The following is a 47774-nucleotide window of genomic DNA, read 5'->3' as shown; positions in this document are numbered from 1 at the left end:
ACGTTTTTAGCCAAGTCGATGGATAATGTGCTAACTTGATTCATGATGGATGCTCCTGTTAACTGTAAATATCACTCTCAGTTTGGCGCATTGACGCCGATTTAGGAGCGTCCATCTCAATCACCCAGCGTTACCAAAATACGAAGGGATTACTGTAGCACCCATATATTTCTCTTGGAAACTGTGGTGTTTTTATTCGGTTGGTTTTTTGACGAAGTAAATGGGGTCAAACAGATTAAGTAGTTCCTTGTGTGGTCATCATATTAAATTGAATTATAAATATCTGGGGGTTACTCAGATTACAGTTTTATAAGTGAGTAATAATGGAAATAATGCTCGTCGCTTCACTACTTCTGACATACAAAGTAACGGAAGTAGTATGTGTGCTAAAAAAGTTCACATCTCAGAAATCGTTTTTTGTTGGCAGTGCGCCACCTTTTTAGTGTTCAACTTAGTAAGCTATTTAGTGATTAGCAATCGAGAGTATGACGAACCTTACTTCGAAGTCAGTGTGTTTTTGATTTCTATTGCAAGCGCGGTCATGGTTGGCATCAAGTGTTATGTGGCTGCAAGTGAAAATGACGATTAAGGCCATAGTATTGAATTTTGGGAGGCACCCAGCATTATCCATCCTTTTATGGGTCCTTAGTGAATACGAGTGTTAAGTCGAACAAAGAAGTGAAAGGTTACAAGCAACTGACTTCACGTGTGAGGAATTTCTGCTCAAGCAGCAGCCTCTTGATATTTTGTGGTACTGTTAAACGCTGCCAGAGTGAGGCAGTCATCATTTGTACTTCAGATAATGGCTATGCTGTCCCAGCAAGCGCTCACAATTGGTTAGGTCGGGGCGCCGCTCTCTTTGCAGATGTGCACAGTATTGAGTCACAGCATGGTGGCTGCCGACAGCACCTTGGTAATAGATGCTTTGCCTAGATTGCAGCACCTTGCCAGATGGGAAAAATGGGTCTAATGATATGCATGAATAATGTTGTCCAGGCAGGGGGGAGTCACGCTGTAACGGTTTAGGCTACAAGCGGGTCAAAACAAAAGTTGCTCATTAAAAGCAAATCCCTAAAGCATAAACCAAACCATCCCTGCGGGTACGGTGTGCAGGTAGCAGCACAGTTCAACAAGCGATTATGCGTATTGCGAACTAAACACTTTAAGCCAAAATGAGCTTTTTGTGCGTATGGCTATCCCTGAGGGTGATTATGAACCACAGTGCCATTACAAAAAACACGGGGCTGAATCTGGTCAAGTCTTCGATACAGTGAGAAAATTTTAAAAATTAAAGTAAAGAACCGGTTTAGTAGCTTACACCTAAAAAAGTGTATCACAATGGACGCCTCACGCTTGACTGGCGCTCATTCTTCGCTAATTATAGCCAAGCTAATTATTTGTTTACTCAAAGATAAAATCTTCGATTGAGCAAATGTACATTGGCGGTGGTTACGACGCAGACAGCAAGCCTGACTTTCAAAACCAGCTCAAATACATAATCACTTATTGTAGAAATATTAAAACGTGGCTACATCCGTGGCCTACAACGCACCCAACAAGAATACCCGGTGAAGCTTCCGGCTGTCGGTTTTGGTGGTTAGTTCGCCAATCTGGCATCGTAATATATTGAAATTTTAGGAACCCGCAAATGAAGTACCTAGCTGTCCCCTTACTGCTAATAAGTCTAGGGGCACAGTCCCAAGAGAACGAAGCTGAAGTCTTAGATAAGTATGTCGAAGTACAACAGCATAGCTTCCTGGCTGCACATCTCGATGATAAGTGTAAGTTCTTAAGCTCCTCGGATCGTCTGCTGCTAGATCAGGCCATTAAAGCTTTGGGGGATGAGATTACGCTTCATCCACTTAATCAGGTTAAGTCGCTGGGCAACCCGTTTCTCTCTGCGACGATGAAAGATCGTGCCGAGTTATATAATTGCGACGAAGATGTCGAGAAATACGTTCAAAGTAAAATTGATGTCGCAAAAATCATTTTAAAACACTATCAATAACTGCAAGGAAAAAAGGTCCTTAATGAAAAAGTTACTATTGGCAGCTGCTGCCTTAACATCTGCTGCAAGTTTTGCAGGCTCTGCAGATATGGAGCAGGCTTTTTTTGATAAAATTGTGGAAATGCAACAACATAACCGTCTTAGTATCCATCTGGATGAAAAGTGTAAGTACTTAAAGCCAAATGTACGCAATGAACTAGAAGCGGCGTCTAAGAAAGTTGGACAACTCATCCTTGTACACCCAATGAACAATATGGGGAGTGGGGCCAACACATTTGTCGATGTTAAAATGCATGAGCGTTCTCAAGAAATACCGTGTAATAACAAAGCTAAAGCTCAGGTCGAAGATACTCTCAGGGTTGCACGACAGTTTATGGTCATTATGAATCAGTCTTAACTTGATACTGTCAGATCTGATTTTTAGGGTTGAATCTAATCTGACCGTGAGTAGGTACTTTGTGCCAGAAGCGGACCTAAAGGCGCAACTCGTTTCTGCCCCAAAACGTGTTTAGTCGAGCGTCGCAAATAAGCAAATAGAAGATCTTTGGTCTTTACATTGAGAAGTACTGCAATTGAACATTTACCATGATTCCATTGCTCAGCTTTTTGTAGTGTTGGCGACGGCAACCAAAGAGGGACTGTCGCTTGCCCCTCTTTGGACTATCCCAATGCCCTTAAAGTCATGCTTAATTTTCAAATAATCAATTGATGTGAACATAAACGGCGGGTTAGGCCATGCATGGATTAACCCGCCTTTCATTTCATCCATTGCTTATTTTCAGGCGTGATAAAAGGGGAAAAGGGTGTCGCCGTTAGTTTTTTTAATGCTACAAGTTGCAAGAGGCGACCCACTTTTCACTTTCAAGTAAACTATTCGTCGCAAACTTTAAGCGCTTGCTGATAAAGGACCCACTGCTGTTCAATGATTTCACGGAAGGCTTTGTCTTGTTCTATAGGATGGATATCGAAATCCTTAAGCGTGCCTTGGTACAATGTTTCACCTCCATTCACTTCTGCGCGTAAAGCCGTCGCAAACATCTGCTCGGCTCCTTCAAGTTGACCTAATAACGCTAAGGCGTATGCCTTGTTGCCAATACAGATACCAGAGGCGCGCTCGCGAGTCGCCAATTCAAATTTTTCTAAAGCTTGATTGAGGAGTATGTTGGCACCGTCAAACTCACTTTTCTGAATCAGTGGCTTACTCTGGCATAGCAAGGTAAACCCAGCTTGATTAAGAGCCATCGCAACCTGCTCTCGCAAAGCCGGCGTTTGGTCGTCACCAACGTAAGCGATTAAGTCATTGTAGGTTTGGATGGCTTGCTCAGACTGATTGAGCTGGCCTTGGGCTAGGCCTTTGTAGAGCATGGCCTTAACAACCGGCTCTTGCAAAGCCGGCGTTTGGTCGTCACCAACGTAAGCGATTAAGTCATTGTAGGTTTGGATGGCTTGCTCAGACTGACTGAGCTGGTCTTGCGTAACACCTTTGTTGAGTATGGCCACCGCAACCTGCTCTCGCAAAGCCGGCGTGTGGTCGTCACCAACGTAAGCGATTAAGTCATTGTAGGTTTGGGTGGCTTGATCGGACTGATTGAGCTGGCTTTGGGCTAGGCCTTTGTTGACCATAGCCATCGCAACCAGCTCTCGCAAAGCCGGCGTGTGGTCGTCACCAACGTAAGCGATTAAGTCATTGTAGGTTTGGATGGCTTGCTCGGACTGATTGAGCTGGCCTTGGGCTAGGCCTTTGTTGACCATAGCCATCGCAACCTGCTCTCGCAAAGCCCGCGTTTGGTCGTCACCAACGTAAGCGATTAAGTCATTGTAGGTTTGGATGGCTTGCTCAGACTGATTGAGCTGGCCTTGCGTAACACCTTTGTTGAGCATAGCCATCGCAACCTGCTCTCGCAAAGCCGGCGTGTGGTCGTCACCAACGTAAGCGATTAAGTCATTGTAGGTTTGGATGGCTTGCTCAGACTGATTGAGCTGGTTTCGCCTAACGCCTTTGTTGAGCATAGCCATCGCAACCTGCTCTCGCAAAGCCGGCGTGTGGTCGTCACCAACGTAAGCGATCAAGTCATTGTAGGTTTGGATGGCTTGCTCGGACTGATTGAGCTGTTCTTGCGCAACACCTTTGTTGCGTATGGCCTTCACAACCTGCTCTTGCAAAGCCGGCGTTTGGTCATCACCAACGTAAGCGATTAAGTCATTGTTGGTTTGGATGGCTTGCTCAGTCTGATTTAGTCGGCTTTGCGTAACACCTTTGTTGAGTATGGCCTTCACAACCTGCTCTTGCAAAGCCAGCGTTTGGTCGTCACCAACGTAAGCGATCAAGTCATTGTAGGTTTGGATTTCTTGCTCAGACTGATTAAGCTGGCCTTGCGTAACACCTTTGTTGAGTATGGCCACCGCAACCTGCTCTCGCAAAGCCGGCGTGTGGTCGTCACCAACGTAAGCGATCAAGTCATTGTAGGTTTGGATGGCTTGCTCGGACTGATTGAGCTGGCCTTGCCTAACGCCTTTGTAGAGCATGGCCTTCACAACCGGCTCTTGCAAAGCCGGCGTTTGGTCGTCACCAACGTAAGCGATTAAGTCATTGTAGGTTTGGATGGCTTGCTCAGACTGATTGAGCTGGCCTTGGGCTAGGCCTTTGTTGAGCATGGCCTTCACAACCTGCTCTTGCAAAGCCGGCGTGTGGTCGTCACCAACGTAAGCGATTAAGTCATTGTAGGTTTGAATGGCTTGCTCAGACTGATTGAGCAGGCCTTGCGTAACACCTTTGTTGAGCATAGCATCCACAACCTGCTCTTGCAAAGCCGGCGTTTGGTCGTCTCCAACGTAAGCGATCAAGTCATTGTAGGTTTGGATTTCTTGCTCAGACTGATTGAGCTGGCTTTGGGCTAGGCCTTTGTTGAGCATGGCCTTCACAACCGGCTCTTGCAATGCCGGCGTTTGGTCGCCACCAACGTAAGCGATTAAGTCATTGTTGGTTTGGATAGCTTGCTCAGACTGATTGAGCTGGTCTTGCCTAACGCCTTTGTTGACCATAGCCATCGCAACCAGCTCTCGCAAAGCCGGCGTTTGGTCGTCACCAACGTAAGCGATTAAGTCATTGTAGGTTTGGATGGCTTGCTCGGACTGATTGAGCTGGCCTTGCGTAACACCTTTGTTGAGCATGGCCTTCACAACCTGCTCTTGCAAAGCCGGCGTTTGGTCGTCACCAACGTAAGTGATCAAGTCATTGTAGGTTTGGATTTCTTGCTCAGACTGATTTAGCTGGCCTTGGGCTAGTCCTTTAGCAAATAACGCTCTGCAGGCGAAATCTTTCAAGCTTGGATCAGTATTAGATCCGATATAACCCAATACCTTTTCAAAAGCTAAAAGTGCAGATCCGTAGTTTTTGTCATTAAAGTCTTCTCGTGCTTTATCAAAAATAGTTTGCACATGAATAAGCTTTCCTTGGATTTCTTGTTGCCCGTGGAGCTCGTCAAACTTAGTCGAATGCTTTTTTAGCTCGTCTTTGAAATTTTGTTCTTGTGCTTCAAGAAGACTCCGACTTTCTGTTTTGATGTAGTTCTGCGCTTCTTTTTGTGCTTCTGCAACCGCACGATTTTTAGCCGTAAAACCTAAAAAGATAGCAGCAACTGTAATGATAGCGCCAAAAACAGTCAGGATGAGACCCCATATATTGGTATTCCAACTAACGTCGCCAATCCTACGGTCATAAGATGCCAGTTCTTTAGCTTGGCTTTCAGTCTGTGCGGTTAGCTTTTCTTTTACTTCAACAAGCTGAACTTGCAGCCTATTTAGCTCTGCCTCGACACTTTTTAAATCGCTCCTGCTTACATTCTGTAACTGTAATGTCGCTTCAAGTTCTGCGCTCTTCGCTTGCAGCTCGATAAGCTGACCAATCAGCCAAGTTTGATCTACTACTGTTTGAGATTTTACAGCGGCTTGATTAGCTGCATCAGAAGCAAAACATGTTGAGGGGCTGAGCAATCCGATAGAGAACGTCAAAAATAAAATTAGATAGCGCAAAACGAGCATCCTTGTCCGACTATTGATACATTGAAAAAGCGTTAAACGCGCAAAATACGCTGACCCAGTATGTAGTAGTTAAGTTTCTTTAAGTCATTGAATTGTATAATTGATGTATTCACTAAAACAAGCAGTTTTTAGTCTCTAAAAAACCAATAGGTAATCATGGGGTCACACATTAACGCGGTAAGTTGGGCTTTCTTATCATTATTGTCGGGAGGTGTGTTTTCGCTACTTCCCCGACCAACGTAGTTTAAGAAAATAGCATTAAAGATCCGCTTCTGGCACTGAGCCGTCCTTTCGACTCTAGCTCATTTCTGTCCAGAAATGAGCCGAACGATCATCCGACTTTCGCTCGGAGCGGTTTGTCAGATGAAATCCAACTCTATTCATCGAAACTGTAAGCTCAGATTTGAGTTAGTACATATTACAAACTTTCCCACTCCCAGTATTCTACTGTGCATGTGCCACACTCTTAGCCCCAATGCTTCGCTTTACCGGGCTAAACAAAAAGAGCGCTCGTTGAGCGCTCTTTTTTATAACTAACAATAGCCTAGGCTATTTTCTATTTCATATTAGCAATGTCGTCTTTGGTTGCATTCACTGTTTTCCAGGCGTATGACTCGCCTTCAACACCGAAAGGATAGCCGTTTGCTGTCCAGTTTGGGTTTGAGAAGTAGTCATATTGTGTTGCGCTACCAAAGACATGCGGATAGGCCATGATACTGGTAAATACATTATAGACACCATGTCCCATACCATCTGTGTATACGCCGCCAGAGGTGTCTCCTTGTCTGCGCGCGTGTGTCAAGCCCTGGTTGTGGCCTAGCTCATGTACAAAGGTGGTTGCGCCGCAATCTACCGCGGTAATAGAGTACATTTTGTCGACCTGAGACGGATACAGATTACCGTTGCTGCCCTGGCCAACCCAGGCAATACCACAGCTGATCAGGTTACTGCCCGTTGCTGAGCCAACACCCAGTAATGCCACCATGTCGGCACTATTTGCATCACGATATTGCGCGATGGATGTGCTGTTTGTCAGCGCGTTTAACCAGTCTTCATCAGCGGTTACCTGTGCACTACCAATAGAATCTGAAGCGACCAGGTTAAGCTTCAAATTTATGTTATTGTTGCTATAAACCTGATTAGAAAACGAGATCAGCTGATTGATCTTTGTCTGGATATTGGATGTTTTAGCTGCTGCTTCATCACTGTACAAAATGGCAATATCGATGGTGTTTGCCTGAGCTAATCCAGAGGCTAAGGTGAGCGCCGTCGCTAAAATTGCTTTTTTCATATTGATTTTCCTTACTTCTTACTTGTTGTTTGAGTGTTTATGGGCGGGGAAAAGAGATCTTTTGCCCCTTCTGCAGGTGCACGCGCCTGAGGCGTGTGTTCTACATGATTCTTATAAAGGTCGCGTTTGGCGGCAATCCAGCCATGCTTGCCATGGGATTCAAATACGTAATTGCCGGAAGGGACTGTGAATTGCCCGTAAATAGCATCACTGCCCACTGTCATCACTGAATTATGAAAGCGGTTATTTGAGCCGGTGACCGTTGCAAAAACGCTTTTGTCGCCATTTGGAAAGACATCCACCTGAGTCACTTCTGCGCGGTGCATTTCGGTGGTCTGAGGGATAGTCAGGTCAAAGGTATCGCCCACTTCCAGTTGCTGCATGGCTGCAAGGTTAAACTCTACATAGGCCTCTTCACTAATATCTTTTGCCAGTACACCGGCGTTAATCAGCACGTCTTTGGCGTCATCAGAAAGAGATGCAATTTCCCCAATATCGAGTGGGAAGCGCTCAATGTCACGCGCGACGTCTTTTGTTGTGACTGGTGCAACTTCAATTTTTTGCTTGGACGAACTTTGTTCAATTAAGATTTCTACATTATTAACGTGCTTATTAACGTTTGGTGTGCTTTTTAGTACAGGCTCAGCGGGTGAAATTTCCGTGTTTGGTTTATTAAAAAACCAATAAGATATCAATATGCCTAGTAAAATCAGTGAAAATGTCAGTTTCTTCATTTTTTATTTTTCTATGAAACAAGGGAGGGTGAATATAATTAAAGTTAACAAATGTGTCAATTAGGTTGCAAAGTCATTTTTGGTTGTGGTTTTGTTACATTATAACCAATGGTGGTTGCTAATAATGAATAAGTATTAGTCATAAAGTCTGTATGAAAAGTGGGGGTTTTAGCACAGAGGCTGGCAATAAAAACGCTTTGATGACATTAAGAAAAAAATTCGTATCTTTATGTTTTTATTGCTTTTTATTTTCTTTGGGTACAGCTGTAAGGCGCAACAGGTATAATCTGCACTGAGTTTTTTATCTGTTTTTAACGATCTGCGGTTAAGCGTTGTTGATAGGGGAAAAGAAATTTACTCTCTTGTGAGATATTAATGAGGCTATATAAATAAACTCACAGGAATATATTATTCATTTTTATTATATCGATATACACTGAATGATGGCAAGCAGGTTAAGTTTGTCGCTTTTTATAATGTTGAGGCAGACAGAGAAAGTGTGGACCAGGCATTGTAAACTATACGCGGACCTTAATTTACAAGCGTTGAGATAGGAGTGAGTTTGCTGGTGATACGTGATTAAGCCGAACAGTCTGCCCCAACACTGATAGATGATATTTTCATCTGAGTGGCTGTAAATCGGACGGATAGAACGTTATTTGCTCAGTTAGCTTGAGCTATCTCCCGACAGAGGCGACTGGTGTATCAGCACTTAAAATACAGGGGGTGATTCACATCACCCCCTGTAATGGTTAAAAGCTAAAGCTCACTTTTGCGTAATACGTCATACCATCAAAGCCATAAGGCAACGCGCGTAATGGGTAGCGCATGGCACCATTGGTAATGAAATTCAGTACCTCATCATCGCCCAGTTCATCCGGCGTTTCATCGAACAGGTTATCAATACCGGCAGACAGGTTAATGTTGTCGGTCAGCTGATAACCCATGTTGACGTCAACCAGGACTGCAGACTCCACCACACTGGTTTGTTGCCAGCTGTTGGTGGGAGACAGGAAGTCCGGCAGTTCTATGTGCCCACCGGCAAAGTAGCTGACCTCAGTTTTACCGAAGTAGTTAAAGCGTAACAGGGCGTTCCAGTCGTCTTGCTGATAATCGAAGGTCAGTGTTGCCCGCTCCCTTGGTTGACCATGGGTCAGGAATGAACGTCTTTGCTGATCCAAAACGATGTTTTCAGGGATCCCATCGGGCGCGTTAACTTCATCGATTTCTGTTTTATTCTTATTGGCGGCAAAAGTAATGTCCAGCTCACCACTGGCAACGGCCGTGGAGTAAGAAGCGATAAAATCAACCCCTCGGGTCGTTGAGTCCAGCGAGTTAGAGAAGAAGTTACCCTGCACTGCGCCTGTGGTTGTTAAAGCGGTGTTGGCGGCCGGAAAAGCGTCCAGTTCATCACTGTTGACTGCAATAAAGCTGCCCAGGTTGATCCGGTCGTAAATCTTGATCTGATAGAAATCTAATGTGACAGAGAGATCACTGCTGACATCCCAGGCCAGGCCCAGGTTGTAGTTATCAGAGGACTCCAGCTTCAGGCCATCTACACCCAGTGCTGCGGGAAATGGTGAGCCGGCGGTTGCGGTATAGGAGGTAGCCAGCGAGCCATCTCCACCCAGTGTCGTAGTAAAGGCAGTGTAACCGGATTGCTGTAATGACGGTGCTCTGAAGCCGGTTGAAGCAGCAGCACGTAGCGCAAGATCTTCAGTCAGTTCATAGCGGGTTGCCAGTTTCCAGATAGTGTCATCGTTTGAATCCGACACATCTTCATAGCGCAGCGCAGCACTTATCAACCAGTCTTCATTGAGCAGGGTTTCTGCTTCAATGTAAACGGCATGACTGGAGCGCTCGGCTTTATTGGCTGCATCTGGTCTGAGTCCCTGGTACGCCTGAAAACCGCAATCGGCAAACACTTCGGCATCAATCACAGACGGGAAAGAACTATCAGAGTTAGATAAACCACATGCATAAGACGCCACTTCCCCCGGGACTATCTGATAATTTTCCTTGCGGTATTCTGCTCCCACAGACAGATAAACTGGCTCGCCACCGTCTATGTCAATAATACCGCTGATATCCAGGTTGGTCGTCCACTGATCGAACCTGAACCCCCCTGAGTAGCCACCCCTGGGTCCGGCATTGCTGGCAATGTCCTGGGCCGATGCGTTGGGGTTATTCGCCAGGTATTCAGCGGCATAAGAGGCATTAATGGTATTGGATGACGAATAGTCGTACTGGTTTTCGCCGTACACACTGGATACATCGAACGCCCAGTCGGGGTTGATATCGCCTTTGAGGCCGATTGCAAACGACACATCTTCCGCTTCGTTATCTATTCTGGGCAGGAAACCATCCGGGTAAATCTGGGGGATGTTTCGCTCCGCACGGTTAAAGTCGCGATAAAAGCCATTTCCCAGGGCTGTCCGATTTGAGAAACCTGCGAAGGAATAGAGCTCTTTATCACCGACCGGAAGCGCGGCGTTATAAAACACCGACATAAATTCGCTCTCTGAATTACCCTGACGCCAGCGCACCTCATCAGACAAGCTACCCGGGGCTATAGTAGAGGAGCCACCGGTATCTCGTTCGGCCCGGTTAGTGCCATCTGCATCGCGATATTCCACAGAGACATTAATAAAGCCGCCCTGGCTACCCAGCTCAAAACCACGGTTCAGGCCCAGAGAATACGTATCCCCATCGCCTTCACCGGTTGAACCGGCCTGAACAAAGCCGGTAGTGACTCCGGTGCTGTCGTTCAGGGAGAGGTTGATCACCCCGGCAATCGCATCAGAGCCATACCGCGCTGCAGCACCGTCTCTGAGGATCTCGACATTTTTTAAGGCCATCATAGGAATGGAGTTCATATCTGTGCCGGCAGAGCCTGCACCCACCGTGCCTGACAGGCCAAAAATGGCCTGAGTATGGCGCCGTTTACCGTTGATCAGCACCAGTGTTTGATCCGGTTGCAGCCCCCGCAATGTTGCCGGGCGGAACAGATCCGAGCCATCCGAAACTTGAGTTCGGCTGAAGTTAAACGAGGGAGCGATGGATTGCAGACTCTGACCTAATTCGGTAAAGCCGCCTTTGTTGAGCTGATTGGTATCCAGGATATCTATCGGAGAGGTGGATTCGGTGGCTGTCCGGTTGGATACCTTGGACCCCAGTACCGAAATAGTCTCAATGTTTTGTTCACTGGATTGTTCGGCCATCGCGGCGGAGCACGCAAAGAGTGCCAGTGCAACTGGCGAAAGTTTAATAGTCGTTGTCATCACTTCTACTACTCTGTTGATGTTATGTAATTATTCTGTGTTTATTGAGCAGACGTTGACATAAATCAATTTTGAGTGCAATCGGATTGGACCAAAGTAGAATATGAATTTTATTCAATTGAGGGTGGAAAACTCACCGAAATGGCTTGAAAAATCCAACCATTTCAGTGAGGAAAATACATGCTTGTTCAGGGCCCACACTGACTTAACCAGGGGGACGCCAGACAGGTTTGGCGTAGCACTTCGGCATCGCTGAGGGCTATCAGGGCCGCTTCATATTGGGCTTCCAGTGACGGTTTCTCCGCTTCACTGGCAACGGCCAGAAATGCCTTGGTACGCTCTAAGTGTCTGACTGCTTCACCATACTGATGCTCAGCCCAGCGCCAGGTTGGTTCATACAAGGGGTTGCTCATGACTGACTGCCAGTCGGCTGCACCATAGTGGCCGGAGTCCTGGTAGCTTTTCACTACAAAACTACGGGGGACTTTGTCTAAGTCCGCCAAATCCAGCATCAGGCCATCCGGGTCAAAGCTGTAAGCCACCAGATTTTCCAGGGTCTGCAGGCAGGGGGTAATGTTGCCACCCCGGCAATAGGTAGGCTGCTCGTTCAGTTGCTGTTGTAGCTTTGCTGGCAAAGGCCCGTTGGAATTGACATCGACGCTGAATACTGCGTTTTCGGCATACTTTTCGATTTCTTTGACTTTGGTGATGGTCTTTTTGAAAAACAACAAACGTATTTTAATTTTAATCACAAACCGTTTGTAATCTTCCTCGGTTTTAAAGTGCAGCCGGGTGTTAACGAACAGATCGCGCCCGTAGTTGACCTGATAGACAAAGTGGCTGCCACAGTCTTTAAGATCCACGCCTGGTTTTAGCTGGCGATCTTCCAGCGTGCTATGGCCTTCTTCAAACTTGAGGTGTAATTGTGACGTTAAGGTACGTTGATCGGTGGCATTGCGGTGCGTCATCGAGGTTGAAACACTGCCTGCAATAATAAACAGGTTAACGCCACCATGGACCTCACCAAACGTACGGCGTTTAATGAGGGTTTCGTCGACGCGCTGGAAGTAATCCAGGCTACCACTGAACTCAGAATGTTGCATTGGTGTACCCTGCAAACAGGCTGTGCTCAGTTGATGCATGGCTGGGTCAAATGCCCGGCCAAGATCGTTGGGTCCGACTTGTTCACTGTAGTAAATCTGACTATGCGCTGCGAACGAGCAGCCAAGGGCCAGTATCGATAAAAAGCTTTTCATATCCGCTCCCTGAATAGAAATCGCAATGTGCCTGTGCACATTGCGATTAAGTATGGCAGGTTATTGCGCAAATGCCGTACCATAGGTGGTCAGCGCACCTTCACATAAACGCCAGTTCAGGATCCCGCGGGCCGGTGCTGTGACGTCGATAAAAGTTGGAGCCCAGCGCATGTTTCTGAAGCGGGCACTTTGCTCCTCAGTGACGATACCAGCACGTACGGCCTCTTGCCTTGCCAGTTCACACTGTTTCCAGTCCTGCTGATCGTTGCTTGGCAGTTGCAAATCAGTCACATTGTAGGTGGCCGGGCAGTTTTTACCGCGCTGCACACAGGCACTCTTCATTTCCTGCACTTTGTTTTCACACGCGTAACCAAAGGGGTTATCACGACAAAACTGTGCGGCATTGAAAAAGAACCAGGCATTGTCATAGGCCAGATCTTTAATCTGTTCTACGGCCAGACGTTGTGACGCGGGTAAATAGGCATAGTAGCTATTGAGCAATTTATCAGCACGTTGCTCATCCAAAATCGCCTGCTTGAAGTCATCCTCAAGTTCACTGATCAGCCACTTAGTTGCGTTTCTGACTACCTGATACTCAGGTACCAACGCGCGTAATGCCAGTGAAGCGTTCTCATAACGGGTGGTGTAGTAACGCACTACGTTATAGTCACTCAATGAGTTGAGCTGAGAGTTGAACCCAGACTTAGCATACTTCACGGCTTCATAGAACATGTCAAAGCATGGCTCTGGGTTGTCCAGTGAACACGTGATGATGTTGTTTGGAATGATGGTCAACAGCTGCTTTGGATCGCCCCCTTGCTGGATTGCGCGTACCGTGATCTTCACCGAAGATTTGGTTTCATCCTTGAGGTATCTGAGCTGACCGCCTACGTTGAATACACCACCGTATAAATCGACATCCAGATAACCGCCGATGTCTGATTTGTCTTGGTTGCTTCCGTAATCGATCTTAAGGTTGACCAGTACATTTGCGCCGTATTCAATGCCGGTCACAAACTCATCGCCAACCAGAGTTTGCAGCTTGGTCTGATGGTTGCTGGCGACATCACTGCCCACTTGTGACAGGGTATAGCCCAGGTTTTGATCTTGGGGTAAGAACAGGCGCTTTTTCGGCGTACTTGAAGCGCTAAAAGTGTATGAGCTAGAGTAAGTGCTTGAGGCCATTTCTTTGGCCAAAGAGGCTCCAGCGGACACCCTTACAACCGGGAAGTTGACGTCGACATCCACACTACCATTTAAGGTATTGAGCATGTCGTCATAGCTCATATCAATGCCGGTTTTAAACTTGAGTTCGGTATTACCGAAGGTCTCATCAATCACACCCGCAACAGGCTGCACATTGAGAAAGCGTTTCTTTTGGCTGTCATACGCTGTACCCATGGCAACATGATCATTGATCAAACCGGAGATCACGGAACCAGACAAGTTGGCGCTTGAAATGTTCGCCTCTTTTTCTTGCGCAGCAAGGCTTTGTCCTGTCATTGCCAGTGCAAAAACAGATAAATAAATAGGTTTCATATCATCTTTCCTTAACGAACCGTTACAAGGTAGTCTTCGACTTCACCATATTGAATACGGGAGCAGGCGTTGTCTGAGCCACCACCTGCATCGGTTGCAATACGCATCAATGTAGTGCCTACTGGTACATCCGCCGGAATGTCCATGGTAAATTTGAACACCCCATCTGATGCTGATTTGTAGACCATTTCACTGTTGTCCAGCTGGCCATTGTGATCCCAGTCAACCCAGACGCGTGCAACGACATATGAAGGAAAGTCAGGTTCCAGATTGCCCGGCGTGATAGACACTTTGACGCTTCGGTTTGCGGGCAGCGTAGCCACTTTCCCTGACACCATAGTGTGTGCTTTGGTGCCCGATTGATGTTCGAAGTCTTCAATAGTGACCTTGGCTATCCATTCCCACTCGTTATCAAAACTGGCATTGTCGCAGTAGTTATGTGACAGCACAGTGGTTTTCAATGCCACAGGCTGATATTCTGGCGGCATAAGCGTACATGCCTGATTATCACTGGTACCGGCAACCCAGTTATAAGGATTGCTGAAGTCCTCATTGGCAAAGGTCACATATTGTGCTTTGCCCGCAGCGATTTTATCTGCCGAGAGCCAAAGCTCTTTAAGCTGGCGTAGCTTCTCTTCTTTGCTGACAATGTCACGGGTATCGAACATCTGCTCCCACAGCTCAACGAGTAAACCGTCGTAGCATTTTTGCATCCAGGCGAATCTGCCCTGAGCTTCTGTAACCGTTAGCATGTCACCAAGCTCGCTATAACGAGCAGCCTGTAGTTGGGCATCGCTGAGATCCTGCGCTTGTGCTGTGACGCCCAACAAGGGCAAGGCGAGGACGGCGGACACAATCGATGTGCTTATAGAAAACTTTTTCATAATGGTATCCTTACTTTAATACGTCACTGATAGCGCTGTAGTCGCGATAGTAAGCTAAGTTACCTGACTCATAGTCGAGGCAGTAATTTCCTTCAGGGTTGCGCTCACAGTAGTCAACCATATCTGCAAATAAGTTGGCATTGGCGCGACTGGATGTTTCGATTTCCTGTAGTTGATTCAGCTGCTCTGCGCTAAATTGCGCCGCGTAGTAGCGTTGTAGATTTTTCGCTCTGCGATAAGTGAGCCGCTCTTCAATCCACCGTGAAGTTAGCTCTTTAATAACGAGCTTTGTCAGGTAGTTGACCGGGATGTAGCCCGCATCCGGGATTAACTGTTGCAAACTTGCGCCAGAATCCAGATACTTTGCGACATAGCTATCAGTGATGTTGTAATCATCCAGTGAGTTAAACTGGTTGATGTAATCTGATTTCAAGTAGTTTACCGCGGCTTCGAACAGATTGAAGCATGGCTCCGGGTTCAGCAGCGTACAACGCATAATGCCATTAGGGATGATGTTCAACAGTCGATTTGGATCTCCGCCGCTCTGATAGCCGCTGATGGAAATTTTAACGGACTGTCTTTTTTCCTCATCAATTTTTTGCAGCTGGCCATCAACCTTGACCTTACCTATCCAGTCGACACTGAGATAGCCACCGATCTGGCGTTTGTCTTCCTCATTGCGATAATCAATTTTCATATTGATCACGACGTTGGAGCCGTAGGCAAAGCCCTGCACAAAGCCATCACCGAGGTTTGCCGCTTTATTGCCCGGATACGCCTGTGCCAGATCCGTTGCTGCCTGCGTTGGCTGGTAACCCCGGTCTGTATTTGGCATCAGGATGCGAGACTTAGGTTTGACCGACGAATACACAGTATAAGTACCTGTATAGCGGTCGGCACTGATGTCCTTGGCATAGTTTGCACCGGCGTCCACGCGCACGGCCGGGAATTTAAAGCCAGCATCGACCTTACCGTCGATAAGTTTGAGCGCTTGTTCATATCTCAGGTCAACGCCAACGCGAAAGTCGATGCTGGTATTACCCAGGTGCTCAACGGCCATGCCTTGTACAGACTGAATGCCCAGCAAGACATCGCCTTTACTTTGATGCGCTGTACCAAGGGGGACCAAATCGATGCTTTTAGCCTGGGCAGAAAGCGGGGCTAATTCGCTGAGTTTCTCTGGCATTTTGGTTGCCTGCGCGAATGCCTGGGATGTTGTAAGTGCCAGCGCAAGGCAAATGAATGGATTGTTATTCATTGTGTTCACTCCGTGAAGAGGCCCTTTGAGAGGCCTCACTGGTTTATTTCCTGTTTACTGGATGCTGTTCAGATAATCTTTGTGCCAGGCTTCAGGAATTCGATTCAGGACGTCCTGGGTCGTTTCTTCCTCGTCCTCAAATTCGTTGTCACTTTGCATAGCCAGATCACCGACCTGCAGGCCATTTGCAAACATTGAGAAAGTCTCACCGGTAATGTGTTTTGGATCATCAGCAGTGCGTGCCAGTTTGAGGTTGTACACATTGTCTTCGTACTTCACTTGCTCAATCTTAGTGACCAGTTCCAGACCATTGGCCGTGTGAATTCGATCCCCTCGTTGAACCTTATTAGCCCAGGCTGACAGACCTGACTGAGTGAGCACAGGATGCGACTCAGTGAGCAGCAGCTCTTTGCCAGAGTTTGTGGTGATTTTAATCATGGGTAAGGCTTCAACACCGATTGAGACGTCTTTGATTTCAAGCGGCATATGTGAGTCAGGCGCAAACTGACTCGCGCCAAGTACCAAGTCGCCAACCTGCAACTGTTCGATAGGCAGTTGCTTTCCATTAGCCAGCATGATCATCGAGCCTTTTGCCAGGCAGCTGTACACCATCTGCATGGGGGGATGATCAATATCGGTCCAGGTTTGCTCTTCTGGCATGTCTGTGCTGCCTACAACATAGGTGAAATTACGCAGACGCTTTCTGCCTCGCATTTCTTGCTCAACTTCAACCGACAGGTTCATGATCCAGTGCGCATCGGCATAGCGGCCATAGAGCGTTGCATCGCCAAATACCCCTTTTGAACGTGGGATGTTCCATGAGATGCGAGTGTAATCGTAGACATTGGCACCGACTTGCTTTTGCAGATATTTCAGTGAAATATGATCTGAGAATAGATGCTCTGAACCCTGGTAACCGCCTAACTTAGATGCACCACCGCCTTCTTTCGTCTGAATGAAAATTTCGGTGCCATGGTATAGGCCCATTGGTTGGGTGCCTGCAGGTTTGATGGCATAGCTCGGGTTACCATTGGCGTCATAAGTGACGTCTTTGGTGCTCCAGTCCGGGCGATAGATTTTAGTCACTTTGCCCATGACATCACGATAGCCAGAAAACGGTACAAGTACCTTTAGTTGGTCATTAGGGGTGCCACTAGGGTAGACCGCGTCGTAATCACAGTCATTGTACATACGGTTCAGGCAGATTTTGATCCGGTCGAGGGTTGGGTCGGCATTGATCTCTTTTAAATCAACCGGGTTGGTAATGGCACTTTCCAGGATTGCACCTTGCTGGATAGTCGGCATAGAAGATGAGGGGAGCGCTTCAGTCCAAGCTTGCGTTGACGCAGTGGCGTGTTTTAAGTTCTGACTGGCTGAGAGTGCATCCTGATAACCTAATTCCGCCAGCAATGTTTCTTTAGAATATTCGACGACAGTGTTTTTATCTTCCGCCACTTCATTGCCATTTTCGTCGATATAAACCACAGTTACCCAGGCATCTGCGAAGACTTGCTCAGCGGCAAGCAGTCTTGGCATAATATCGTTAAGCTTACCAAGCGAAGCAATATCCATGCGCTTTTTGGAAATGCCTTCGCCATAGTACTCTGCAAAACGAGGAATGGTGATGTCCTGGCCATTTTCGTCTATCAGCGCAATGTCGATAAAGGTATAGGTCGTCGAAGCAACTTCACTGTTGATGGCGGAGATCATTACATACTCTGTGCCTGCGGCGTCTTTAACGGCTCTCAAACCCATATGCTTGAAAAAAGAACACACTTTATCGGCGTTACAATTCGAACTGATACTATTGCTCAGGCTGTTAAGCTGCGCCGCCTGAGTGGTTTTCAAGCCAAATTGCTTGGACTGTTCGCGTTTTTCCAGCAGGTTGAACAAATGCGGTCGGTTACTTTTATTAAGGCCATGCTTACTCAGTCGTTGTTGTACTTTTTCTGCACTGCTCAATGCCTGAAATTGTAAAGTTGACTTAGGTAAAGCGGTGCTGTTTTCGGACAAAGGACTCGCTACAGTAGCAAGAGAAGCCCCTCCCAGAGCAGCGATGACTGCTAGGCTAACAAGTTTCATAAAGTTTCCTTTTTGATTGGTTTTATGAGGTAGCTCGTAGGCAAAGATACCTTTGCCTACATGACTGCGAGCGGTTTTAGTTAATATCGGGTGACTTTGATTTTCAGATCTTCAATTTCACCGTAATTAAATCGATTACAAGCGTCAGACTTATACTCATTGGCCGGACCCTCTTCTAGTTTAGAGCGCAATACAAACCACTTTGACCAGTCCCAGGTGCTGACATTGGGCAGCGTCAAGGATTTTGTGGCGCTGATCCGGCAATATTCTGAGCCGGAAATCGTGGTGCACTGACTATTGTCTATCCAATAGTTATAGTTTGGATCATTATCTAATCCGGATTCAGATGGGGTAAACTCATCGTTGCCATCTGCATCCAGCCAGATGGTGAAGCGCACATCACGGTTACCGTTTTGCAGTAAGTTCTCCGCAGTAGAGCGGGGCATCAGGTTTGTCATGATTTCGACACTGATATAGGTTCTTCTCTTAATATCGGTGCCGCTTAACGTGTTCAGACTGTACCCGTCACGGTTGAACCCGGTTGCAGCAGGCACATTGGCAATCAGCGTTGAGTAATTGAATAGCTTCATGTCGTCGATATAAATGACATCAGCATTGCTACCGTCACTGATTTTGGCTGGACAAGTGTTCGCAGGATCCAGTGAGATGCGGGTTTGCTTAGTATCAGCTTCGCTGTGATCGGCATACTGTATTTGTAGTGACACATCAAATTGACCACCGTTTGCAGGGTAGTCAATGATCCCGGGGTCACGTGCTGTACTGGTACGGTTATCGAAGCCGAACTGCCAAAAGAATTGCGGGCTTTTAGCGTCGTTAACCTGAGAGGTATTGGTGAATTTAACTCGATTGCCTTCCAGATATTGAATGTCAAAATCCGAGATCAGAGGCAAGTTCTTAGAATCGACATCCAGCATGATATCAACGACCTGACCATGGTCCACCACACCGCATGCGTCCAGAAATGAATAGTCAGTGTCGTTGCTGGTAATGGCGATACGCAACAAGCCAAGACCCGCACTAGCAGATTGATCTAGCGTAAATGTAGTACTGTTGCCCGTGATATTTTGATTCGAAAGGAGTGCTTCATTGCTTTCCATCAGCCCGTTCTTGTTGTAGTCAAAGTACACAGAGACAAGCTTGCCGCTGAGATCCTGTGAAAAACTCAGTGTGTGTTCTCGTGGTTTAGCCACAGGCCATGGCGTGTCCAGGTTAGCTCTGTATCCGGCATTGAGTCCTGACAGCGTATTGTTATTGATGGACACAGTGCTGGTGTGTAATACCGCATTATTCATGTAAGGCTCACAGCGCATTGCCGCCGGGCGACTGTAAAAGTGATGATAGGCCGACTGAGTTGCCTGGCTACCATTTTGATCCTCGGTGGTGACATTGACAGAGAATCGGATTAGGGTGTCTTCAACAACCTGGCTGCTGCGCTGTATAAAGGGGTAGATTGGTGTGTTACTGTCGCGCTGCCAGCTGTCTGTCTGACCATCCCCCCAGTTTACTTCTATGTTGCGAATGCTATCTTGGTCGATGCGGCTTAAATCATAACTGGCCTGGTTGTAGTTAAGCCATACATCGGCATCTAAAGTGGATAGTCCAATGTCAGTAGAGATGCCCACACCTGCAAGGCTGAGTGATACGTCTGTCTTTATCTGGCTCTCTGATTTATTGCCGACCTGAATATGAGGGGTTTGATCAATCAGGCAGAACCCAAACTCATTCAAAGACATACCAGAAAATAAGCAGCCAGACGTGTTGGCGCGTAAGAATAAACGATAGGCTTGTTGGATGGTCCATCCCTGCGTTTTGACAAGTTCATAAAACGCTTTTCTTAATACTCCCCCATTATCGTGTCCTGTTTTGGCAGTCGTATAATCTTTAACGTGATCTATGCTCCTGCCGTCCCAGGAAGGCAATTCGAAAAAACGTGCCGCTTTATCCTGTGGAAACACATCCCAGCCATACCACCATTTGCGGTTTTTGGTGTATAAGCCGGCTTGTTCGCGAAATTGATCAGTAAATGCCTGAGACTGGGTGTAAGCGCCAGATGCGGTATGCTGATAGTAGTCGAGTATCGCGATCGCAGCAATATCGGATAGTCCTTCGTTAATGGCGCTGTCGACGTTTTCTCTTCCCAGTCCTGAGTTCCACTCGGTAATAGCATGAGCGATTTCATGTGCAGCAATGCTCATGCCGGTCAAAGCAAAATACTCATATCCACCGTTACCCGAGCCATAATTAACAAATTCACCATCCCAGGAAGCAGAGTTTGTACCAAAAATGGTATTGCGATTGACTTTTTGGGAGAGCGATTTGATACAGTAGCCGCTGCTGTCACAGTCTTGACTCTGCTGTGGATATAAGGTCTTGAGTTGATTGTGGAAGTACTGCATAACCAGGCCTGCGTTAAAGTGCGCTTCGTTTGCCGGGCTATAGCTGTAGTAGGCGTTAAATGTTTGGTCAATTTGCTGTTTGACAAAGTTTTCGTTGTTGCTCTGGCATGTATATGCAACCGGAGTTACTTCGGAGACCGCAGCGTCGTAAGTCACCACGTAAGGGTTATCCAAAATACAGTTGTTGCCTTCTTTTTTTACGACAAATGGATAGCCATTAAACTCCGAAAAAATAGCAGACGGATCCGAGTCTTCAAATCTGAGCTCTGCGCCTACCGGAGCAATGTCATCAAATTGATAACTGGTGCAGTTTTGCATGCTGCCAGGGCTCGGGGAGTAGCATATAGCGCCCATCTTATCGTTTCCACCTATACCACCTCCCGCAACATAGCCTGCGCTTGTCAGTGACTCCTGAGAGAAGGCAAACGACATATTGTAAGATGTAGAAAGGACAGCCAGTTCGTTGCCATCGAGCAGTATCTTCTCTTTTCTATCCTTGAATGTTGCTAAAACTTCGACAACAGGGATCAGAGTATCGCTTTTTAATAAGAACGCCTTTTTGTAACTATATTTGGTAACGCCATTCAGCCCGGGCTGTGCTTCAATGTGCTGACTTAGTTGCACGTCTGCCATGTTATGAAACCGAGCCTGTCCCTGAGGGAGCGTCCCGGATATCAGGTTACCCATCGCCTGGCGGATCTTGCCATTTTTGTTACGTATAATGACCAGGTTACTTGATAATACCGGATAATTTCCAACATAAGCACGATAGTGCTCATAAGTTGTGGAGGCGCCCGTTCTTTTTGTTAATTTGTAGTGAACATTATGCGCTTTTTGCACTGTTGAAAGTAATTCTGTCTCACGCGTTGGTGCTATGCCGTGTTGGAAGTGACTTTCTGAAATAACCTGCTCCAGGCCATCCCACAGAAATTGCTTGTTATGCAGCGTTTGAGATTTGATGTCAGCGAATGCGCTGGAAATGGGCAGCGCAGCAACACCTAAACCAAACAAGTACCTCAAATGTTTCATATCGTTCGTCCTTAATACGTGTCAATAAATGACCTTGATTAGTTGAAAAACTCTAATTTCAATGTTGCCAGTATATAAATTAAATAGATTGTTGCAAATGTTTATTTTATGTTCCTTGTGTGTTTATTTTTGGTTTGTTTTTAAGTCTGCAATAAACGTGTAGCAAGTGTCTTCCCATGTCATTGTTTTTATTTTGGCAGCGCAAGAAATGGCAGATTGTGGATTGCGATCAGTGAAAGAAATATTTCTTAGTTGGGTAATCTTAGCAGTGTAATAATTCTGTTAAAGTCAGTGACGAAGAGGAGGGCTTGATCTACTTTTACCATGCGATGTAGATCAAGCGAATTAGTTTTGATAGCTGATTCAGTGTCTATGGTGTGGTGTGTACAAGCCATTGTGTTAAGCGATCGTACATGAAATCCCGAATGATAGGCTGCGCTTTTTCATTGGGGTGTAAGTTATCGTTTTGCATCAGACTGCGGTCTGCAGCAATGGGCAGCATAAAGTAATCCATTAAATAAGCGCCGGTTTGTTCTGCTACCAGAGGATAGCTATCGGCAAACAGGGTACTGTAGCGTTTACCGTAATTGGGTGGGATCTGGATCTGCATTAAAGCCACCTTGGCACCACTGGCCTGACTTTTATCAACCAGTGATCGTAAATGTTTGCGGATCAGCTTAGGTGGGAACCCCCGCAGGCCATCGTTGGCACCCAGCTCTATGAGTACATGGCTGGGCTGGTGGTTTTCAAGTTGCTTGTCTATGGTCAGCAGCGCATTATCTGTGGTTTGTCCCGAGACACTGGTATTGACCAGAGTGATCGCTTTTTGCTCTGTCTCGTATTTATTTTGTAACAAATTAACCCAGGACGGTGCTTGTTTGAGACCATAACCGGCGCTTAAGCTATCACCAATGATCATAATTTTGGTATCGTTGGCGTTCGCTTTTAATACGAAAAGTGTGCCGAAGATCAATACCACCAGTTGTAGGAAAAATCGCATCATGTCAGTGCTTTCTCAGTTAAATATAATTCAGGTTAAGGCGTTGGGTAAAACCGTCAGTACCTTTGAGGGTGACCTCACTATCCTTAGCGATATCAATTTTTCTGTCAAGTCAGGGGAGTCTGTGGCTGTGGTTGGCACGTCTGGCTCGGGAAAATCAACCTTACTCAGCTTGTTGGCTGGTCTGGATATTGCCAGTAAGGGCGAAGTCTATCTGGACGGCGAAGCGCTTCACAAACTTGATGAAGAGCAACGCGCTCGACTCAGAGCTGAGAAAGTCGGCTTTGTGTTTCAGTCGTTTATGCTGGTACAAAGCCTGACTGCATTGGAAAATGTGATGCTACCTGCTGAGCTCGCCGGTGAAAAAAATGCTCGTGAGCAGGCACAGGCGCTACTGGAAAAAGTGGGGCTGGCACACCGGGTCGGCCATTATCCTTCGCAACTGTCGGGCGGAGAACAACAACGTGTTGCGATTGCACGTGCATTTATCGGCACCCCTAAAATCCTTTTTGCCGATGAACCATCTGCAAATCTGGACTCTAAGAATGGTCATTTAATTGAAAGCCTGTTGTTTGACTTAAATAAGCAACACGGGACGACGCTCATCTTGGTAACACACGACGAAGACCTGGCAAAGCAATGCGATCGTATCATTCATATCGAGGGCGGTCAGCTGGCAACCATCCGTGACGGAGAAGGAGTAGCGGTACATGTGGGCTAAACTGGCGCTGAGGTTATTTTTTCGGGAGCTGCGTCGAGGTGAGCTGACCATCATCTTTGCGGCTATTTCGCTGGCGGTGCTAACGGTCTTTAGTTTAAGCTCAGTGACCGAACGGATCCGCCTTAATATTGAACAAAAATCTGCGGATTTCATCGCGGCAGACCGTCGTCTGTCCAGTAACCATGAACTGGATGAGAATTATCTCAAAGTGGCGCAAGATTTTGGCCTGGAAACAGCACAAAATATCTACTTTGACTCCATGCTGTTCGCAGACGATGAGCTGGTTTTGGGCTCAATCAAAGCGGTCAGCGACAATCATCCATTGCGCGGCAAAATAACCCTCAAAGACGTCCTTGAGGGTGAGCAATATGAAGTTGCAGCAGCACCAGGCCAGGGCGAAGCCTGGCTGAGTGAAGGGCTGTTTTATACACTTGGACTCAAAGTCGGTGACAAGGTCGAAATTGGTGCCGGCATGTTTACCGTGACTAAGGTGCTGGTGCAAGAACCCGATGCCGCATTTTTCTCACTGGCGGGTAACAAACGTGTGTTGTTAAATATTGCGGATATTCCTGCGACGCAAGCCGTTCAGCCTGGCAGTGATGTGTTTTACAGGCTGCTGTTTGCCGGAGATGAGCTGTTGCTCAAAGACTACTACGTTTGGCTAAAGCCTCAGCTCAGAGAAAATCAGAGCTGGCAGGGAATTAAAGACCGCCAGTCACCTTTGGGTGAGAACCTGGAACGCTCAGAGCGATTTTTATTACTGGCTGGGTTATTCGGCATTATGCTGGCAGCGGTGGCCATGGCTGTGTCTGCCAAACGCTACTGTGAACGTCAGTACGATCCGGTTGCTATGATGAAAACACTGGGTGGCAGTCGTGGTACCATTAAACGTATCTTCCTGATGCATCTGTCGCTTGTGACGGTCAGCTCGTTGTTGATTGGTCTGGCGATAGGTTATGGGCTACAGGAAGTCGCGGTTGACTATCTCACACAATTTGTTGCCAATGAGCTGCCCGCTGCCGGATTTAGACCCTGGTTGCTGTCGATTGCCATTGGTGTTGTGTGTGCCCTGATGTTTTCGCTAAAACCTTTACTGGATCTGTTCGACATTCCGCCTTTGCGAGTACTCAGAAGAAGCCTGGGCGACAAGCTGGCCGTTAGCCGGGTGCATATGGCGCTGTCGGTGGGCACCATCTTTATGCTGATGTGGTTGTTCAGTGGGGATATTAAAACCACGCTGTTATTGTTTGCCGGCACCGCGACTTTGATGGGCGTACTGTTTGGTTTATCCCGACTGTTTTTCAGCGCAGGGCGCAAACTGGGGCTGAGTCCGGGTAACAGCTGGTCGCTGGCGATTGCGACACTGCAAAAACGGGCTAATGCAAATGCCATACAGCTGATCAGCTTTGCACTTGCCATCAAGCTGATGTTATTCCTGTTTGTGCTTAAAAATGACATGATTTCCGACTGGCAAATGCAGGTGCCAGAAGATGCACCCAATGCGTTTTTGATCAACATTGGCGAGCGTGATGTTGATCAGTTCAAGCAATTTTTTGCTGAGCAGAGCATTCATCACGAGGCGTTTTATCCGGTTTTCCGGGGTCGGGTCAATGCGCTGAACGGAGAAGCGTTTGCACGCCGGGTATCTAAGCAGGAGGGCGAGGAGCAGCAAGAGGATGCCCGCAGTGGCGTTGGCCGTGAACTCAACTTGACCTGGACCGATACTTTGCCGGATGGCAATGAAATTCTCGAAGGGCAGTGGTTTGAACAAACGGATGAATTACAGGTTTCTGTGTTTGAGGGCACAGCCGAGCGGGTTGGAATTGAACTGGGCGACACCTTAACCTTTTTGGTCAATACCCAGACTTTCGAAGCGAAAGTAACCAGTATTCGCAGTGTGGACTGGGGCACACTCAAGCCGAACTTTGTGATGATCTTTAATCCTGCCATGGCGCAGCGCCTGCCGGTAACCTATTTCACGGCAGCCAAGCTCGAAGACCATCATATTCGTCCAGTCAGCCGGGTGCTATTACAGTATCCAACTGTCAGTATGATAGACATTAAGAACAACATCGCCCAGGTGCAGTCGATGATAGCCCAGGTGTCTCTGGCAATTGGCTTTGTGTTGTCAATTGTACTTATCAGCGGGGCATTGGTTCTGATATCTCAGGTACAGGCGAGTCTGGCCGAGCGGATGCAGGAAGTGGTGATCCTGCGGACACTGGGTGCGAGAGGTAAGTTGATTAAACTGGCAACCCTGTATGAGTTTTTGTTGCTTGGGGCGCTGGCAGGGTTGGTTGCGGCTTTAGTCAGTGATGTTACTTTATTTATCATTCAGCAGCAGTTGTTTGGGGTCGATGGGCGTTTACATCCTTATGTCTGGTTGTTGGGCCCGGTTTCGGGTGCCGTGTTTGTAGCCTTTATCGGCTACTTTATGGTGGCGCATACCATGCGGCAAAATACCCAGGGGTTATTGCGCAAGGTCGCCTGATAGCAATCCTTGGTTCGTTGCGGCTTGTGTTGCTACCGACACAAGCCACTCACCTTCTTCGCTTTATATAATGCCCATCTCATGTAATGTTGCTTTGGCGATTTCTACCCGGGTCGCGGCGATTTCTTTGAAGTTTTTAGCGTCTATGTTGAAGGCAAAGTAATGACGACCTTGTGGGTTCTCGACCATGCCAACGTACCAGCCTAAGTACTTACCTTTGGCCACCGGGCCTGTGCCCGTTTTCGCATATAGCTTACTGTCAGCCGTTTGTTCTTGTAAGAAAATGTTGTTAAACGCCTCGTAGGTGGTGGGCTTTAGATTGAAAGCATGCGACTGCAATCGGCGCAAAAACTCGACTTGTTCGACTGCGCTGAGTTTAATGCTGCTGTTTAGCCAGAATTTGTCGTGTGGCCCGCTGATATCGCGATTGCCATACTTAAAATCATCCAGATATTTTTGCATAACTTGTTTGCTCAGCAGATTGGTCCAGGTCTGATACAGCGGCAAAGCGGAATATTTGAATGCTGCCTGTGGCGTGATTGAGTCGGCACGCCAGGCGTTGAACCACCAACTTTTTGCCGGATAGGTCTGCAAATCTATCTGATAACTCTGATCGGGCTTGATGGTCCCTGTATCCAGTAAGATCAGGGTATTGGGAATTTTATAGGTAGAGAATGGGGTGTATGCTTGGTGCGCCCGAGACTGATTTATAAATTGCCATTGTTGCGTATGCTCGCTGTAAACCGCCATGGTGCAGGCCTGTCCGTCCTCGCAGGCCGGTTGCGTTGCAGGCGTTGAAAGTACACTTGCAGCGAGCAGTGGTGTCAGGGAAAGAGCTGTCAGTAGTGGCATGGGATTGTCCTTAGTTTTTATAGTTAGGTCGCGCCTATCATATGTGGGTCCCCTTACCTTAACCTGAATACAGGCTTTAAATCAGGGCTTTTTGTTGTACCCGGGCACGAAACTGGCTGGGTGTGCACTGCTTGATTGCCAGAAATCGACGATTAAAATTAGAGAGGTTATTGAAGCCACACTGATCGCTTATCACCGTGATCGGGGCTTTGGTTTTGAGCAATAGTTTACAGGCTTTAGCAATCCTGAGCTGGTTGATAAACTCAGTGACTGTGCACTCCGTACGTTTTTTGAAGAAGCGGTGGAAGTGGTTCGTGCTCATGTGGGCTTGCCTGGCGAGCAGCTCCGCACTGAGAGATTCTGTGTAATTGTCGTAGATATAATTAATCACATGATCGAACTTGTCCTTTGCCGGGTCCAGTTGTTTGGCAAAGCTAAACTCCATGGTGGAGAGTGTTTGATATGGACTGTTAGCCATCAAATTGAGCAGCTGGAACAGCAAAATATAGCGCACCAGTGGCGTGGCATCTTGCATTTTTTTGAACAGTTTTTCGCTTTTTTTGGCCGTTTTCTGGTTAAAGCTTAACCCACATTTAGCATGATCCAGTAAGGTATGCAGTCCCTGTAGTTCGGGGTTCTGTTGTAACTGTTGTTGCAGCCATTGCGCGGGGATCTGTGCCACATGGACAAGATGCTGGCTGCCATCGGCATTGTCGCGAGACTGCCAGGTATGAGGCAGCTCTGGCCCGAGTAATACCAGATCATAGTTTGTGTAGGGGGCGATATGATCCCCAATATGACACATGCCCTGACTATTGAGTGTCAGGCAAATTTCATATTCCGGGTGGTAGTGCCAGTTGAACGGGATTTCATCTAGCTGATAGAGGCAGTAGCGCCATGAGCAATTATGAGACGGAATGACTTTTTCACACATTGCTTTCATTGTATTGCTCCTTCACGTTAGTCAGCTGATGGTCATTTGTGCACACTCTGTGCGCCAAAATTAGGTTTGCTTTGCTATCTTCGCGTCCTCAATCATGAAAGGTAATGCATTTCACTTCTATTTTAATATTATCCTATCCAATACCAACAAAAAGGTACAAAGTATTAACATAGGTTAAATGGAAGCATGCATAATGCGCGCAGATAGCCGGTCATTTAGTTGTGGGTTCAAAATGACAGCGCTGTTATCTGATAGATTTGTACCGATATGAGTTTGAAAATGCAAACTTATAAGTTACAAGCCTGTTCAAATAGGGAAAGTGCCTGATGATTATTTCGCCAGGCGACCATCTTAATAATGCAGAATAAGAGGAAGAAGATGAAACACAGCAATGCAGCATTCAGATTGTCTCGCATTTCATTTGCGGTGACAGCCGCCGTGATCTCGAGCACCGCCTTTGTTGCGCCGGTTCAGGCCGAGCAAGAAGAGACAGTAGAAGTCATTGAAGTTCGAGGGATCCGTGCTTCGACTGAGAAAAGTCTTAATACTAAACGCTTTGCGGATGGTGTTGTTGACTCTATCACCGCAGAGGACATAGGTAAGCTGCCGGATGTGACGATTGCGGATTCATTGCAACGGGTTCCGGGTATCCAAATTCGCCGCAGCGCCGGTGAAGGTTCAACGATTAATGTACGGGGTATGCCTCAGGTAACCACGTTACTCAACGGTGAGCAATTTCTCAGTGCGGGTTCTCTGACGACGGTACAGCCAGACTTTACTGATATTCCCTCGAGTCTGGTTGGTGCCATGGATGTTATGAAATCGCCTACTGCGGATACTCTGGCGGGGGGGATTTCTGGTACTGTTGACTTGAAGACCCGTAAGCCTTTTGACTTAGAAGAAGGGTTCAGCGGTGCGGCATTGGTGGAAGCATCACGAGGTTCTTATTCAAAAGAAACCGACCCTAAAACTATGATTGCGGCCGGCTACAATGCCGAGCGCTTTGCCGTACTGGCAACGCTGACCAGAGACGAAGTAAATCTGGCAAATTATCGTTTTGGTTCGACAAACCATGGCTGGGGCTATGCGCCACAAGAGGACGGCGGATGCTGGTATTGCCCCGCAGGTGATATCAATGGCGACGGTGATACGGATGACGCCGAATTCACTTACGTCAGCTATGGTATGGTTAACCGCTTTACAGAGCGTGAGCGCACTGGTGGTAGCCTAAGTTTTCAGGCACAGATCAATGATAATTTTGAGCTCAGTGCTGATGTTTTTTACACCAAAATGGATGACGCAGATCGTCAGCGTGGCTTGATGGCTGATAACGCCTGGGGTGGCCACTGGGACTGGCAGGAACAGCATGATGCCACTGATCGCGGTAAAACCGATGGTGGATATAATTTGTATACGGCCCAGGATATTACGCTGCATGCACCACGGGTAGTTGCACACTCGGAAAGCCACACCAATGAGCGTGAATCGACCAACTATAACTTTGAGCTGACTTACAAAGGCGATGGCAATTTCTCGGGTAAGATGCGCCTGATCACGGCCGATGCAGAGCGTATGCACACAGAAAACGTTGCTCAGGGTTATATGACCAGTGGTCTGGCGCACAACCTACGTCGTAACGAGGGCAATGGTCCGATCGCGGTAAACCCCGGCGGTTATGGTCCAGGTACGGTACCGGTCAGGCTAAATTATCAGGGTGACCACCCGGTCTTACTGCCGCCCAGTGAACTGCAGGGGGAAGTGTTTGGCTCTAACATGAATCGTTATTCTGTCGTGTCTACTTACTCTGAGAACAATTTTAACGAAGATGCCAGTTTGGATATTTTACGTCTTGATGGGGAATACGTGTTCGAAGATATGGGCTCACTGACTAAAATGAGTTTTGGTGCTCGTTTGGGTAACCGTGATGTGACGCGTGAGCAGTACGTCTTACTGGCCCCCTTCAGTAACCCGGTGGGGGAAGGCAGTGTCGATGTGATGTGGAAAGACCAGGGTCTGGCCGCATTTGATACGGATGGCAGTGGTGGCGTGCCCAGCGCTTCTGATGGCGATCTGACCATGGGTTATGATACCCCTTATACGTTCGACAAACTGCCTCAAGGCTGGATCCACCAGGTTTCTGACTTTGGTCCGGTGAATGGGGGGAGTTATTACTTTATCGACCCGCGCCAGCTTGACGACCCATTCGCATTCCAGGATCAGCTTTATCCTGGTAATAAAAAAGGCGGCGTTCCGGGCAGTACTTATGAGGTTGAAGAAGAAACACAAACCCTCTACTGGCGCGCCGATTTCTCCAGCGATTTGTACACTGCTAATGTCGGTTTCCAGTACATTAAAACCGATCTTGAGATACTGCAAAATGTCGTTGGCGACTCTATTTGTGTAAACTGTCCGGGCTCTGTGGCGTCGGATGGCGGTGATATTAATACCAGTAAGTCGTTCAGTGACTTCCTGCCTTCACTGAATCTGGCAGTAAACCTCAGTGATGATCTGATCTTCCGTTCAGCCTGGGGTAAGACCATGACGCGTCTGGACTTAGGTGCGATTGCTGGTGGTTTGCAGGTGAGCCGTTCACGTGCGGGGGATGATCTGGCAGCTCGGGAAGGTATTTCTCCGGATCTGCTGATTGCCACCAATGCCACCATGCAGGGTAACCCTGAACTTGAACCATGGCGTGCCACCAACACCGATCTTGCGCTGGAATGGTACTTCTCACCCAGTGCTTTAATCAGTGTTGGTGTATTCAACATTCAGCTGAAATCCTTCATTGAAACCAGCACCTGGACCATGCCACTGGCTGATGCCGATGGTGTTGTGCGCCGTGACGTGAATGTAACCGGCCAGGTCAATGGCCAGGGCGGCACAATGAATGGTGCCGAGTTTACCTATCAACAGGCATTCGACTTCCTGCCGGGATTCTGGAGCGGATTTGGTGCTGCATTCAACTACACCTATTCAGACAGTGAAAGTGGTCGGGTAGACTTTTATGGTGAAGCCCTGCCGCTGGTAGACAACTCAAAGGAATCATCTAACGCGGTGCTGTGGTATGAAAAAGATGGCTTCCAGTTCCGTCTAGCTGCAAATCACCGTTCTAAACGGTTGGCGCAGGTCACGACTACAGGCGGTATGGGGGACACGGCTATCTGGACCGAACCGACAACTTATCTTGATGTTTCGGCCAGCTATGACGTCACTGATTACCTGACCGTTTATATGTCGGGCAGTAACCTGACAGAAGAGTACGAAACGAACTACGCACAGTGGAAAGACAATCGTATTTCACAAAACGTTTATGAGCGTCGTCTGACACTGGGTGTCCGCGGCCGCTGGTAATTCTCCCTCGGGCCTGAGTAGGTGGTTCAGGCCTTTTCCATTTTCTTGAGCATGATAACAGAGCGTTGTGCAGTATTTTCATAGCTGAGCCAACATACCTGATGTTTTCTCATGCTACTTGCATATCTAACCTGAGTATTGCCATGCTTTCTTCAATGCGCAATTGAATGGTTAGCAATTACTTACTGCGTTACCTGCAAGATGCCGGTTTATGATGTATTTCCTTCACCTTTTATAGTATATCAGCTCGAATTTATTAACCTTTTCATATGGCAAGTTGAATAATATTTTAGTCTTGCGTGCAAATGTACAAAGCAAACACCGTGTATCAGGTGAGAGGACTAAGCTTACGGATAGTTATCCGGTTTTTATTGTGATAACCGATTATTCAGCAACCTAGAAAAGTATTAGCAATTGTTAGAAATGTGCCGCTACAGCGCTATCAATGGCGGCAAACTAGTCTTACCGACGAGTTAAGGCGGTGACTATCCTTAACAGGATCCCCTTGGATCATTGAGTTTGTCTGCCCACAAACCGGCTCCAATTAAGTCACCGCCTTTTTATCTCTTAGCTCACAACAAGGTAAGATACATGAAACCTAACTACCTCGTGGTTGCCCTGGTGTTGGTAACCTTCTTTATGGTGTCGTTTTTCACCAATATTCTCGGTCCATTATTCCCTGAACTGATCAAAAGCTTTGACATAGGTCTGACCCTGGCGGGTTTGTTTCCTTTTGCTTTTTTCATTGCCTACGGAGTAATGTCCATTCCCGCCGGTCTACTGGTACAGCGCTTTGGTGAAAAACGCGTGATGCTTGGGGCATTTACGCTCGCGGGGTTAGGGGCATTATTATTTGCCGTTGCCCCCCTTTTTCTGGTGGCTATGTTGGCGCTGTTTTTGATTGGGACCGCGATGGCTATGCTACAGGTTGCTATTAATCCGCTACTGCGGCGCAGTGGTGGGAGCGCTCACTTTGCTGCGTTCTCAGTACTTGCCCAGTTATTGTTTGGGGCGGCAGCCAGTGTGTCGCCTTGGGTATATGTGACGCTGGCTAGTCAAATACAAGCGTACCCTGCTGATTTTACTTGGATCCCAGCAGCCATGCCCTGGCTGAGTATGTACTGGCTATTTGCCCTTTTGAGTGTCCTGATGCTGATCTGGATAGGCGTAAGCAAGTTCGCAACAGTGGAGCGCAATGACGAGGAAATATTAAGCTGGCGGGCATGTGTGGGTTATTTTCGTCACCCAACTGTCATTCGGTTCTTTTTTGCCATTGTGGCGTACGTGGCACTGGAACAGGGGATTGCCAATTCTATTGCGGTGTTTTTGCAAACTTATCATCAAATTGAGCCTCAATACAGTGCCCAGGTTATCAGTCAGTTCTGGTTGATGCTGACGCTGGGGTGTGTGCTGGGTTTGTTGTTACTTAAGCTGTTCGACGCCAAACTTATTCTCATGCTGTTTTGTCTGGGGGCTTCGCTGAGTCTGATAGCAGCGTTGATTGGCAACACTGACGTCGCCCTAATGGCCTTCCCCTTATCCGGGTTCTTCTTATCTGTGATGTGGTCAGTGCTATTTTCGCTGGCGCTAAACTCCGTACCCAGTGGGCATGGTGCGATCTCTGGTGTGTTGTGTACCGGTATTATTGGTGGTGCATTAGCCTCTCCAGTGATTGGGATCCTCACGCAGCTGAGTGGTTCTTTGCAGCTTGCCTGCCTGGTATTACTTTTACCACTGGCTTACATTGCCTGGATAGCCCGGTGGGCGCAGCCAATTGTGCGCAATCATACCATCAGAATATTCCGGCGTAGACAAACTGAACTGACAGAGAAACAGGAAGTCGCAGGACAATGAGTACAATAGTATGTGTCGATTTGGGGGGAACTAAAGCGCAGGTTGCCCGGGTGGATGAAGAGGGTGTCTATGAAACCCGTCGCTACAATGTGCCTGCCTCAGCGACCAAAACACAGGTTAATGATTTTATTAAGGGGATTATTGCTGAGCAGCTAAGCGACGTATGTTGCGGTATCGCCATTGGTGTACCGGGTATGGTTGACCTGCGTAGCGGCACAGTGCTGGAAGCGGTCAATATTCCGGCCTGGCAAGATATACCATTGGCTGCGCAATTAAATGGGTATTTTTCTTTGCCTGTAGTTGTTAACAACGATGTTAACTGTTTTACTATGGGTGAATATTGTTATGGTCATCATTATCTGCCAGGAACCCCGTGTTTTGAGCCGGTGCCCAACCTGTTAGGGGTCTGCCTCGGAACTGGGCTTGGCGCTGGGCTGGTTTTTGATGGTCGCCTCTACAGCGGCAGGCATTGTGCAGCAGGCGAGTTTGGTAGCTTTTCTTATCGCAATAGCATATTAGAACGCTATACCAGTGGACAGTTTTTTCTGGACCGAGGCACGAACGGCGCTGAGCAGGCAGCACTGGCACAGCAGGGAGACTGCTACGCGCAATCCTTGTTTGATGAGTTTGGAAGTCACCTGGGGTATGCGCTGGCACAAGCTTTGTTGGCTTTTGACCCGGATAAAATTGTGCTGGGTGGCTCTGTCAGTCAGTCGTATGACCTATTTAAGCGCACTATGTGGAAAAGTCTTGCAGGGCAAACACACCCGGCATTATTTAAACAGCTTGAAATAGAAGTGGGTAAGCTGGAGTATGCGGCATTACGCGGTGCGTACAAGTTGTTCCGGCAACAGTTTTCGGAGGGAATATGAAGAAGTTTGTTTGCCTGTTTATGGCACTACTGGGTGCTCAATCAGTACATGCGCTCACACAAGGTGAGTTAAATGAAGTAGCCGATAACCTGGAAATCCGTTATCACCTGATTGACGCTGTGCCTAAGCTGTGCCCGGCGCCTGCGACACAGTGTTATTTATCTGAATTACGTCTACGTTCACCGGTGCATTATCGCGGTACTGACTGGGCCATTTACTTCAGCCAGCTGATGCCAATTTATCAGGTAGAGTCCGAGCAGTTCAGGATAGAACACCTCAATGGCGACCTGCACAGACTGACCCCAACTGCGCAGTTTAATGGTTTTTCAGCGGATGATGAGTTTATCATTCGCTTTTATACCAAAAACTCACAGATCACCCGCTCTGAGTTTATGCCAAACTATATACTGGCCGATCAGGCGCAGCGTCTGCTCCCCAGAGTGATTGCCAGTACGCGCCCGGTGCGCGATGAACAAACCCAGCTTGAGCTGCAGCCCTATCTGGCACCTTTCGAGTCATACCATCAACTGCGTGTCAGCAGTGAAGATCAAACCCCCTGGATGAGCGCGGCTTACCTTGCGCAGCACCAGTCTGAACCCGAATTTACCTATGCACCGGAGGGCGTGATCCCGACACCCAGAGAATTTAAGGTGGTGTCTCAGGGGCGGATCAACCTGGAAAAGGGGGTGCGTTTTGAACTGACGGGTATCGATCTGGCTGAACTTGAAATGGCGGGTAAACGCCTTGCGCAGCTGGGGGTACAGCAAACCCAAAAGGGGTTACCGGTAAGCGTAACGGTGGATCCCTCACTGGCTATTGCAGCGCAGGGGTATCAGTTTAACAGCTCCACCAATCGCATTGCTATTCAGGCGTCGGATGCTGCCGGTGCCTTCTACGGGGTGCAAACTCTGGCGGGGTTAATGGACCTTAAAACACGCAGTATTCCTAGTGTCGCCATTGCGGATGCGCCCCGTTATGCTTTCCGGGGGCTGCATATCGACAGTGCACGCAACTTCCGCTCCAAGCAGTTTATACTGGATACCATAGCGCAAATGGGCGCGTACAAATTGAATAAACTGCATCTGCACCTGGCCGATGATGAAGGCTGGCGTCTTGCCATCGCAGGCCTTCCTGAGCTGACCAAAGTCGGCGGGCTACGCTGTCTGGAGCTCAGCGAAACACGTTGCTTGTTACCGCAACTGGGCGCGGGGACTGGTAGCGGCGCGCCACGCAACGGACATTATTCGCAGCAGGATTACAGCGAAATTTTGCGCTATGCAAAAGCACATCATATCGAAGTGATCCCATCACTGGATATGCCGGGACACTCCCGTGCGGCCATTATTGCGATGGAGGCCCGTTACCGGGCTTTGATGGCGAAAGGTAAAGAAGCGGCGGCCAATGAATATCGCTTGGTAGAAGAAGCGGACAAAACCCGCTATTCCTCTATCCAGCACTACCATGACAACACCTTAAATGTCTGTCTGCCCGCTACCTATCGCTTTGTCGGTAAGGTGCTAAATGAGTTACAACGTATGCATGAACGTGCAGGTGTACCATTAAAAACGTATCACATAGGGGCTGACGAAACCGCTGGTGCCTGGCTGGATTCTCCTGCCTGTCAGGCGCTGAATAAGAAGCAAACCATTACGTCGATGAACGGTTATTTTATCGAGCAAGTAGCGGCCATGGTGGCAGAAAAAGGCATCACAGTGGCCGGCTGGAGTGATGGCCTGAGCGACGTAGATCCTCAGAAAATGCCCAAACAGGTGCAAACCAATGTCTGGAGTACACTCAGCGAGCAAGGGCACAGGGTGGCGCACCAGCAGGCCAATCAGGGCTGGGAAGTGGTATTGTCATTGCCGGATGTAACTTACTTTGATTTTCCGTATCAGTCTCATCCACAGGAGCGCGGTAATCACTGGGCCAGCCGGGCGTTAGATACCCGCAAAGTGTTTGAGTTTATGCCCGATAATTTGCCAGTCCATGCGGAGTTCTGGCGCGATGTGCTTCATCACAATTACAGTGCGGATGATAAAGACTCCGGCCTGAAGCCAGGCGTTGGTTATACCGGTATGCAGGGGCACCTGTGGAGCGAAATGATCCGGGATGACGTGCAGGCCGAATACATGTTGTATCCGCGTTTGCTGGCACTGGCAGAGCGAGCCTGGCACAAGCCTGGCTGGGCCGTACCGTATCAGGCTGGCAGGATTTACAACGATAAAAGCGGCTACTTCAGTGCTCAAAGTCAGCAGCTGCGTGAGCAGGACTGGCAACGATTTGTCGCTTTGCTGGGCTACCGTGAACTGCCCAAACTAACCCGTCAGGGACGCTTTTTCCGTATCCCTACCGTGGCTGCAAGCCGTCGCGAGGATGACACGCTGAAGTTGTTTAGTGAGATCCCCGGATTTGAATTAGAAGCACACATCAACGGGCGTTGGGTTAGTTATCATCCCAAGCTGGATTTTGACTCGGTGGATGCGGTGCGCGCTGTATTGCCTGATAACGCACGTGCCGGGCGCGCTTTGCCTATACCTGCCCCGGTTGAGTAGGATAGCCAGTAATTTACCAGATACCCCTGGGGGGCAAAGTCGGCCCCCCAGCTTGATTTAACGCTGGTAAACAATCTCGCCATCAAGCAGTGTCAATACCACCTGTGTGTTGCGGATTTCGTTGGCGCTGGCTTCGAATAGGTCACGGTCAATCACCACCAGATCCGCCAGTTTACCTACTTCAATGCTGCCAACACGCTGCTCCTGGCGCATCGCATAGGCGCTGTTAAGGGTGTAGGCCTCAATGGCCTGCGCCAGCGTAATGGCCTGTGGTTGGCGCGACACCGCGTTACTTAATCCGATAAACGGATTAAACGGGCTGACATTCCAGTCACTTGAGAGCGTGAGCGTGGCATTGTTATCGCTCAGGCTGCGAATAGGCACCAGATCTTGTGCGCGCTCGCTACCAATCAGGGGAATGGTCTCTGGCCAGTGGCTCGGTTTGGTGAAGTCTCCGGCGACCTGCGCGTCGGCAATGACACCCAGCTTGGCAAAACGTGGCAGATCGAACGGGTCAACAACCTCCAGGTGGGTGATACGGTGACGACCCTGGCCATTAGAGGCATTTTCAATGGCATTCAGGGCTTCGTGAATACCGCGGTCGCCAATGCCATGGATATTAAAGTCAAAGCCTGTTGGTTCCAGCGCCTTAAGGTACTTTTCGAGCCGTGCCTGGGTAAAATAATTCAGACCACGATTGCCATCCAGCTCAAGCCAGTTCTCCAGATAGGGCTCATGCATTGCTGCGGTGGTATTGACTAAAATACCATCCATATAGAACTTGACCTGGTTCACCTGTAATAACTCGACAGGATTGCTTTGATACAATGATTTGAGTTTAGCCAGCTGGGTGTTGTCGTTCATATGCGGATAAGCCCATAGCCCCAGACTAACCCGCAATGTTAGCTTGTCTTCATTTGCAACCCGTTGCCAGGTGTCCAGGTGGCCTCGTTGCCAGTAAGTACGGGCGTCACTGATGGAGGTGATCCCGGCCTTGTTCAACTCGGGCATAGTATATTCAATCAGGCCAAGATAATCGCTCTGAGCAGCATCGGGCAGAGACTGCATTGCCAGCTCCATGACCTGATTACCGGCATTGTCGTATAAGATGCCATTGAGCTTACCTTGCTCATCGCGACCCAGCACACCGCCGATTGGGTCTATGCTGTTGGCAGACAGGCCCGCCAATGCGAGAGCTTTGCTATTGACCCACATTGAATGAGAGGTTTGCTCCATAATGATCACCGGCCTGTCTGGCACGGCTTCATCAAGCATCGCCAGAGGTGAGTCAGCCATCTCCAGCAGTGTTGATATTTCATGGCCGTAGCCAATGAGCCAGGTGGCTGTGGGGTGCTGGCTAGCGGCATAGGCCACTTCGTCTATGTACTCTCCCGCGGTTGCTGTGGCTGGCACCGTAAACTGAGTGGCCTCGGAGGCAGATTCAAGCGGGTGCATGTGTACATCGTGAAACCCGGGCAGCATCATCTTGCCTTGCAGGTTAATGTGCTGGGTTGTTTCGCTGATATAGTCCTGGGCTTCTTCATTGCTACCGACCAGAATAATCTTATTGTCTTTAACCACCACGGCTTGTGCCCAGGGTTGCTCAGCATTTACCGTATAAATGCGGCCGTGGGTAAATACCATAGTGGCACTTTGCGCTGCGCTGGGCTGCTGCACACTGGACGCCGGGGTGGTCGGGGTGGCACTTTGGCTGCTGGTTTGGTTGTCAGAGTTACAGCCACTGAGGGCTAAACCGGCTATCAGAAAACTGCTGGTGATCATCTTTGTTGCTCGCATTGTTGACTCCTCGTTGATGCCGATACACTATCAGTAGCATGGTAACCACAAGGTAACAGTATAGAGGTTAAATGCTGATCTTATTGGTTGAAGACGACGCGGTATTGGCCGCACAGACGATAGACTTTCTCAACGCGGAGGGCATTGAAGTCGATTATGCCGCAACTTTGAGCCATGCAAAAGAGATTGCGGCGCAAACTGCCAGCTTTGATAAGTATGATGCGATCATTCTGGATATGAGCTTGCCCGATGGCAACGCGCTGAGTTTGCTGCAGCAATCGCTGGCCGGGTTTGATGCCCCTGTATTGTTTTGTACCGCGGCAACGGATCTTGACGATAAACTCGCCGCGTTTGCGGCCGGTGCCCTGGATTATATCACTAAGCCCTTTGCGCTGCCTGAGCTGGCAGTAAGGGTCAAGCTGTTGGCGGGTAAAGTGTCTAAGTGCAACCAGGTGTTTGAACTGGGTAGCCTGCATGTGGATTTTTCGGCAAAAATTGTCAAACGAGGTGAGCGCACCATAGTGTTATCCCCACAGCAATGGCAGTTGCTTGCTTTGCTGGCAGAGCAGGCACCGGCACCGGTAAATAAAGCTCAGATCCTGCGTCATATCTGGCCCGACAGTGAGGTGAATAATAACATGTATAAGTCTTTGTTAACTCGGCTGAGACACAATCTGAGCCGCGACAATGAACCCTCTGTGATACAGACGCTCAAGGGTCAGGGCGTGGCATTGAGAGAATCGAGTTAATGAGGCAAAAAACGCTCAGAGGGTATTTAGTCAGACGGTTATTTTTGCTGTTTGGGGTGTTTTCTCTGATCTGGATGTGGGTGGCCAGCCAGGTTTATCACTACGCCTGGGATGGGACATCAGACTATTATCTCTACCAGGACCTGGAGGTGGCGCTCTCAGGTCAGCTGCAATTGCCTTATCAGGATAGCACTAAGCTGATGGGCAACTGGCAAGACTTGCCCGCCGACTATCAGCACGTTTTTAACCACAACGGGCTTGGGTCCAATGCACAGGCCCGTGAAGTTTCTCAGTTGCTGATGCTGGACGATGATTATATATATGTCCTGCGCTATGCTGAGGCACCTTTTGAGCCACTTTATATTGTGCATCGTATTACCGAACAAGACTCCCCCAGCCTGCTGGTGGTGTTTATTGCGCTGACCCTGGCTTTGTTTGTGCTTGGTGCACTAATCTGGTGGCCAACTCATCGCCGTATTGCGCGTGAGTCTGAGCACCTGACAGCAAGTTTGCGGGCACCGGAAAACCCGTCAGGTGCGGAGTTTGAAGAGTTTTCTTCTCAGTCTATCCTGGCTGCGACCGATGCGTATGCACAGCATTATACGCAGCAACAGGAACGCTTGTATTCCGCCTTTTTAAGTCATGAACTCAATACCCCGCTGGCACAAATCCAAAATACACTTGCACGCTTTGAGCAACTGGATGGGCTGCCTTTAGATGCACTCCCACTGCTGACACAACTTGAACAAGCCGGTCAGGATCTCATGTCGCTAAGTGAAGCCATTTTGCTATTGTGCCGAGCCGATCAGGTGCGTCTGACAGCGACTGATCTGCGCGGCTTTTTGGCGGACTGGCAGCAAAGTTGGCAGCAACAGGGGCTGGTAATCGAGCTGAACCTGCCTGCACAGCAGGTCAACCAAGCTGTGCAGTCACGTCTGCTGATGCTGCTCCTGGAGCAGCTGGCGAAAAACGCCCTGCAACATGGTGAGGGAGCACTTACTGTCACGCTGAGCGATAAGGAAATGACCTTTACCAATCGCGCGTGTGGAAAGCTAGTGCATCATGGTCAGGGGCTAGGTACCCGGATCATTGAACGCGTGTGTGCGTGTTTTGGCTGGCAGGGACAGCGTTATTCTGGCCCACAATTTATACAGACTATTCGCTTTTATGATAATAGCGGTTGAATCAGCACCTCTGTTTTAACAGAATTGGCGATAAAACACAGCGCATGAGCCTCATGATGTAGGGGATCCAGATCGATTTGCTCGTTGGCATGCTGTCCGGCCAGGGTGACTTTGGGTCTCAGGCACACTTGTGTCATCGCTTTTCTTCCGCTTGTGTCTTCACTGAGTACACCGACCGCCTCATCAACGTAACTTTTTACTACGATGCCGGCTTTAGCAGCCAGGTGGAGGAAAAACAACATGTGGCAGCTGGAAAGTGACGCAACAAACGCTTCTTCCGGATCGGCATATTCAGGAACCGAATAGGGTTGGGGCACGATATTCGGTGATGCAGAGGCGGGTATTTCAGCACCACCACCGAATTGCCACTGGTGTGCGCGGCTGTATTTTTGTTCCGTAAAGTTATCATGCTGGTTTTGTTGCCAGCGAATGGTTGCAAAGTACCGGGACATCTTATTACTCCTGATTGCGATGGCTGAGGCCAGTATGGAATTGAAATGTCATGAGTAAAAGCGATAATAACTCAATCTGCTGTTAATTTTTTTCACATCATGATTGAGGCAAATATTTCACTTACTGCACTGCAAAGTTTTGCTGTGGTTGCGGCTGAGTTGAGTTTCACCAAAGCGGGGCAGATCCTGCACAAAACCCCCAGTGCGATTAGTCACCAGATGAAGCTGCTTGAGCAACAGCTTGATGTGCAACTGTTTTACAGAAAGTCAAAAGGGGTTGTGCTGACACCGGCTGCAGAACTGCTGCTGACTGATGTTCTGAGTGGACTGTCGCAGCTCAACGCCGGTATTCGTCAGACCAGGCTGAAGGCGCAAACAGACAAGCACACCATAGTGCTGGCTGTGATCCCTTCACTGCTGGAACACTGGCTGTTACCCAGACTCACGCGTTTATATCAGGCGTTGCCCCATATACAGTTAGAGCTGATAGCGATGGACCAACTGGTCGAATTTGCCAGCAACCGGGTGCATGGCCATCTGCACTTTGGCCGGGGCGAATTTGCTAATCTGACTAGCCGCTGGCTGGCGGATGAGTATACCTATCCGGTGATATCGCCCTCACTGCGCAAGCAATTCCCTGAAGTGTTGTCACTCGATGACTGGATGACGCAAGTGCCGTTACTTGCTTATCGCAGTGGACCTGAGGACGCACCATCAAACCTGGGCTGGGAGACCTGGATGAGCCGTTTTCAGGGGTCTGGTGAACGGGTGCCACGCGTAGATACCTTCAGCCATGTGGGCCTGGCCATGGGCGCCGCCAAATATGGTCAGGGCATCGCCCTGGGCTGGCACCATATCGCACAACAAGCATTGAGTGACAGGACGCTGGAAAAACTTGATGCAGACCCTATCAAACTGGCTTTTTCATATTATCTGGTTGCGCCCGAGCGGCATTGGCTCAACGCTGAGTTCATGGCTTTATTTGAGTGGCTCAAAACGGAGTTTGCTAATTCGGCAGGGGAGAGCGATTTTTAGTCAGATTTTTACCCACATTTAAGTGTGCGTGTCTATACTCTGAGTGAACATTTTCAGAATAAATGGACTGGCTTTTTATCTGGGTGAAGGAATAATGGAGTTAAATACGTTAAGCACGCGCATCAGCGCAGGGTTTGTACTGGCTTTTGTGATCCCCGCTGCATTTGTCATTGCGGCGCTTTTTCAGTTAACTGAGCTGGAGCAAAGTAGCACTCAGTTTAGTACCAATGAACTGGCCAGTGTTAAGCATATGCAGGCACTGAGATCTAACTTCGAGGACTCTAAACTCGAGCTGAAATCCTGGATGGCCGGGGGCGGTCAGCAGCACCTGCAAGGGCGGCGCGAGGCCTGGCAGGCCATTGACGAGTCGCTTTTTAAAATTCACCGCCTGCCCCAGTCTGCGTTGAGTCAGACGCAGATCTCTATGCTTGAAAATAAACTCAACGAAGCCAGGCTGATACAGCAACAAATTGAAGAAATCGCTCAGTCGGAGGCGAATTTTCCGGGTTTGCAGGTATTTTTCAATCAGGCTATGCCCCGTGCGCAGCAAATTATTGATGCCGTAACCCTGACCATTGAGTGGGAAAGAGAGCTGGCGGCCGATCCATCGCGCAAGCAGTTGTTAAAACACCTGGCAGATTTTCGCGGCGGTTTCACCAGTGCGCTGACATCAGTTCAGGCATTTTTGCTCAGTAATCGGGAAACCTACTTCCTGGAGTTTGAACGCCATCGTACCTGGCATGAAGATGCCTGGCTGAATGTGCAACAGCAGCAGGCATTGCTGAGCAGCCAGCAAGCCATTCAGATCCAAAAGGTGACGCGATTGAGGGAGGAGTTTTGGCAGCTTCTGCCACAAATTTTTGAACTCAGGCGGAGCAATGGCTGGGATCAGGCGGAAAATACCTGGCGTGAGCGGTTGGGGCCATTGACCAGAGCACTTAAGAACCAGTTAATAGAAATAGAGCTGGCACAACAGCAGCTGGCGGACCAGAGTCTGACAACCAGTCAGAGCGGCCTTGCAGATTTAACCCGTCTGGCAGCTATCGCTTTACTTGGCGCTGCATTCATTACGGCGTGCATTGCCTATTTGATTAACAGGCAGGTTGGTCAGTCGCTGACACAAGCTATTGCGGTTGCAGATCAGGTTGCGAATGGCGACTTTAGCACTAATGTGCAGCTTCAGGGCAGTAAAGAAATAAAGCAGTTATCACAGTCGCTGGCAAAAATGACAGAGACCTTACGGGCGATTACTCAGCATGCCAAAGAAATAGAAAAAGGAGACTATACACAAGACTTTACACCAAAAGGAGAGCAAGATCTGCTTGGCATGGCATTGAATGCAATGACAAAAAACCTGCGTACAACTCATCAGCTTTCACAGCATCAGACCTGGCTAAAAGCTGGGCAGGCAGACATAGCAGAGCGCTTGACCGGGACACAATCGGTCGAGCAAATCTATAAAATTGCCTGCGATTTCTGTAGCCGCTACCTGGAGGCTGAAGTCGGTGCTTTATATGCGCTGGAGGGAGATCTTTATAAGCTGAAAACCAGCTATGCCTATAAGTATCGTAGCACAGAAAACACCGAGTTTGAGCAAGGCGAAGGCTTGGTTGGGCAGGCTGCATTGGAAGGTAAACTATTGTATTTTAGCGGTTTGCCAGAAGAGCATGTATTGATGTCGGTGGATTCTGGTTTGGGGCAATCTGCTGCGAGGCAGGTGGTCGCGGTACCCATTAAAGACAAACGGCAAAATGAAGCTGTGTTAGCGGTACTGGTTATCGCGAGTGTTAAAACGTTCTCAGACATTTGCCTGGAACTACTTGAGCTATCTGCCGATAGTATTGCCCAGGCTTTGGCATCTGCGTTGTCACGGGACAGGTTACAGGAGCTGCTGGATGAATCGCAGCAGCAGGCTGAGGAGCTTGAGTCTCAGCAACAGGATTTAAAAGCGGCCAATGAGGAGATGGAGCAGCAAACACAGGAACTTAAGCGATCGGAAGAAGAGTTAAGAGAGCAAAAAAGCCGGCTGACTCAAACCAACACTCAGCTCACCGAGCGCACAGACACGTTGCAAAAGCAAAAAATTGAGATTGAAAACGCCCGCATTGAGCTGCAACATCGTGCTGAACAATTAGCGGTATCGAGCAAGTATAAGTCTGAGTTTTTAGCCAATATGTCGCATGAGTTAAGAACGCCGCTTAACAGCTTGTTGTTGTTGTCGCAGTCTTTAGCCCGCAACGCCGAAGGCAATTTGACGGATGACCAGCTTGAAGACATTGAAGTCATTTACAATGGGGGTCAGTCGCTGCTCACGCTCATTAATGAAATCCTCGACTTGTCTAAAGTTGAGGCAGGTAAACTTAAATTGACTTCAGACAGAGTGAATCTGCATGGTTTTGCAGCCCGATTGAAAAAGCAGTTTGAGCCGATTGCAAAAGAAAAAGGCCTTGAGTTTAAAGTAAGCATCTCACCTATGGCACCTCAGGACATTGAAACTGACGAGCTCAGGCTGGAACAAGTGCTGCGTAACTTGCTCTCGAATGCCTTTAAGTTCACAGAGCAGGGCAATGTTGAATTATGCATCGAACCGGCCGACGGTAGTGCTCAGTTTAACAACCCGACACTGACCCCGCAGAGCTGTTTGAGCTTTGTGGTAAAAGATACCGGTATTGGTATAGCGCAAGATAAACAACAGGCGATTTTTGAAGCCTTCCAGCAGGCCGACGGGTCAACCAGCCGGGCTTTTGGCGGGACCGGCCTTGGGTTGACGATTTCTCGAGAGTTTAGCCACTTGCTGGGCGGAGAGATCCAGTTAGTCAGCGAGCTGGATAAAGGCAGTGCTTTTTCTTTGTATATTCCGCGTTATAAACAGCCGGAAAATGAGCAGCAGGAAGCGCCACAGTCACAACCTGACTTATACACAAACCAGGCTGTGCGGCACAATGACTTTGTCAAAGTGCATGATGATGCTCTGTTAGCGCAGCCGCAGCCAGCGAGCGTTACCCGGGCTAATGCAATTGTCACCACAGACACTGCGCCAGACTCGGTTACTGAACAAGAAAATAAATCCGTTCTGATTGTTGAAGACGACAGCCAGTTTGCCAGCATTTTATCCGACATTGCCTATAAGCATCAGTTTGCCCCTGTAGTGTGTTCTCGGGCTGAGCAGGCACTGAACATGATACAACAAGCGCAGCCCAGTGCGGTGATACTGGACATCGGGTTACCGGATATGGATGGTATGGCGCTGCTGGATACCCTGAAGTCTGAGCCTAAAACGCGCGAGATCCCGGTCCATATTGTGTCGGGCAAGAGTAAAGATCCAAAAGCGCTGCAAAAGGGTGCAATCGACTTTTTAACTAAACCAGTGTCTTTAGAACAGATGGAGCAGGTTTTCTCTAAGTTTGAAGTGTTACTGCAAAAACACATTAAACATTTACTCTTAGTCGAAGATGACATGCATGCCTGTAAAGTGATTAAACAGGTTTTGCAGCAAAAGGGGTTAGAGCTACATGTTGCTAACAATGGTGGTACAGCCATGCAGCTTCTCAAGCAACATCCGATAGACTGCTGCATTGTTGATCTGAATTTACCGGATATATCGGGTTTTGAATTGCTTGAAAGAATGGACGCTGAGGCAGGTCTGTCATTACCGCCTATTATTGTCTATACCGCGCAGGAGCTGAGCCGGGATGAGTACCATCATTTGTTACGATTTACTGATAAAATAGTACTGAAAACGGATCATGCCCCGGTGCGTTTACAAGATGAAGTCGAGCTCTTTTTACACTCGGTCGAACAGCAGCTACCACCCAGCGTGGTCGCTTCCAAGCACGAAGATATTAGTAGTCAACCAGTTGACCTGTCTGGTTTTCATATACTGCTGGTTGATGATGACCTGCGTAACACCTATGCTCTATCCAAGTTACTGAAAGAGCAGGGGCTTGCTGTCACCATGGCCGATAACGGTCAGCTGGCATTGGAAAAGCTGCAGCAGAATGAGCAGTTTGACCTGGTGCTGATGGACATTATGATGCCTGTGATGGATGGTTTTGAAGCTATGAAACACATTCGTGCAGATATTTCACAAAATCTCCCAATTATCGCATTGACAGCAAAGGCGATGAGTGAAGACAAGCAGAAATGTCTTGAGGCTGGAGCCAGTGACTATCTTGCTAAACCGGTCGATATCAATGTATTGATCTCTATGATGAAAATTTGGTTATACGACACGCAAAATGCAAGCGACAGACTCCATTGATATGGCACCGCTATCGGGCCATAAAAGTAAGCTAACACCCGAGCAGATGTTGGAAGTAGACATTTTACTGGACGTTTTGTATCAGCGCAGCGGCTATGATTTTTCTCAGTATGCACGCAGCACGCTGATCAGGCGTTTGCAAAATTGTTTGCTTATGGACGATGTACCTCATTTTTCGCACTTGATCCCCAAAGTGTTGTACGAGAAAGGGTATATGCACAAGCTGTTGCAGGAGTTGTCGGTCAGTGTGACTGAATTTTTTCGGGATCCCGCCTTTTTTCAGTCTCTGGAGCAGCATGTCTTGCCTGTTTTAGAGACTTTTCCTTACTTTAAAATTTGGCATGCCGGGTGTGCCACTGGCGAAGAAGTGTACTCTCTTGCGATGCTATTAAAGGCGCATGGTTTATATGACCGGGCTAAGATTTATGCGACCGACTTTAATGACCGCATTTTGGACAAAGCGAAGGCGGGTATCTTCACGGAAGAAACAATGCGACAGGGAGAGCTGAATTACGGCCAACTGGCAATATCACAAGCTACACCGTTTCAGGAGCATTTCTCGACCCAATATCATAATAGTAAAATCCGCATGGAGCTGGCCAGAAACATTGTGTTTGCCAATCATAATTTGGTTTGCGATGGGGTATTTGGCGAGATGCAGCTGATACTTTGCCGTAATGTGATGATTTACTTTGATAATACATTAAAAAAGCGAGTGGTCGACTTGTTTGACCAAAGTCTGCATCACAGTGGCTTTTTGGGGCTGGGACGGCTTGAAAACCTCGATTATCTGGATACCAGCGCCCGATGGCAGTTACTGGACAATGCCGCAACGCTTTATCGTAAAGTGCCTGGTATTTAACTAGGACTAAAGGATTAGCATAATTTGCGCGGTTCAGATTTGAAAGTGCTATTTTTGTACTAAGCTTGAAGGAGCTGGAAAGAGACAAACCAGGACGATTTATGGGTGCAATTAAGCAACGTCAGGTGCATGAAGATGACCGCACCAAACCGACGATTTTGATCGTTGATGACAGGCCTGAAAACCATCGGGTGGTGAGAAAAATCCTTGCAGATATGCAAGCCAATTTTCATTCTGCCGAGTCAGGACACGAGGTATTGTCAATGGTTCTGCGGCATAAGTACGCAGTGATTTTACTGGATGTGATGATGCCCGGTATTGATGGCTTTGAAACGGCCTCATTATTACGTATGAATGACGAAACCAAGCATACTCCGATCATATTTATAACCGCCGCAGATCATACTGAAGCACTGGAGTTTAAAGGGTATGAAGTGGGCGCAGTCGACTATTTGTTTAAACCCATCAATGCACATACGCTTTACAGCAAGGTCCAGGTTTTTCTGGAGCTGGAACAGCAAAGAACTAAGTTATTACAGTCTTTTCAGGATATACAGGAACTTGAAAACAAAAATCGGCTGTTACTTAAGTCTATTGGTGAAGGCATTTTAGGTGTTGACACTCAGGGACGCATTACCTATACCAACCCTGCAACAGAGAAAATACTTGGCCTAAGCGAAAATACCTTAGTCGGGGCGAACGTGGCAGAGTTTATTTGCCTGTCGACGTCCATGGCTGGCAATGCAAGCTGGGAAAATTGCAAGATCTTTGAACATTGCTCACAGGGCTACACCTACCGGGACTCATATGGTTTATTTAAAGACAATGAAAAGCGTATGTTCCCGGCGGAGTTTATTGCAACACCTATTTACGAAAACAATACCCTATTGGGGGTAGTGATTGCCTTTCAGGATATCAGTCAGAAGCGCAGCATCGAGGAGCAACTGAGCCGATTATCCCAGTTTGATACCTTAACAG

29 protein-coding genes (1 of these 29 only partly in view) are annotated in these 47774 nt (G+C 48.1%); 14 read left to right on the top strand and 15 right to left on the bottom strand.

All coding sequences use genetic code 11. From position 1 onward, the window contains the following. Positions 1-1648: 1648 nt before the first annotated feature. Complete coding sequence (locus MHN33_RS20190; protein ID WP_239400776.1) at positions 1649-2008, top strand: hypothetical protein; 360 nt, start codon at positions 1649-1651, stop codon at positions 2006-2008. A gap of 22 nt (positions 2009-2030) precedes the next feature. After that, entirely contained in the window at positions 2031-2405 is a 375-nt protein-coding gene (locus MHN33_RS20185; protein ID WP_239400774.1) for a hypothetical protein, read from the top strand. Positions 2406-2878: 473 nt separating this feature from the next. Here the strand turns inward: MHN33_RS20185 and MHN33_RS20180 are convergent, their stop codons facing one another. The 11 genes from MHN33_RS20180 to MHN33_RS20130 all read right to left on the bottom strand — a co-directional run bounded on the left by MHN33_RS20180 (position 2879) and on the right by MHN33_RS20130 (position 22823). Next, positions 2879-6040: a tetratricopeptide repeat protein gene (locus tag MHN33_RS20180; RefSeq protein WP_239400772.1), complete on the bottom strand. Its 3162-nt coding sequence runs from the start codon at positions 6038-6040 to the stop codon at positions 2879-2881. A gap of 565 nt (positions 6041-6605) precedes the next feature. Continuing rightward, entirely contained in the window at positions 6606-7340 is a 735-nt protein-coding gene (locus tag MHN33_RS20175) for a zinc-dependent metalloprotease family protein (RefSeq protein ID WP_239400770.1), read from the bottom strand. An 11-nt stretch (positions 7341-7351) separates the two neighbouring features. Further along, complete coding sequence (locus tag MHN33_RS20170; RefSeq protein ID WP_239400768.1) at positions 7352-8074, bottom strand: hypothetical protein; 723 nt, start codon at positions 8072-8074, stop codon at positions 7352-7354. Between the two features lie 752 nt (positions 8075-8826). Beyond that, positions 8827-11355: a TonB-dependent receptor gene (locus tag MHN33_RS20165; protein ID WP_239400764.1), complete on the bottom strand. Its 2529-nt coding sequence runs from the start codon at positions 11353-11355 to the stop codon at positions 8827-8829. A gap of 188 nt (positions 11356-11543) precedes the next feature. Continuing rightward, complete coding sequence (locus tag MHN33_RS20160) at positions 11544-12611, bottom strand: hypothetical protein (RefSeq protein ID WP_239400762.1); 1068 nt, start codon at positions 12609-12611, stop codon at positions 11544-11546. Positions 12612-12671: 60 nt separating this feature from the next. Then, positions 12672-14150 (bottom strand): internalin, encoded by a 1479-nt coding sequence (locus tag MHN33_RS20155; RefSeq protein ID WP_239400760.1) that lies wholly within the window; start codon positions 14148-14150, stop codon positions 12672-12674. An 11-nt stretch (positions 14151-14161) separates the two neighbouring features. Continuing rightward, a complete protein-coding gene (locus tag MHN33_RS20150) occupies positions 14162-15034 on the bottom strand; it encodes a GEVED domain-containing protein (protein ID WP_239400758.1) in 873 nt (290 codons plus the stop codon). 10 nt (positions 15035-15044) lie between these two features. Continuing rightward, complete coding sequence (locus MHN33_RS20145) at positions 15045-16292, bottom strand: hypothetical protein (RefSeq protein ID WP_239400756.1); 1248 nt, start codon at positions 16290-16292, stop codon at positions 15045-15047. A gap of 54 nt (positions 16293-16346) precedes the next feature. After that, entirely contained in the window at positions 16347-18374 is a 2028-nt protein-coding gene (locus MHN33_RS20140; RefSeq protein ID WP_239400754.1) for a Hint domain-containing protein, read from the bottom strand. An 80-nt stretch (positions 18375-18454) separates the two neighbouring features. Continuing rightward, positions 18455-21820 carry a M4 family metallopeptidase gene (locus tag MHN33_RS20135; RefSeq protein ID WP_239400752.1) on the bottom strand — a complete coding sequence of 1122 codons (3366 nt, stop codon included), beginning with the start codon at positions 21818-21820 and terminating at the stop codon, positions 18455-18457. 370 nt (positions 21821-22190) lie between these two features. Continuing rightward, positions 22191-22823, bottom strand: a complete 633-nt coding sequence (locus tag MHN33_RS20130) for an arylesterase (RefSeq protein WP_239400750.1) — start codon at positions 22821-22823, stop codon at positions 22191-22193. On the opposite strand from MHN33_RS20130, the gene MHN33_RS20125 reads away from it, so the two are divergent. Further along, positions 22822-23541: an ABC transporter ATP-binding protein gene (locus MHN33_RS20125; RefSeq protein WP_239400748.1), complete on the top strand. Its 720-nt coding sequence runs from the start codon at positions 22822-22824 to the stop codon at positions 23539-23541. The genes MHN33_RS20130 and MHN33_RS20125 overlap by 2 nt on opposite strands. Next, positions 23531-26032: an FtsX-like permease family protein gene (locus tag MHN33_RS20120; RefSeq protein ID WP_239400746.1), complete on the top strand. Its 2502-nt coding sequence runs from the start codon at positions 23531-23533 to the stop codon at positions 26030-26032. Before MHN33_RS20125 ends, MHN33_RS20120 begins: the two co-directional genes overlap by 11 nt. A 63-nt stretch (positions 26033-26095) precedes the next feature. Here the strand turns inward: MHN33_RS20120 and MHN33_RS20115 are convergent, their stop codons facing one another. Together MHN33_RS20115 and MHN33_RS20110 are read right to left on the bottom strand one after the other, a co-directional pair. Then, positions 26096-26884 carry a penicillin-binding transpeptidase domain-containing protein gene (locus MHN33_RS20115; protein ID WP_239400744.1) on the bottom strand — a complete coding sequence of 263 codons (789 nt, stop codon included), beginning with the start codon at positions 26882-26884 and terminating at the stop codon, positions 26096-26098. A 76-nt stretch (positions 26885-26960) separates the two neighbouring features. Beyond that, positions 26961-27827 (bottom strand): AraC family transcriptional regulator, encoded by an 867-nt coding sequence (locus MHN33_RS20110; RefSeq protein WP_239400742.1) that lies wholly within the window; start codon positions 27825-27827, stop codon positions 26961-26963. A 378-nt stretch (positions 27828-28205) separates the two neighbouring features. Between MHN33_RS20110 and MHN33_RS20105 the strand changes: the two genes are divergently transcribed. The 4 genes from MHN33_RS20105 (at position 28206) to MHN33_RS20090 (ending at position 36456) form a co-directional block, all read left to right on the top strand. Then, positions 28206-31178, top strand: coding sequence for a TonB-dependent receptor (locus MHN33_RS20105; protein ID WP_239400740.1), 2973 nt, complete (start codon positions 28206-28208; stop codon positions 31176-31178). A 591-nt stretch (positions 31179-31769) separates the two neighbouring features. After that, entirely contained in the window at positions 31770-33032 is a 1263-nt protein-coding gene (locus MHN33_RS20100) for an MFS transporter (protein WP_239400738.1), read from the top strand. Then, positions 33029-33904 carry an ROK family protein gene (locus tag MHN33_RS20095; protein WP_239400736.1) on the top strand — a complete coding sequence of 292 codons (876 nt, stop codon included), beginning with the start codon at positions 33029-33031 and terminating at the stop codon, positions 33902-33904. Before MHN33_RS20100 ends, MHN33_RS20095 begins: the two co-directional genes overlap by 4 nt. Continuing rightward, complete coding sequence (locus MHN33_RS20090; protein WP_239400734.1) at positions 33901-36456, top strand: family 20 glycosylhydrolase; 2556 nt, start codon at positions 33901-33903, stop codon at positions 36454-36456. The genes MHN33_RS20095 and MHN33_RS20090 overlap by 4 nt, the downstream gene beginning before the upstream one ends. 57 nt (positions 36457-36513) lie before the next feature. Here MHN33_RS20090 and MHN33_RS20085 read toward each other — a convergent pair whose 3' ends face one another. Continuing rightward, a complete protein-coding gene (locus tag MHN33_RS20085; protein WP_239400732.1) occupies positions 36514-38253 on the bottom strand; it encodes an amidohydrolase in 1740 nt (579 codons plus the stop codon). A 71-nt stretch (positions 38254-38324) separates the two neighbouring features. On the opposite strand from MHN33_RS20085, the gene MHN33_RS20080 reads away from it, so the two are divergent. Both MHN33_RS20080 and MHN33_RS20075 read left to right on the top strand, forming a co-directional pair. Then, positions 38325-39002 carry a response regulator transcription factor gene (locus tag MHN33_RS20080; protein WP_239400730.1) on the top strand — a complete coding sequence of 226 codons (678 nt, stop codon included), beginning with the start codon at positions 38325-38327 and terminating at the stop codon, positions 39000-39002. Then, entirely contained in the window at positions 39002-40186 is a 1185-nt protein-coding gene (locus MHN33_RS20075; RefSeq protein WP_239400728.1) for a hypothetical protein, read from the top strand. The genes MHN33_RS20080 and MHN33_RS20075 overlap by 1 nt, the downstream gene beginning before the upstream one ends. On the opposite strand, the gene MHN33_RS20070 is transcribed toward MHN33_RS20075, so the two are convergent. Next, a complete protein-coding gene (locus tag MHN33_RS20070; protein ID WP_239400726.1) occupies positions 40168-40638 on the bottom strand; it encodes an OsmC family protein in 471 nt (156 codons plus the stop codon). The two genes, MHN33_RS20075 and MHN33_RS20070, sit on opposite strands and share 19 nt — an antisense overlap. A 99-nt stretch (positions 40639-40737) precedes the next feature. Between MHN33_RS20070 and MHN33_RS20065 the strand changes: the two genes are divergently transcribed. From MHN33_RS20065 to MHN33_RS20050, 4 genes are all read left to right on the top strand, one after another. Next, positions 40738-41673 (top strand): LysR substrate-binding domain-containing protein, encoded by a 936-nt coding sequence (locus tag MHN33_RS20065; RefSeq protein WP_239400724.1) that lies wholly within the window; start codon positions 40738-40740, stop codon positions 41671-41673. A gap of 94 nt (positions 41674-41767) precedes the next feature. After that, positions 41768-45934, top strand: a complete 4167-nt coding sequence (locus MHN33_RS20060) for a response regulator (RefSeq protein WP_239400722.1) — start codon at positions 41768-41770, stop codon at positions 45932-45934. Then, the gene (locus tag MHN33_RS20055; protein WP_239400720.1) at positions 45912-46796 is read left to right on the top strand and encodes a protein-glutamate O-methyltransferase CheR; all 885 of its coding nucleotides are present in this window, start codon (positions 45912-45914) and stop codon (positions 46794-46796) included. The genes MHN33_RS20060 and MHN33_RS20055 overlap by 23 nt, the downstream gene beginning before the upstream one ends. 101 nt (positions 46797-46897) lie before the next feature. After that, positions 46898-47774: the start of an EAL domain-containing protein gene (locus MHN33_RS20050; protein ID WP_239400718.1), read on the top strand. The gene runs 1256 nt beyond the window's last position; only the first 877 of its 2133 coding nucleotides appear in the window; the start codon lies at positions 46898-46900; its stop codon lies beyond the right edge, outside the window.

Source organism: Pseudoalteromonas sp. OOF1S-7, assembly GCF_022347765.1.
Taxonomy (GTDB): Bacteria; Pseudomonadota; Gammaproteobacteria; order Enterobacterales; family Alteromonadaceae; genus Pseudoalteromonas.
The sequence above is the reverse complement of the archived record's forward strand: the minus strand, read 5'-3'. Positions and strand labels throughout refer to the sequence as shown.

What these genes read in the sequence shown, in the direction of transcription:
- MHN33_RS20190 (WP_239400776.1), top strand. Translation starts at nt 1,649, where the DNA reads ATGAAGTACCTAGCTGTCCCCTTACTGCTAATAAGTCTAGGGGCACAG.
- MHN33_RS20185 (WP_239400774.1), top strand. Translation starts at nt 2,031, where the DNA reads ATGAAAAAGTTACTATTGGCAGCTGCTGCCTTAACATCTGCTGCAAGT.
- MHN33_RS20175 (WP_239400770.1), bottom strand. Translation starts at nt 7,340, where the DNA reads ATGAAAAAAGCAATTTTAGCGACGGCGCTCACCTTAGCCTCTGGATTA.
- MHN33_RS20170 (WP_239400768.1), bottom strand. Translation starts at nt 8,074, where the DNA reads ATGAAGAAACTGACATTTTCACTGATTTTACTAGGCATATTGATATCT.
- MHN33_RS20165 (WP_239400764.1), bottom strand. Translation starts at nt 11,355, where the DNA reads ATGACAACGACTATTAAACTTTCGCCAGTTGCACTGGCACTCTTTGCG.
- MHN33_RS20160 (WP_239400762.1), bottom strand. Translation starts at nt 12,611, where the DNA reads ATGAAAAGCTTTTTATCGATACTGGCCCTTGGCTGCTCGTTCGCAGCG.
- MHN33_RS20155 (WP_239400760.1), bottom strand. Translation starts at nt 14,150, where the DNA reads ATGAAACCTATTTATTTATCTGTTTTTGCACTGGCAATGACAGGACAA.
- MHN33_RS20150 (WP_239400758.1), bottom strand. Translation starts at nt 15,034, where the DNA reads ATGAAAAAGTTTTCTATAAGCACATCGATTGTGTCCGCCGTCCTCGCC.
- MHN33_RS20145 (WP_239400756.1), bottom strand. Translation starts at nt 16,292, where the DNA reads ATGAATAACAATCCATTCATTTGCCTTGCGCTGGCACTTACAACATCC.
- MHN33_RS20140 (WP_239400754.1), bottom strand. Translation starts at nt 18,374, where the DNA reads ATGAAACTTGTTAGCCTAGCAGTCATCGCTGCTCTGGGAGGGGCTTCT.
- MHN33_RS20135 (WP_239400752.1), bottom strand. Translation starts at nt 21,820, where the DNA reads ATGAAACATTTGAGGTACTTGTTTGGTTTAGGTGTTGCTGCGCTGCCC.
- MHN33_RS20125 (WP_239400748.1), top strand. Translation starts at nt 22,822, where the DNA reads ATGTCAGTGCTTTCTCAGTTAAATATAATTCAGGTTAAGGCGTTGGGT.
- MHN33_RS20130 (WP_239400750.1), bottom strand. Translation starts at nt 22,823, where the DNA reads ATGATGCGATTTTTCCTACAACTGGTGGTATTGATCTTCGGCACACTT.
- MHN33_RS20120 (WP_239400746.1), top strand. Translation starts at nt 23,531, where the DNA reads ATGTGGGCTAAACTGGCGCTGAGGTTATTTTTTCGGGAGCTGCGTCGA.
- MHN33_RS20115 (WP_239400744.1), bottom strand. Translation starts at nt 26,884, where the DNA reads ATGCCACTACTGACAGCTCTTTCCCTGACACCACTGCTCGCTGCAAGT.
- MHN33_RS20110 (WP_239400742.1), bottom strand. Translation starts at nt 27,827, where the DNA reads ATGAAAGCAATGTGTGAAAAAGTCATTCCGTCTCATAATTGCTCATGG.
- MHN33_RS20105 (WP_239400740.1), top strand. Translation starts at nt 28,206, where the DNA reads ATGAAACACAGCAATGCAGCATTCAGATTGTCTCGCATTTCATTTGCG.
- MHN33_RS20100 (WP_239400738.1), top strand. Translation starts at nt 31,770, where the DNA reads ATGAAACCTAACTACCTCGTGGTTGCCCTGGTGTTGGTAACCTTCTTT.
- MHN33_RS20095 (WP_239400736.1), top strand. Translation starts at nt 33,029, where the DNA reads ATGAGTACAATAGTATGTGTCGATTTGGGGGGAACTAAAGCGCAGGTT.
- MHN33_RS20090 (WP_239400734.1), top strand. Translation starts at nt 33,901, where the DNA reads ATGAAGAAGTTTGTTTGCCTGTTTATGGCACTACTGGGTGCTCAATCA.
- MHN33_RS20085 (WP_239400732.1), bottom strand. Translation starts at nt 38,253, where the DNA reads ATGCGAGCAACAAAGATGATCACCAGCAGTTTTCTGATAGCCGGTTTA.
- MHN33_RS20080 (WP_239400730.1), top strand. Translation starts at nt 38,325, where the DNA reads ATGCTGATCTTATTGGTTGAAGACGACGCGGTATTGGCCGCACAGACG.
- MHN33_RS20075 (WP_239400728.1), top strand. Translation starts at nt 39,002, where the DNA reads ATGAGGCAAAAAACGCTCAGAGGGTATTTAGTCAGACGGTTATTTTTG.
- MHN33_RS20070 (WP_239400726.1), bottom strand. Translation starts at nt 40,638, where the DNA reads ATGTCCCGGTACTTTGCAACCATTCGCTGGCAACAAAACCAGCATGAT.
- MHN33_RS20065 (WP_239400724.1), top strand. Translation starts at nt 40,738, where the DNA reads ATGATTGAGGCAAATATTTCACTTACTGCACTGCAAAGTTTTGCTGTG.
- MHN33_RS20060 (WP_239400722.1), top strand. Translation starts at nt 41,768, where the DNA reads ATGGAGTTAAATACGTTAAGCACGCGCATCAGCGCAGGGTTTGTACTG.
- MHN33_RS20055 (WP_239400720.1), top strand. Translation starts at nt 45,912, where the DNA reads ATGCAAGCGACAGACTCCATTGATATGGCACCGCTATCGGGCCATAAA.